This is a genomic window from Nodularia chucula CCY0103 (assembly GCF_963923915.1).
Taxonomy (GTDB): Bacteria; Cyanobacteriota; Cyanobacteriia; order Cyanobacteriales; family Nostocaceae; genus Nodularia; species Nodularia chucula.
On sequence record NZ_CAWUOL010000013.1, the window covers coordinates 1 to 57,671 of the forward strand.

A 57,671-nucleotide genomic window follows, 5' to 3' on the forward strand; every position below is an offset into this window, starting at 1 on the left:
TTCTTGGGACAATGCTTAATTTACACGACTTTCAGCCTTAACTGAACCGTATTGACTTATAAGTTTTTAGGTGGCAATAGAGTAAAAATTGGTAAGGGAATCTATCAGTTGTTTCAGTCCAGAAACATTGAGCGAACAATCAAAATTTTTAAAACATCCTCTAAGATGGGCTTCGCCTGCAATTATCGATCTTATAATCCCCCGAATAAAATTCGGGGGATTATGTCAATATGGTATGCTTGATCTCTGTACAGGACAAAAAATAGAGAAAAAGCTTGCAAGTATTACAGAGAAGGGGTTTCATAGAAAGTTACCACACAATCAAAGAAACCCCTATGAATCAGATTAACCTATTAAGAGATACACTCAAACCACACTTGGGATGGCATGGGGCGAGGTTAAGCTTTCTAGCATTATTTTTAATATCTCTATTCAGGGTAAAAACAGTAAACTTGGTAGAATTAGCAACTGGATTTCGGAACTCTGCTCAGACGGAATCGAATTACAAGCGATTACAACGGTTTTTTTCGGGATTTTGATGTAGATTATGTAGTCATCGCCAAAATGATTGTGAAAATCATGAAAATTCCCCAGCTTTGGGTGTTAAGTATTGACCGGACTGAATGGCGTTTTGGGTCTGGGGATGTTTAGTTTATGTGGCTGGTTTACGTCTTGAGGATGGTAAGTTATTAATTCTCAATTAGGTATGATTCTCCACAAACTATGATTGCTGACTATGGCCGTCGTTGGGGCATTGAAACTTTGTTCGGTATGTTTAAAACTCGTGGTTTTTGTTTGGAATCTACTCACTTTATTGATGCTCATCGATTGAGTAAACTTTTAGCTCTACTCGCATTGGCTATGTCTTGGACTGTTAAAACTGGGGAATGCTTACATCAACACCGACCGATTAAAGTTAAAAAACATGGTCGAAAACAAAAAAGTGTTTTTCGTTATGGTTTAGATCATTTACGTTCTATTCTTCTTGATCTCGACTTCAATTATTATCCCTTTCTTCACTCCTTACAATTTTTGTCCTGTACTTAGATGCTTGATACATGGTTACTTGCTATATCAAGCACAATTTACCCTAGCTATAGTTATTAAGAATTGTAAAAAAGAAAGGATTATTGTAAGTTTTTTGCTGTCTATAAAAGCCTTGTAAATACCTATGAAATCACGGAAAAAATAATATTTACCAGCAACAAGATCAGAATTTACACGGATATATTTATAGCCATATATAATTAAAATAAAAGTATGGATAACTAAATCTTAACTTAATTTAAATGGCAATTAGACGCGAGTAAACAGAGAGAAAATTATCCCCCAGGTAGAATTTTGTTTTGAGGATCTCTCTGAAAAAGCGCCATCAACTACTACATACAAAAGCATAAATTGGCAGCTATTTAGATAACTTTGCCACATTTGTTCTGGATGATAGAGATTTTAACCAGCTTGCTATATGGCTAGTTTGGGTGTTTGAAGGGTTAATCCCAGGAAAAAGCTATGACCCACCCGGAAGTGATGACAACAACTAATATACTCAACGAATTTAAAACTTGTACAGAACTACAATACAATGGCTATCTAAACATTACAAGTAACAAAGGGAACCAATGGACTTTTTACTATCGTCTGGGAAGGATAGTTTGGGGGACAGGTGGAACCCACCCTTTTCGGCGGTGGCGGCGCAATATGGCGCAATATTGTCCTCAAATTGATGTGGATAAGCTAAATTTACGCCAAGAAGATATAGAACTTAATTACTGGGATTATCGCATCCTGGAGATTTTATATAAAAGGAAAAAAATTGATCGAGAACATATTCATGCTTTTGTAGAAAGCATCATCGCAGAACTATTGTTTGATTTAGGTCAACAAACAAACTTTGTGTCTGCACGTTGTTCTCGCCATCAAGACATTGTTTTAGAAACACCAATGAGTTTCACCAGCGCCAACGTCTCTATGAAACACATGGAAGAAGCCTGGAGGATTTGGTCAGAAGCTGGCTTGGCTAGTTTTTCTCCCGACTTAGCACCAGTGTTACGCAAACCAGAACAACTCCGCCAGCACGTGAGTGAGGGTGTCTACAAAAACTTTGTAAATTTGATTAATGGTAAATACACTCTGCGAGATTTAGCCGCCAAAATGAAGCAGAATGTGGTACCTGTCACCCGTTCATTACTGCCTTATATTCTCAAAGGTATCATTGAATTGGTAGAGGTGCCTGACTTACCTTTGTCAGTTACAACAGTTAAAAGCACTCCTGTTTCCCCGCAACCACAAAAATCAAATGGGCCATTAGTGGCTTGTATAGATGACAGTCCCCAAGTTTGTAAATTGCTAGAAGAAATTATGAGCTCAAATGGGCTGAGATTTATCAAAATTGAAGATGCAATCCAAGCTTTACCAACTCTGATTCAAAATAAACCAGACCTGATTTTTTTAGATTTAGTCATGCCGATCGCTAATGGGTATGAAATCTGTACTCAACTACGCCGAGTTTCAGCCTTTGCCAACACACCCGTGATTATCTTAACCGGAAACGATGGTCTTTTGGATCGAGTCCGAGCTAAAGTCGTCGGTGCTACGGATTTTATGACTAAGCCTGTATCCTCAGATAAGGTAATGAGCGTGGTACGAAAGTACTTACCTGTCAAGGCTAAACAACCGCCAGCGAAAACCCGACAAAATCCTGCTGATTTAAAGATTTGTCATTAATATCTGCATGGTTGGTTGATCCAAATTAGTTCTCAAAATATACCAGGATAATTTGGTTGATGATTTCTGATTTTCACAGGTTGGGCTGATGTCAATTTTGGGATTAATTAATCATCTCCACCTTTATAGGTAATCAAAAAAAATAACCATCCATAGCAGAACATGGAGCATGATCTAAAAATCTCTCAGACAGACAGATTTTTCCCACTTCCTACTCCTTCCCCACAGAAATAAATCTATACATATAGGAATCATATTTGATTTCTGAAAAACACGTAGGGTGCTATATAGCCCAAGGAGCATGGCTCCGCTAAAGCGAAGCGTAACGCATCATCCTGAAAGCCTTTGGTGCGTTATGACGTTCCGTCTAACACACCCTACAACAGCTAGATTTTTTCAATAATCAAACTGTAGTCCCAGATCAGATGAAAATACTATCTAGAATATAAATTTTATCAAACGTAGTAATTTCACTGATCCAAATAGCTAGATTATCCATCAAGATTGAGTGGAATTACCACTTTGTATTTGTTTAAAATAAACAAATATTGTGGTTTTTCCCAGATGAGAACCAATTTATAGGTGATTACCATGAATACCGTTTTAGTAGTTGAAGATGGTTTGACTGATATGGAAATCATCAGTCGTTATTTACAGCAAGCCGGTTATAAGGTTATTAGTGCTACTAGTAGTGAAGAAGTTCAGGGTAAAATAGACAGTAATAAGCCAGATGTGATCTTTCTGGATGTGATTTTACCTGGTAAAAGCGGCTTTGAAATTTGCCGAGAATTGAAAAATAACCCCAGCACTAGCAAAATACCGATAGTTTTTTGCTCTACTAAAAATAGTGATGTGGATAAAATGTGGGGAAATATGTTAGGCGCAGAAGCGTATCTGGCTAAACCTATTAATCAAGAAGAATTAGTCATAACTCTGAAAAATTTGTTGAGATGAAACTGTTCTATTTTGACTGACACTGATTATCTATATCAAAGGATGCAGAACTTTGGAAACTAAGGAAAAATTTTTAAGTTTGAATCTGGGTGCAAAAGATACAGCAGTTATTTCTTTAGAAAAAATCACAGAAGTTTTTCAAGTTTCGTTAGTTGATATCTGTAGTGTTCCCCAAATGCCTAATTGTGTTTTGGGTATCTATAACTGGCGTGGTGAGATGCTTTGGTTGGTGGATTTAGAAGAAATGCTGGGTTATGCACCACTGTTACAAGGTACAAATTCTCTCTCTCATCTGATGGCTGTTGTACTGGAAAGGGAGGGTAAATATTTAGGTTTATTGGTGCGATCTTTGATGGATATTGAATGGCTAGATATTAATCAGATTAAACCTGTATCTGCGGAGTTATTCTATCCAGCTATGTCACCTTTCTTGAAGGGATACTTTATTAATGATGGTGACGAAATGATTTTAAGTTTGGATGCGACAGCGATTATTCAATCTCCTATGTGGGCTATTAATAATTAATTCTGTTTTTTGCCTACTGACTACTACTAAAAACTTTTGAGGTGCTTGTAATGACTATTTCTTATCAAAACAGTTACGAAGATGAATCAGCAACTTCTGTACAAGAGTTAGAAAATCAAAATGGGGGAAATAATATTGGGAATATTACTAATGATGCCATGTTGGAACTGAATGCAATTTCCCAAGAGTTTAAAAATTGGCGGCGACAGTTGCAAGAAATTACAACTCGAATGCGTCAAGCTTCAGATATGGATACGCTGCTACAGGTGACTGTAACACAACTGCGGTCAAAAATTCTTTGCGATCGCGCTTTGGTCTATCAGTTTACTAATCTAGAAGCGGGTACGGTTTTATCAGAATCTCGAACTAGGGGTTGGACACCAACTTTTAATGAAAATCTTCCCGGTATTCTCTTTGGTTCATATACTAGTGAAGACTATTTAGAACCTATCGCCATTAACGATATTAATCAGATCCAGGTGACACCTTATCAAAAGCAACTGTTAGAAAAATTCCAAGTTCAATCTAGTTTAAGTGTGCCGATTTTAGTTCAAGGTAAAGTTTGGGGCTTACTAGCTATTCATAATTGTGCCACAGTTCGCCAATGGCAAGAAACCGAAACAGCACTTTTATCTCAAGTTAGTACAGAACTAACTTATAGTTTACAAAGTTTTGAATATCAAAAAGAAATCGAACAGCAAGCACTAGCTAAAAAATCTGTAGCTAAGGTTATTGATAAGATTCTGCGGATATCAAACTTGGATCAGATTTTCAATACTACTACTCAAGAAATCCGCCAATTATTACGATGCGATCGCGTCGGTGTTTACCGCTTTGAACCTGACTGGAGTGGTAAATTTATCTCTGAGTCAGTGGGTGAAAATTGGATAAAAATGGTGACACCAGATTTTAAAATGGTCTGGGAAGATTCACACCTCCAAGAAACCAAAGGTGGACGTTACGCCAAAGGTGAAAGCTTTGCAGTCAATGACATCTATCAAATGGGTCATGCTCAATGCCACATTGATATTTTAGAACAATTTGACATGAAGGCATATATAATTGTGCCGATTTTTGCTGGGGAACAATTGTGGGGTTTATTGGGAGTTTATCAAAATTCTGGCCCTCGTGAATGGCAATCCTGGCAAGTCAGCTTTTTAAGTCAGGTGGGGTTACAATTGGGTGTAGCTATTACCCAAGGTGAATATCTCGAACAAGTGCAGACTAAATCTGAACAATTAGTCCAAATCGCCGCCCAAGAAAAGGCGCTGACTAAGACAATTAACCGGATTCGCCAAGCCTCAGATGTAGACAGTTTCTTCCGAACCACCACCCAAGAAGTCCGCCAATCATTACGATGCGATCGCGTCGCTGTTTATCGTTTCAGTGAGGATTGGGGTGGTGAATTTATCGCGGAATCAGTGGGTAACAATTGGGTGAAATTAGTCGGACCCGATATCAAAACCGTCTTAGATGACACCTATTTACAAGAAACCAAAGGCGGTCGTTATATCAAAGGTGAAAACTTTGTGGTAAATGACACTTATGCTATTGGTCTTGCACCTTGTCACATTGAAATATTAGAACAGTTTGAAGCCAAAGCCTATATCATTGTTCCCATCTTTTTTGGTGACAAATTATGGGGCTTGTTAGGAGCTTATCAAAATTCTGGGACTCGTGAATGGCAATCTTGGGAAGTTAACTTTTTAACCCAAATTGCTCTCCAATTTAGCCTCGCCAAATCACAAATAGATTATCTCGAAGAAGTACAGGTAAAATCTGAGAAATTAGCTCAGATCGCCGAACAAGAAAAAGCTGTTACTAAGATAGTTAACCGCATTCGTCAAACCTTAGAAGTAGAAGAAATTTTTAAAACAGCTACTCAAGAAATTAGACAATTACTGCGATGCGATCGCGTCGCCATTTATCGTTTCAAGCCTGATTGGGGTGGTGAATTTATTGCCGAATCAGTAGCTCAAAATTGGGTCAAACTAGTAGGCGTTGATATCAAAACCGTTTGGGATGACACCAACCTCCAAGAAACCCAGGGAGGGAGATACGCCAAAGGCGAAAGCTTGGTAATCAATGATATCTATCAAGCAGATCATTCTTCATGCCACATTGAAATACTAGAGCAATTTGAAGTAAAAGCTTATGTCATAGTCCCCATCTTCTCAGGAGAACAACTATGGGGCTTATTCGCCGCTTATCAAAATTCCGGCCCTCGTGATTGGGAAGCATCCCAAGCCACCTTATTAGCCCGCATCGGTGACCAACTAGGATTAGCATTACAACAAACCGAATATCTGCAACAACTACAAGCTCAATCAGCCAAACTAGCAGAAGCCGCAGGCAGAGAAAAAGCCGCCAAAGAACTCCTACAACAACGGTCTATTCAACTCCTAACAGCCCTGAGACCAGCCCTAGATGGAGATTTGACAGTCCGCGCCCCCATTACCGAAGACGAACTAGGGACAATTGCTGATGCCTATAACAATACACTGCAAGCCCTGCGGGAAATAGTTATCCAAGTACAAGGTACTTCCCAAAAAGTAGCTCAAACCTCCAATACCAGTAACGCTTCCCTAGCCAAACTGACAAATCTCGCCCAACAACAATCCCAAGAAATTACCACCGCACTAGGCGATATTCAACAGATGGTAGAGTCTACCCAAGCAGTAGTAACTAACGCTGACTTGGTACAGTTAGCCTTGCACAAAGCTAACCAAACCGTAGAATCTGGAGATGCAGCCATGAACCAGACAGTAAAAGCCATCCAAGGAATTAGGGAAACCGTCGCCCAAACTAGTAAAAAAATTAAACGTCTCAGCGAATCCTCGCAAAAAATCTCCAAAGTCGTCAACTTAATCAGCAACTTTGCCACCCAGACAAACGTACTGGCGTTGAATGCAGCCATTGAAGCCACCCGTGCGGGTGAATATGGTAAAGGCTTCGCAGTGGTAGCCGATGAAGTTCGTTCCCTATCTCGCCAATCAGCCGCCGCCACCATTGAAATTGAAAAATTAGTCCAGGAGATTCAAGCAGAAACTGGAGAAGTAGCAGTAGCAATGGAAACAGGGATTCAGCAGGTAGTAGAAGGTACAAACTTTGTCAGTGAAACCCGCCAAAACTTAAACGCCATTGTGTCTGCAACCGCCGAAATCAGCAATTTAATCGAGCGCATTACCGCCGCCACCCAACAACAAATGGGTCAATCTGTCACAGTAACCGCATCTATGCAAGATGTGGCAGAAATTGCTAACAAGACTTTTACAAAATCTCAAGAAATTACTGCTGTCTTGCAAGATTTATCAGGAATGGCACAAGATTTATTAGCAACTGCTAGTAAGTTTAAAGTCAAGTAGTTAAGAGGGGAGTGGGGAGTAGGGAGTGGGAGGTGTGGGAAGTGTGGGAAGTGTGGGAGGAAAGATTTTTGGCGTTGCTGATTTTAAATATGAATTAGGCTCACGCAAAGGCGCAAAGGCGCAAAGGTAGTAAGAAAAAGAAAGGTGATTTTGGCATTTCATACTTGAGTTCAGCAACGCCAGATTTTTAGTTTCCCATCCCTAGTACCCAATACCCAATACCCAATACCCAATACCCAATCCCCAATCCCCAATCCCCAATCCCCAATCCCCAATCCCCAATCCCCAAACAATTATGATTACAGACGCTGAAATTCGAGAACAAGGCTATATGTATTTTCTGGAAGAAGCACCAGATTTATTACATACTATTGAACAAGAACTTTTTACCTTAGCAGAAGATTTTAGTATTGCTAAAGTGCATAAGTTAATGCGGGCTAGTCATACCCTCAAAGGTGGCGCTGCTAACGTGGGGCTAGAAGTTATTAAGATGATTGCCCATTCTTTAGAAGATGTGTTTAAAGCTCTTTATAATCCAGATGTGGTACTGGATGAGGAACTAGAAACACTCTTAATGCAAGCTTATGAATGTCTTAGCCTCGCCCTCAATACACAAATTACCGAAACTGCTGTTAATAGTGAAGGACTTTTACAAAGATCGGCTTTAGTTTTTGCTCAATTACAAGAAAAACTCGGTGATGCTTATGGAGATGAAACTCATATTCCTACCTCTGAGGAATTGGGTTTTGATATTGTCAAATCAATCTTTGAATCAGGTGTAAATCAGCGTTTAGATAATCTGGCTGAAGCTATCCATAATCCCCCCGATGATGAAGAATTTATAGAGTTTTTAAATTCTCAAGCTGAGGTGTTTTTGGGGTTGGCAGAATCTTTGAATTTACCTGGTTTGCAAGAAATTTCCCAAACAATTATCACAGCCCTGCAAGCTAATCCCCAGGAAGTACATCACATTGCTGAATTAGCTTTTATAGATTTACAGCAGGCTCAAAAAGATGTCTTGGCTGGCGATCGCACCTGTGGCGGCGCACCCTCCCCAGATTGGCAAAAAGTCACAGATGTCATAGACGATCAGTCATTTCCATCTACTGAAAACTTTCTTAGCAACTGTGAACAATTTTATCATTTTTTAACAGCATCTAGCAATACTAAAAATGAACAAATTAAACCCACAACAGCTAAATTATATTTAAAAGTAATCTACCATATTTTTGGTTGGTTTAATCATCAAAAGCAAATCCCCAAAGAAAACCTAGAGTTATCATTACTTATTCCTAAATCAGATGCAGAAAACCAAATAGATTATATTACTAATTGGTTAAATGACTTTTTACATTTTGTCGAAGATGAAGAAGATAGCTATAGCCTTTGTCTTTATCGTCACGGTGTAATTTTAATTATTCTTCTAGCAGTTGCTAAATTTCAATATAAATCTGATAAAACCGCAGGCTATCACCTCTTAAGTCACACTTTACAAACTCAAATTCGGGAATTAGCCAAAGAATATAAAAACTATCCCCCAGTTAATAGTCAAGAAAAAAATTGGCTAGATATTTTTAAGTTAAGACAATTACTAGTTTTTCAAGAAATTTCCCCTGCTGACTTACACATAAATCATGGGTTAGTAGAAGAAATCTGGGGAGGAGGAGAAGAAGAATCTGACAAATCCTTAGCAGTCAGTGAAGAGGTGGTTGCAGATATTGTAGAAACAGAAATTGCTGCTGCGCCTATACAAAATCAAGCAGAAATACCAGATAAATCTGCATCCCCCGAAACTAGAAATTATCGCAAACCGACATTTATTCGTGTAGATGTCGATAGATTACAACGCCTGAATTATCTTGCAGGAGAATTACTGATTTACCAAAAACGCCGCACCCTCTATGATGAAAAAATTCAGGAAATGTTGCAGCAATTATTGCAGCAATTTAGCCGACATCAAGATACTTTACATCAATTGAGAGATTTACCTTTACAGATGCAGAATTTCAACTCTCCATCTACACAAAATTTTGCCTCTGTGAAATTCGACTCTCTAGAAATGGATATATATACAGACTTTCATCTGTCTTTGCATGAAGCGATGGAAGAAACTATGCAATTACAAGAAACTACCGAATCCCTAGAATTACTGCTGAAAGAAGCTACGCAAATTAGTGATCAAAAACATAATTTGGCTTTTAGTATTGTTGATAATTTAGTAGAAGCGCGGTTATCACCTCTGGGGACTGTATTTAATCGCCTACCGCAATTAGTGAAACAATTAGCCAGTGTCTATCATAAATCGGTAGAATTACAGCTAATTGGAACAGAGGTTCTGGTTGACAAAGCAATTGCGGAAAAACTTTATGAACCTTTGCTGCATTTAGTTCGTAATGCTTTTGATCACGGTATTGAATCTCCGCAAATACGCCAAGAAAGCGGTAAACCAGAACAAGGAATCATCGAAATTTGTGCCTATCATCAAGGTAGTCAAACGGTGATTTCAGTCCGAGATGATGGTAAGGGATTAAATTTTGAAAGTATCCGTCAGAAGGCTATAGAACTTGGTTTTATTGCTGATGATGATTCTAGAGGCTATTTTTCTCACGCGGAACAATCCAAACTGTTAGATGTGATGTTTTTTCCGGGATTATCTACGGCTGATCAGGTGAATGAAGTTTCTGGGCGGGGTATGGGGTTGGATATTGTCCGTTCTCAGTTACAAGCACTCAATGGTTCCATTTCTGTGCAGTCTTTGCCTCATCAAGGTACAACTTTTATCCTCAAAATACCTTTTTCTATGACTACTGATACATTAATGTTAGTCCAGGCGGGGGGGGTTGTTTATGCCCTACTATTGGAGAGTATTGCTAAAATTTTGATTCCTTCTACTCAGCAAGTTAAGGAGTTTGAAGGTAAACGAGTTTTACATTGGAATACAGATGAAAATGAAAATATTATCAGTTTGCATCGTTTATCTGAGTTGATGGACTATCACGGTTCTTTGTCTCAGCGTGTAAGTTTACTAGATAATCCTTCCATGACTAATGATGTGGGAGTGATGAAAAATCCGGTTTTGGTACTACGGCAAAATCAAGGGGTTTTTGGTTTAGAAGTTGATCAAATTATTGGTGAACAAGAATTAGTAATTAGACCTTTAGGTAATGCGATCGCACCGCCCAAATATGTTTATGGTTGTAGTAGTTTAGCCAACGGTAATCTGATTTTAGTAATTGACGGTACTCTACTGCTAGAGTCTAAGGCTAATCCAGCTAAGTTGGATCTTCTGGCACTACCAACATCTGATCATTCACAGTCCCCAACCTTGGTGATGTCAGGATCTCCAACCAATGTACCTTTATTATCCGCCTCTGCGCCCACAGATACCCCAACACAACCCAGTAAGTCTTTAGAACCACATCGCAAAACTGCCAAGGTGATTTTAGTGGTGGATGATGCGATTAGTCTTAGACGCACTCTTTCTCTAACTTTAGAAAAGTCTGGTTATCAAGTTCTACAGGCACAAAATGGTGTAGAAGCTATAGAACAATTACAATGTCATCCAGAGATTGAATTAATTATCTCAGATATAGAAATGCCCCGGATGAATGGTTTTGAATTGTTAAGTAGTCTCCGTCAAAACCCCACTTACGTTAACATCCCTATTGTGATGCTGACTTCTCGCAGTGCAGACAAACATCGTCAACTTGCTGAAGAATTGGGTGCAAATGCTTACTTTACTAAACCTTATTTAGAACATGAATTGCTCTCTACTCTCAATAATTTGAGTCACCAACAAGAGTCTGATTCTAAGGAAGCTAGTAACTGGGGAAAATCTGTTGCTATATAACAATACCTTTGCCAAAATAAGAGGTTAGAACGATTTTGGCAAAACTGGCAAAATCACCCATACATAGGCATTTCTCTAAAAAGGTAGTTTTTCATCTCAAACGCTTATACTGCGGTTAATACGTTAAAAACCCCTTGTGAGAAACCTTGAAGGAATTTTTATGACCTATTGTTGTTGCCAAGCCTCAAAGAAATGGGAATTAATGGTTAATTCATAATCAACTCACCCTCGTAATTTGGCGAAGGTATTGTAATAATAAAACAGCTTTCTTTTTCTGCATTGGTTTGGTGAATCGTTATAGTTTTTTCCCACACATCCCACACATCCCACACTCCCCACTCTTAATGATTTTCTCTAAATTCACCAAATTTAATTAACAGGGCGATCGCTATACTGACACCAAAGATTAATGTCATACTTAAAGCTGAACCAAAGCCCCAATTTTGCGTAGCTCCGAGAAACTGGTTATAAACTAGGCGCGCTACTGTCATACTAGAAGTTCCCCCCAATAATTCTGGTTCGATAAAATCCCCTAATGCGGTGATAAAAACCAACATTGTCCCAGCAATAATTCCTGGCAAAACTTGGGGTATAGTGACTTTGACAAAGGTTTGTAGGGAATTTGCGCCTAAGTCGGCGGCGGCTTCTAATAATCGTTTGTCTAGTTTTTCTAAGGAAGCATAGAGGATTAGTACCATGTAGGGTAATAAGCTATAGCTCATGGCAATTAATACCCCTGGCATTGTGTAAAGTAATTCTACAGTGGGTAAGCCTAAACTACTGAGAATAGTGTTGAGTAAGCCAGTGGGACGTAAAATTGTCATCCAGGCGTAGGAACGCAGTACGGAGGATGTCCATAAAGGGAGGACAAAGCCTAATAGCAGCAAGTTTCGCCAACGCTGGGGTGACATTTGAGCAATCCAATAGGCGACGGGAAAGCCGAAAATTAAGCAAATGATTGTTGTTCCCGTTGCTAGTTGTAGCGATCGCGTGATAACTTTCAGGTATAACCGATTTAGTATCCGCAAATAGTTATCTATTCCACTCGGATTGACTATATCCCCTGGTCGAATATCGGGAACTAGACTCAATTGCCAAATTAATAGTGTGGGTAGCACTAATAACAATAGTAACCATATTCCAGAAGGTGCGAGAAATATGAAAGGTTGTAGCCAATTAAAGGGTTGACTATTGGGTGTTTTAATCTGGGCAATATCACCGGATAAATTGATTTCAGTAGGGCGATTTTTGGTAGACACAATAATTATGGAGATAGAATATTAGCTAATAGTTAATTCAGTCCAGTAACGCTCATAAATTTCTTCAAAATCACCCACTGGTTGAATACGTTCACAATTTTTGAGGATCTCTTCTGGAGGAAACCAACTAGGATTATTTTGAATATCTTTGGGTAATTGTTCAAACCCAGCAATATTGGGAGTCGCTAGGCTGAGACGTTGACTAATACTGGCCGCTACTTCTGGTTGCAACATAAAGTTAATCCAGGCGTAAGCACCATCTAGGTTAGGTGCGGTTTGGGGAATGACCATAGTATCAGTCCAGAGTGAAGAACCACTGCGGGGAATTATATATTTAAAGCGGGGATTTTCCTGGGTAATGCGGATAGCATCTGCGGAGTAACACATGGCTAAGGTTAAATCTCCGGCTAATAGTTGGTTTTGCCAAGCGTCAGTGTCAAAAGAGGCGATGGCGGGTTTGAGTTCTACTAATTTTTGATAGGCTTGTTTGAGTTGGTTTTCGTTTTGGGAGTTGTATGAGTATCCCAACATTCGTAATACTGCACCCATGACTTCCCGGACATCATTTAACAAGGTGATGCGCCGATTTAATCGTTCTTGATTTTGCCAGAGATATTCCCAATCTTCAGGTGCATCGGGGAGTTGGGCGGAATCGTAAATAAAGCCGGTTGTTCCCCAGTTAAAGGGGATGCTATGACGGTTATTGGGGTCATAACTGGGATTTTGAAATTCTGGAAATAAATTATTTAAACCGATGAGGCGGTCATGATCAATTTCCCTCAGTAAACCATCTGCTTGCATCCTCTGCACCATATAGTCAGATGGATAAATGGTACTATAGGCACTACCACCGCCTGCTGCTAATTTGGCCAGCATGACTTCATTGGAATCATAGATATCTACTAAGACTTTGATGCCAGTTTGGGTAGTGAATGCTTCTAGTAATTTTTGATCTGAATACTGTGTCCAAGTGAAAAGATAGAGTTGATCGCTGCGTGTAGATATGGTAGTGGATTTGACATTACCTAGTCTCCAACCACAGCCAGCTAGGGATAAACCGGAAAGTGCGGCGATCGCTTGTAAAAATTGCCTTCTGTTATTCATGTTACTACTGATTAATCGCTACACAATCACTTTCTCCCCACCATGCATAAATCGGGGTGTTCCGGTCTGGTAAGTTCCCCAGGGTGTTGGGTTGCAAAACGTTAATGGTCACACCGTTAGTTAATTCCACTAGATAATTAACATGAGTGCCTAAATACATCACATTTCCCAACCGTCCTTCAAAGCAGTTAGTCAGGACATGGGGGCGATACAGTGAAAGTTGAATTTTTTCCGGACGGACACTCACCACTACTGGTTGAGATAATTGACATGGGGTATCTGTATTGCGGTGAGTAATGATTTTTAACCCAGCTTTTGTCTCAATTTCTACTGAGGAAGATTCTACATGGGTAATTTCCCCAGGAAATAAATTAGTATCACCAATAAAATCAGCGACAAAGGATGTTTGGGGCTGTTCGTAAATTTGCCGCGGAGTACCCACTTGTTCTATTTTGCCTTGATTCATCACGGCGATGCGATCGCTCAAAGACATAGCCTCTTCCTGATCATGTGTCACCATAATGAAAGTCAACCCTAAATTTTTATGTAAACTCGCCAACTCCACCTGCATTTCTTTCCGCAGTTTTAAATCTAAAGCCCCCAAAGGTTCATCCAGTAGTAACACAGTAGGACGATTCACTAAAGCCCTAGCTAAAGCCACCCGTTGCTGCTGACCACCAGATAGTTGACCGGGAAAACGCGATCGTAAACTTGCCATTTTTACCAGCGCCAAAGCCTCTTCAACTCTAGATGTAATTTCTGATTTGCGGAGTTTTTTTTGTAAGCGCAGTCCAAAAGCAATATTATCCCAAACATTCAGATGATTAAACAACGCATAACTTTGAAAAACCGTATTTACAGGTCGGCGATAGGGCGGAACATGAGACATGGGCTGACCCTGAATCAACACCTTACCCGCATCAGTCATTTCAAACCCAGCTATTAACCGCAGGATAGTAGTCTTACCACAACCAGAAGGGCCTAAAATGCTAAAAAATTCTCCCGGTTTGACATCTAAATCAACTCCATGTACAGCAGGTTCTTTGTTAAAAAACTTAAACACATGACGCAGTTCCACATCTAGAGGATGAGACTTTGTGATTTGATGCTGATTTTCGGCAAATGTTTGAGCCATAATCTTCAGTAGAATGCGCTGATATTGAGTAATTTTTCTGCTTAATTTAATCTATTAAAACTGATAATTCTGTACTTGGGATTGGAGAATCCATAGATTATGTAGTATAAAAGATTATTGAAACTTCAGCATAATCCTATACATATTTCAACTAATTTAGAAAACTTACTTGTCCTATGACCTTCTGGAAACCATCCCCACTGGGCGGAAATCAAAATAAACGTACAGTTGGGCGAAATTTTCAGCCCATATTTTTAATTTTATTTACCCTATCGATGACCACAGTCATCAGCCTCAGATTAGCATACTTACAAATTATCGCCGGAGCAGAATATCGTTCCCAAGCCGAGTCTAACCGGGTGCGGATAATTCCCAAACAACCAGAAAGGGGTAATATTTTTGACCGGAACGGCAAACTTTTAGCTAGTAACCGTTCCCCCCGTTCAGTGTACCTCTGGCCTATGACCCATACTCAACCAGGGTGGGACTCTGTGGGTTCCCGTCTAGAGAAAATTCTTGACATCCCCAAAGAGGAAATAGCTACAACATTAGAAGAAGCAGGCCCCAACTCTTCCTCCTTAGTGCTGATTGCGCGGGAGTTGACGGAAGCCCAAGTTACTGCCATCAAAGAATATGAAAACGAACTGCAAAATGTAGAAGTCCGGACTTCATCTGTGCGCTATTACCCTGAAGGTCAAGTATTAGCCCATATCCTGGGCTATACGCGAGAATTAACTCCCGAACAACTAAAAGAAAGGCGTGATTCCGGCTATCGATTAGGAGATGTCATTGGTCAGATGGGGTCTGAAAGGGCTTACGAAAATCTTTTGCGGGGTGAATGGGGTGGACAGGAAATAGAAGTCAATGCTGCCGGTCGTCCTATCCGCATCTTGGCAGATCAACCAGCAATACCCGGTGATGATATTACCTTAACCATAGATTTAAATCTGCAAAAAGCCGCCGACAAAGCCTTGGGCAAGTATAAGGGTGCTATTGTGGCACTAGACCCCAATAATGGTGAAGTTTTAGCGATGGTGTCTCGCCCGACCTTTGACCCCAATATCTTCTCTAAACAAAAACTCAGCCAAAAAGATTGGGAATCTGTGCAAGGTGCTAACCATCCTTTAGTTAATCGCGCTCTCAGTGCTTTTCCTCCCGCCAGTACCTTTAAAATTGTCACTACAGCAGCTGGGTTGGAATCAGGTAAATTTTCTCCTAATACCGTTCTGCAAACCTACGGTTCTTTAACTATTAGTGGTCAGAGATTTGGAGAATGGAATCACGCCGGCTTTGGGCCTTTGGGTTTTGTCGGAGCAATGCAGTGGAGTAGTGATACGTTCTTTTATCAAATTGCTCGGTCAGTGGGTGGACCGACTTTGATTGAATGGACGCGCAAATTTGGATTTGGTGAAAGAACAGGTTTTGAATTTACCACCGAAGAATCCAGAGGTTTAGTCCCAGACGATGAATGGAAACGCCGGACGCAAAAGATGCCTTGGACTATCGGCGATACTATTAATATGTCAATTGGTCAAGGTGCTTTATTAACTACTCCTTTGCAAGTTGCTGTGATGTTTGCAGTACCGGGTAATGGTGGCTACAGAGTCCAACCTCATTTGCTCAAAGATAATCAAGAAGCTAAAAGCTGGCGAGAACCTGTGAACATGAAACCTGCAACTCTGAAAGTTCTCCGCGATGGACTCCGGAGGGTCATTACTCAGGGAACTGCTCAATCTTTAAATAAGCCCACTCTGCCCCCTGTAGCTGGTAAAACTGGAACAGCTGAAGCATGGCAAGGTAAAGTGAAAAGAAATCATGCTTGGTTTGGTGGTTATGCACCGGCGGATAAACCAGAAATTTTGATTGTGGCTTTTACCGAACATTCTGGCGGTGGTGGTGGTAGTCTGGCTGCACCAATGGTTTTAGAAATCTTAGAAGACTATTTCCAACGCAAATATCCTGGGAAGTTTCAGCCATAACTCAGCGTCTTTAGACCTGAGAGTGTTAATGTCTTTATCTCACACCTGATGAATCTGAATAACCACTAGGAGGTTTTTGATCTGATGGTGGTTGATAGGCTGTAAATACGGCAGAGTTAAAAATCAGGGTAATGCTTAAAACACAAATAGCCAAAAATTTTGCTGGAAAAAGTTGGTGCAAGAGCCTATAAATACGAGTCATAATTATTATTCCTACGGCATTGCACTGGCGAAATGAACCGAAAACTTGGTAAGTTTGACTTTTTATCTAAATAAACAACAGTGTTATTATATTTACTGAACTTAATTATACATTAAAGCATATTTAATTCCTTAAAAGTAACTTCATTATTTATAGGACTTACGCACACTCCACCAATTCTTGGCGTACTTGGCGACTTGGCGGTTCATTAAGTTAAGCCTTTTGGTAATTTCTGCGTAAGTCCTAATTTACTTATTATCTATTTTTCACCAATTCTTAGGATTAACAAAAGGTTAAAATGGTGGGCATTTTCTCATATTATAGGGACTAGTACCGCAAGGCGGAAGTCAAAAGTCAAAAAGCTTATAATATAGTCTTTTCATGGATTTTGAATGGTCTGTTTATTTACGCCGACTTGTACTGGGAAGTCGGTATTGAGTATTGGGTATTGGGAAGTAAGAATCTTTCCCCACACCTCCCACACCCTGCCATAGCTGCGCTTACCTCCACCAAAATTTGGATCGAGTCCAAGATAATTCACACAGATAACCTTGAGGAGAAAGACCGACTCGCCGAAATTTTCCTTTGAGTTGGTGAGCTAAACTTTTTAACTGTTGGCTTCCCTGACCTTCTTTGGCTGAGTGGGTATTGAGTCCATCATCGATAATTTTCAAGGTGTAGCAGCCTTCGGATGCAGAACAAGTTACTTCTAGCCGGGTAACTCCTGTGGCGTGCTTACCGACATTACATAACGCTTCTTCTAAAAATCTGCATAATCCTCGCTTGATTTCAATATTTAAGTATTTTTCATCGATGGGATCAAAGTTGCGGATTTTGATTTTGATGGTTTGAAAACAAGGTAAATCTCGCTCTAAGGTATAACTGTAAACTTGGTAAAGGATTTCATGAATAGGATCTTCTAAGTTGAGAATTAGACTGTTGCCTAAATAGAGGCTGGTATCTTGGGTGAGGGGTTCTCGTTGTAAAAATTCATAAATTCCCCGCAGTTCTTGGTTTAATTTTTCAATTTCTTTTTCTAGTTTTGGTAGTAATTCTTCTATGGGTAAATCTTGACTGCGAACTAGCTTAAGAACTTTTGCTAGGCTTTGGAGGGGTCCGTTATGAATTGTTTCAAATGTGCGTTGAATGATGGACTGGCGGACTTGGATTCCACTTTTCAATAGGAAATCATGTTGATATAAGGCTGTGAGTTCGATACTATTTAAACCTAAGACAATTAGGGCGGGAATGATGGGAACCCACCAACCCCAGGTCAGCAGCAAATAACTCCATAGCGCTAGGAATAAGCTAGCTAAACTCAAAAATAGTAGATTGGTTAAGGGTGATTTAGTCAGTCCGGCTATGATAATTCCTAAACAACCCCAAGCGATAATCCACAGGTATTCCCATATATCAGCCCATGTGTTTAATAGGGGGCGAGAGTCGAGGACTGCACTAATAATTTGACTGACGCTATGAGCTTGGATTTCGACTCCATAGACTCTTCCTGTGGCTGGTTTGCTGGATCTAACTCCGCCTGTGGTGATAAAGTCTTTACGACTGGGTGCAGTGATGCCAATAATTACGATGCGATCGCTAATCCACTCAGGATTAAAATTGTTGTTGATGATATCTGTCAAAGAGACAATTCTAAATCTGTTTTCACCACTCCGAAAATTTAGTAGTGTCTGCACTCCACCAGCATCAGTGCGGATATATCCCCCAGAGTTGGGTAAAAAGCGGGGTAATTCTGTCTTACCAAATCTCATGGTAGCGCGATCGCGGGTACCATTTTCTAACTGTAAAACTTCCGCAGCTAAATAAACCTCTGCCAGACGCAAAGACAACGATAACTTGTAGGCTTCCGGGGTTGGTATCCCCAACAAAATACGTCTTAATTTACCATCACTATCGAGAATTTGATCAGCAAAACCCAATTGTGTCGGTGGTAATGCTGGTGGTGGGGGAATTTCTTCTGGTAATACCTTTTCAATAGCAATTAAATTGGGAAATTGTTTAAATGCTGCAACCAGTTCACTATAACCAGAATAGACTGGTAAATCTCGATAAATATCTAGACCAACAACCCTGGGGTGATAACTCTGCAATTTCAATAACAATGCTGCCAAGTCCCCATCTGAGATGGGATAATTTTTCAAATAACGGATATCATCTTCATTAATCCCCACAATTAAAACCCGCTCGTCTCTGGGTTCTTCAGGGCGTATCCGCAGAAAGTTATCAAAAGCCAGCCACTCCAATGATTGCAATGCACCTGTGAACCGCAGGATAATTACTAAGGCAATCATCACCATTCCTGGTAAAGTCCCTACACGCCAAATACCAATTGCTTCTTTGATTTTTATCCACGCACCAGGACACATAAGTTTTTGCCATCCACTGGAAATTTCCGGCTTGCATACAGTTTTTTTGGTGAACGTTATCACCTAATCAATCAAACCTTTGGCTCTAGCCTGCATTTCTGTTTGAATCCGGATGTTTCTGCCTTCTTCGGGATAAACTTCTAAAGCGTCTTGTAATTTACTCCAATAATGACGCACCATCCTTTCAGATACAGACATCCGTTCCGCAATGATTTTGTCTTGCAATCCTTCTTCAAATGCCAGAGTTAGCAGTTGGAGCCACACCGGTTTTACTTCTAATCCCGCATAAATACTTTTGATGTCTTTAGTATGAGTTAATCCCTGCAATGCCCAATCTACTCTTGTTAACATTTCTCTAGTAGTCAGGCTTTTATCAGCGACGGTAAAACCTCCTTTATGATTCTCAATGTCAGGCTGAATCCTCACCAATGTCCTCACATGGGCGCTTTGAACTACTAAATTGAGGTTTTGATACTCTTTCATCACAGTTCTCAGGAGCTGTAAACCTGTATCCGCTTTTGCGGTTGTTCCTGGGTGTTCTGGTATGAAAAGATCCATCACTACTACATCAGGTTGGAAGGTTCTAATTTGATGTCGAGCATTTTCAGCATTGATTGCTGTCAGAATTTCCGCATCAGGATAATGGTTTTTTAGTACCGCAACTGTTCCGCCTAAAACTGATTCGTGGTCATCGATCACGAGAATTGTGATTAATGCCTTTTCTACTACAGTTGTTGCCATAATTTATACTCTAATAGTTGCAACTGATACTAGTTTGATTTCCAATTCACCATGCCGAAAGCCTGGGAATTATTAGTTGATAGACAAATCCACCAAAATCATGGCAGTGTCTAAACTATAACAACTATGACAAGTACACAAATAAAAGTCTCTGAGGTTTACTTAGTACAAATCCTCTCAAGACTTAATTATTGCAGTGTGATCACGGCTACTAATATAAACGTGGTGATATTACTCGTCAAGGCGCACTAATTAATTGATACAATTGATCCTTGACAGATGAGTCAGATGATCTATAGAAATACTATTTGATTTTTGTTGGCGTAGCTTGCGCTTTGCACTTACGATTCAAAAGGCTGTTTCCTATTCCCCACTCCCCACCTAAACAAGCTATCAGAATAGCTTTTTCCCGATACTTACCAACAAAAATACCACATAGCATTCAGGTCTTGACTACGGGAAAAACAATTTCCCCCAGTTAAGAACCGAAAACTTGCAGACAAATAATCTAATTCTGGTAACCGCGAATAAAACTGAAGTAATGAGATATCAGGATAACTAATTGTTACTGTTAATTCAGCCAGGTTTTCCTGCTGTTTTAAACTAATATATATGGAGGTCGGTCCGACTATTTCCGGTATAGTTATAATTAGCAGTTCTTCTAAAGTACGTAATACTATCATGCTGCGTTCGGCTGGCTCATTTCGCCAAGATGCAGGTAAATTTATCCCAAAATATTTACACGGATGAGATATAATCCAGGGTTTTAATAAGTATTCAATAGCTAAAGGAAGGCTGTCTTGTAGTGAAGTGGGAAATAAGCGATCGCTTAAATTCACTAAGGAATGATGAAAGTTATCAACTTTTTTTAAACATTCTTCAGTTCCTGTGGTCGATGTATTTAGCTGTTCTACTGTGAGCAAATCTAATTTACGACGAATCACAAAGGATTCTTGCAATAAGTCATCACGAATTTTCTCGGCTTCCAAAAACAGCTTGATAGATTGCCTAGAAGACCACCACTGTAGTGCTTCCTGAATTTTATAATAAGTCTTCAGAAAGTAAAAAATAGTGATGCAATAGGCAGTTAAAAGGATAAGTGGCGTACATAATGTGAGGATCATCTGAGGTTCGCAGATTGTTTGTTTGACTAGCATCAGATAACAATGCTAGAAAACGGATACTATAAATATCCCATTCACATTTTTTTCAAGTTATCAGGATGTTAAATAAACTACAACAGAGCAATATTTTCAGTCTGTATGGTAGATAACCAAATATCACACCACAGTGTAAACAGCACAATTATTTAACTTCTACCCGTAGTATAACTTTGATTACCAGGGAAGTTTTAGAGCCAAGTAAATGTGTCCTCCAGTGGGGTAAAAGCAATCATCAAAACAGAGGAGCTTAGGACATAAATGGATCATCAAACTTAGAGACTAAAAGCTTTTTCAGCCACTCCCCACTCCCTACTCACTACTCCCTTTTATATATCAGTGATTAATCTTGCTCTTCTCAGGATAAATTGCATAGCTGTTTCTTCTCGTGAGATGATATCGGCTTTGGTATTCATCCCTGATTTGAGACGACATTGGCGATCGCCATGACCAAATGTTAGAGCTTGTGGTTGTACAGTAGCTTCAAAATAATTAGCTGGTAGAGTTGTCGCCCCTACTCCACCCATACCATTCCCCGGTGACATTACGTCTGGAGACACGTGATTAACTACGGCTCTAAGAGTGCCATAATCAGGATAGGGACAAGCATCCACCCGTAACAATACCTCTTGTCCTATTTCCACCTTTTTAATATCTGCTGCGGGAATCATCGCCTTAATCACCAGAGGTGCGTTTTGCGGCACAATTTCCGCCACAGGTTCACTAGCCCGCACAACTTGGCCAGGGTTGCGTAAATTCAGCTTCAGAATCACACCGTCACTGGTAGCACGAATAATATTACCTTGCTGCAAGTTTACTAATTGTTGTAGTTCTTGTCGCAATTGGTAGAGTTGATTTTGCATATCAACCCGCCGTTGAATTAAACCTTGTTTTTCTTTATTTAAGGTTGCGATCGTCGCTTCACCCCTAGCAGTTTCTTGAGAAATGCGGATTTGAGCAATTTCCACTATTGCCTGAGAAGGATTAAGGGCTGCTTGAGCCAAATTAAGTTTACTCTTAGTAATATTTACTGCTTCTTCGGCTGCTACCAAATTTGATGTAGCTTGATCCACTAAAAGAGCTTTCTCCTTATACTGATCTTTACTAACCACCCCATTTTCTGACAATTCCCGGTAGCTCTCACTTCCTGTTTCCGCGTGTTCTAACACAGAACGTGCTGTTTGTAAATCTGCTTGTGTTCTCCGCAACTCTGCCTCTGCTACTTTTAATTCATTCACAGTGGCAATTCCCCGGTCTTGATAATCTCTTTCGTTGCGCGCTAAATCTGTTTGAGCCGCATTAACTGTCTGCTCAATAACTCTTCTTTCTGCCAATACCTGATTATCTAAAGACTCTATTTGAGCATTAATTTGAATTAACTGTAAACTGGTTTGTTGAATACTTCCTTGTAATTGGCTTTGTCTAATTTGTAGTTCCTGGGAGTCCAGGATAGCAATGATATCGCCTTGTTTTACAACCTGATTTTCTTGCACTAAGATTTGTTCAATCGTCCCATCTTTGGGTGGCTGGACAACTCGTACCTCTCCTTCTGGTCGCACAGTGGCGAAAGTTTTCACCGTCACATCATATTTCACCAAAGAAGCTACGGCGATCGCAGAAACCACAGTCCCCATCAGCGCCACACCTGCTAAAGAAGTCCAGATACTAACTGAAGGCAGAAAATCCTCAGTTTTTACTGGAGGTAGAAGTTTTTCGTTGTGAGTGTATAGCATATTCTTCTTAAGAAACTAGTACTAAATTAATCAGTAAAAAATTCTAAATGTTGCCCTGTCGTTTTATGAAAATCTTTTACAGTACCTTGCTGCTTTAATTTACCATCTTCTAACATCACAACCCAATCAGCCCTATTCATAACTTTAGGACGATGAGTAATTAAAATAGTCGTTTTTCCCCGACGGTGTTGAAATAATTGATCTAAGACTTGAGCCTCACTCACCGGGTCTAATCCACCTGTAGACTCATCTAAAATCAAAATTGGCGGATCTGTGACTATAGCCCTTGCTATAGCTAACCTTTGGCGCTGTCCACCAGAAATATTTGCCCCAAACTCACCTAAAATACTTTGATATTTATCAGGGAGTTTGACAATAAATTCATCAGCCTCCGCTATCTTACAAGCTCTCACAATATCCTCAAAAGAAGCTTGGGGAGCGCCTAATCGGAAGTTTTCCACTATAGAACGACTCCAAAAATGTGCATCTTGAGGCACAAGTATTACCTGTTTTCTCAGACATTCCAACGAAAGGTCTTGGATATTAAACAACCCTATCTGGATATTACCAGACTTGATGGGGTATAGTCCCGCTAACAATTTTGCTATAGTGCTTTTACCACAACCGGATCTACCAATAATGGCAGTTACTTTCCCTCCAGGAATAGTTAAAGAAAAATCTTGTAACAGTTCTAGCCTCCCAGAATAGTGAAAACTCACATCGCTACAGACAATATCAGTATCACCAGGAATCATCGCAAAAGGCTTTTTACCATCGTTTTCAACTTCCGCCGTAGCGTCTATCACTTCTGTGAGACGTTCAGTTGCAGTTTTCACCAGAGTAAATTGCTGCACAAAACCAATAATCATCGCAATTAATCCCACAAAATTCCCATTCATAGCGTTGAATGCGAATAATTGCCCAATGCTGAGATTTTCTGCCGGATCAATTACTAAATAGCCACCAAACCAAAGTAAAATTACACCACCAACACTAGAAATAAACCCAGAAAAATTACCATTAATAATCCCAATTTGCATTGTCCGAAATGCCAAATTGCTCAAAGACCCAAATTCCCCCTGCAACTCATCTTTGAATTGTTGACCAGAACTTGTGGTTTTCAGAGTAAGCGCGCCTTTAAAAGTTTCTACTAACAGCCCCTGAGCTTCCGCATATTTAACTAAAAATTCCCGGTTCTTTTGCTGTAAAGTCGGGAGAAAAACTATTGTAGATAAAGTCATTACCACAGCAACAATTGCTGCTAATATAGTTAATTTCCAGCTATAGAAAATCATCAATCCCAGAGAAATCACCGCAATAAAGAAGCGGCTCGGTAAGGCCACAACTACTTGAGATATTAATTGATTAATTTGGTCAATATCTCGTAGCCTACTGACAATTTCTCCACTCCTTCTCGCTTCATAATAAGAAAGAGGTAATTGCAAAATTTGTCGCCCAAAATCCAGCACTAACCCTAATTTTAGGCGTTGGGCAAAATGGGCAATTAAATTAGACTGTACAAAAGAAAGACTAGTAGAAACTAGATTCATAACCACTACAGCCATTACCACTGTAGTCAGTAAATCTAAATCCCCCCTTACTAGCACATCATCAGTGAGGATTTGCAATAAAAACGGAGAAGCCAAAGACAGTACACCCAACATCAAATTCAGGGGTAAAGCTTGGGCGAGTATAGCCCGATAAATCCACACCCGTTTGAAAAACCGGAAAAATCCGCCAACTTCGTCATCTTTTTGGGCAAAAAATCTGATCGGGTCTGGCTCTAGTAATAGCATTAACCAATCTGTCCAACCCTTGACTAAATCTTGGGTAGACAGATAACGCATTCCCACAGCCGGGTCTGCAACCAGAAACTTTTTCCCTTTTTTACCATATAAAACCACCCAGTGATTGCCTTTCCAGTGAATAATTGCCGGTAAAGGTGCTTCATCTAAGCGGTTAAGTAACTCTGGTGAAGTCGTCACAGGTTTAGCAGTGAAACCTAGTGTTTCTGCACCTCGCCGTAGTCCTAACAAAGTTGTCCCGCGTTGTCCCGTTCCTACAACTTCGCGGATGTGGCTAAGGGTAAAATTGCGCCCGTGATGTTTAGAAACTGCGGCCAGACAAGCAGCACCACAATCTTCTTCACTATGCTGTCTAACACATTGGTATTTCATACGCAGCTAACCATGAAATTTTCCCAGAAATAGCTACCTGATTCTAATCCTATTTCCGGTAATTCTTTCAATAGAGTAATCCAGAGTTTTGTAATTGTGAGTGGTTCGGCAATATTTTCAACTACCTCTACCTATAAAAAATAGCCAGCTATATTATGGGTAGTCAATTAAGACCAGATAATTATCGCTAATTATGCTACCCAAAAACAAATAGCTGACCATTTCTCAACTTTTCAAATTCACGTTGACTTTAGTGAATGATTTTTTAGCTGCAAAACAGATATTTAATCTAATTTGCTTCCCTATGGAACTATGGGACCAGGCCCAGGACCAGGGGGAGTAGGAATGATTGGAATGACTGGATCAGTTGGACCAATGGGAGGTAGCACAATGGGTCCGTTTGCGGAACCAAAGATACTTATGTTTAACCCAGCTGAAAAAAGCGCTTCAAATCCAGCAACGCCGCTCGCTGTGCTACCACCAGGACCTGAAGTAGTATCACCAGCAGCTATACCACTTGCTGCATTGAATATAGAACCATTTAAGGTCGCACCAAAATTCTGGAATTGAGATAAAAAGCCACCACTTACGGCTTCTTGCTGCTCGTCAGAGACTTCGGTAAACAATTGGTCAGACATGATATTAATTTCTTCGTACAAACGATATTTACCAGAGTTGTCGATGTTTTCTTAACTTATGCTGCTGGTGTTTGTTCTTGACCAAAGTTGAAGAATCTGCTGAAGTCGAATGAGAACTGAGTGCCAGATGGGTTAACTAAAGTAACGTTACCAGTTTCACCAGTGGTGTCAACTACTGCAGAACCACCTTCACTAGCTGTGCCGCTACCTTCTGGAGTAGATTGGGAAAGAGTAGCAGTAGCTAGTTGTAATCCTTTGAAGTTAGTGAAAGATCTGTTTAAACCAATTCCACTTAGAATAGTTGTAACACCGCCGGTTACTGTTTCTTGTTGTGCAACGGATACTTCGGTAAACAATTCGTTTGTCATGATTTTTCTCACTTGTTCTCAGGAATTTTATTGTTTGGTTTGAGACTCTTCTTACTCAAAGTAAGGAGATTTACAACTTTTCCCTTAGGGATGTTGTTATCTTCTTTTATCAAGTTCCCAGGCTCACTCAGTTGATGCAATTCAGCTAAGTGATATTTCCTCACATCTCGTTATTTCGAGGTTTGGGCGTATACTTTCCGAGGCTATCTCGGTAGGTTTTTAAGTCTTGTACTGACCTAAACACCACAATTATTCACTAGAAGCAAATAATATTTCCATCAAGGTCTTATTGCTACAGTGTGATAATTTTTTATGCGGTGTTTGCTGCCTTTAGTTTCTTTGGGCTTTCCCATTGGAAAGGCTTTTTGTAACTTTTACAGATTACTAATTTCTGCTTACTTTATAACTAATACTGCACAGTTAGACTATTTAATTTCTAACAAAATACAGACTAGCAAGGGGAGCGAGAAATTTGGTTTTACCCATCTGTAATGATACCATACACAACAGCATTTTTTAATGCTTTACTCGGCTTCTTTTGAGAAGATAGGGTTTCAGACTTTAACAAAGTTGACAGTATTTAGCAATCAACTCATTACTGATTAACTCTATGTTGTCAACTAACCATTACTACCATTACCACCATTACCACCATTACCATTGCTATTGTTGCTTAAGAAGGAAAATGGTTGGATGATGTTGAAGGTTCTACCTGATGTCACAACAGTGAAATCTATTGTTTGGCTGTCTGTTGTACTTTCACCAGTGGGAAGAGTTCTAGTTTGAACTCTTGTACCGGTTTCAGCTGCGGCAAAACTAGTTTCACCGAAATTTATGGATGCTCCAGAAGCAAAAGGGAATGAGTTTAAGAAGCCACCAGATATGGTTTCTTGTTGTTCAATAGGAACTTCGGTAAACAATTCGTGAGACATGGTTTTTGTAGCTTATGTTTTCAGGATTTTTATTCCCTGAGAAGATATTGTATCAGAGTTGGCCGATTTATTACCAACCAACTCAGGATTTCTTACTGTGACTAAATGACCTTCTATAGATCAGGATTAGACGAACAAACCACTGAAGAGGCCGCGGATGGAATTAAAACCTCTGGGAGATGGTGAGATTGATTCACTTGTCAAAACAACGCCGCTAACAGCATCTGTTTCAAATTCATCAGCATCTGTGAAACTTGCTGTTTCCACTGTAGGGCTGCCACCAAGAGGATCAGGAGTAACTAAAGTAGCATTACCTGTGATGTCTGTAAATCCTATAACACGTGAGCCACCCAAATTAAACGTGAAACGTCCACCAGATACGGTTTCTTGTTGAGCAACGGATACTTCAGTAAACAATTTGTTGGACATGGTTTTTGTAAGTTACTTAATTTTTGGGAGTTTAGTTTCGGCTTTTCAGCAATCTTGAAGCTATTTGGTAGTAATTAATTACCAATAAATTGATTGTTTGTGATCAATTTCGGGCTTTTTACTATAGTCCTAGTAAACCAGCCAATAAAGCTTGAATACCTGCGGGGAGAGAGGTAAAGTCTGGGTCTGGTGTTGAGGAAACGATGTTACCAGTGGTAGCGTCTGCTTCAATTCCAGAGCTGTCTGTTTGATTCTGTGTTTCTGCTGTACCATCGGGCAGAACAGAGGTGAAGCTGGCTGATGTGTCTCTAGCTCTGAAAAGGAATGAACCACCGATGTTAACGGTCAAGCGTCTGCCACCAGATACGGTTTCTTGTTGTGCAGAGGATACTTCGGTAAACAATTCGTTAGACATTGCTTTTGTTATTTATTGCTAAAATGAATATTCCCCAGTATTTGGTAGCCTTTTTGACTAATCCAATTCCGGTTCGATATTATAATAACCGCCTCGATTCCAGAAGTCAACTAATATTTTTAACCAGCTTGATTACTTGAAACTACATACACGCATTACACTTTTCGGTAATCTAGGGCGAAAATGCCTCAATATGGTTAGGTGAATAATGGCAGGAAATATTAGTGCTACTTCTGTTCATCTAGGGGAATCACGCACAATGGGTGATTTAGGGTTTCTGGGTGGATATGGCTAATTTAGCTCCTTTTACCTGACGGACTTGATCCATGATTGCGACTACTTGACCATGACCAACTTTTTCATCGGCATTGATGATCACTAAGGCTTCTGATTCCGAACCCATAATACTACCTATTTGATCCACTAAGGAATTAATGTTACTGGGTTGACGATTTACGCTAATGATGCCTTTTTCATCTACTGTGATCGTAATTCTCGTGGTTATTTGCTGTGCTGTGGCTGTGCTGGCTGTGGGCAAATTTACAGGTAGACCTTCTGACCTGGTTAAAAACAGAGTAGACATGATAAAGAAGGTTAAAATCGCAAATATCACGTCAATCATCGGTAAGATGTTGATTTGTGCTGGTAAATCTGATTCATCTGGTAGGCGCATAGTCTTTCTCTCCTCTTTCGTAGCGTCGGCGGTAAAGTAGTTCTAATTGTCCTCCATATTCTTGAATCAAGGCTATTTGACGCATATATAACCCCCGAAAGGAGTTGGCAAATAACAGTGTAAATATGGCGACTACTAAGCCTGTGGCGGTGGAAACTAAGGCTTCGCTAATACCTGCTGTGACATCTGCGGTTTTTGTACCTCCTACGTCGCCTATGTTTAAGGATGCAAAGGATGCAATTAGTCCTAAGACTGTACCCAATAGTCCTAATAATGGTGCTAAACCAATAATTGTTTCAAAAATATTTTGAAACCGTTTGAGTAAGGGTATCTCTGCTTGGGCTTCGCTTTCTAGGGCTAACCGAAATTCTTCGGGGTTGGGTTCTTCTAATTCTAGGGGTGCAAGAAAAATCCTGGCTAAGGGTAAATCTGCGTTTTTCTTCAGTTTATCCATTGCACCAACTACGTTATTTAGCCGATAAAGTTTTAACACGTCTCTAATTACGCTGGTTTGACGGTTATTGATTCTCACCCAAAACCGGATACGTTCAATAGTCAGCGCTACTGCTAAGACAGAAAAACCGAATAGCGGCCACATGACGATACCGCCTGCGTTAAACAAATTATTAATTCCCATCTAATGCCTCTTTGCAAATTAATGATATTCAGATGAGTAGAATATTCAGATAAATTGATACTCTTTGTCAAGAGAGTATCAATTTATTAAAAATAATATTCAATTATACCAATGAATTTACTCACATCTTGCACCTAGCCCTGGCGATTAAAATATTGCTAACGCAACGCCAAGGGCGAACGCGGCTATACAAACAAAGTCCGCCTGCGCGGACTAACATAAAATTAAGGTTTTCAACCCGCGTAGGTGGTCAATGAGCTTCTCGAAGTGCTGGTTTCGCCTGTGTAGCCGTGACTGACCGTCGCCTGGTGCAAGATATGTGTTTACGACTTTGTAATCAGATGTCAGCCAAATTAACCATAATGAAAATTTTTAGCCGGTGATGAAGTCAGGGGTAAAGTCCTGACTAGGTGCAAACATTTTTGTTGAGTTTGATTTACTGGATACCATGTGAAATGATTTGTTTTCTGTTAGCCTAATCTAGAATTATTTGCTATTGGTTAGATAACAAGAAAGAAATTTTAGAATTTAGGGGGTCAAAAATTAGATAGTTGGTTCTTGGTATTTGATACCTCTTTTTTTATGCCGGTATTCAGCAACGATAGGATAAACTACGCCGCGTAACCGATTGATTGCGCCGATAGGACGATGGACTGCTAGACCATTCCAAGGAGAAAGGCGGAGATTTTCGCCAAAGTCATCTTCTTGGGGAGAGTGAACGTTCTGATGCTTAACTGTCAGACGACCAACTGTAAAGAAGGGTGATTCTTCTTCATTCCAGGGAATGGTAGTATCATCGATGGACATCTCTGGGCTAGTTTGAAATTGAATTTGAAAGTCCCAGGTGTATTCAGCATCAGGGTTTGCTAGAGCTTGGATGATATCTTCCCGGTAGTAGTTGTCTTCTGAACGTGATGCTTTGGCACGCTTAAGTTCAGTTTGTGGCCTTTCTTGGAATGGTATGGGTTGATGAGGTGGTTGACTGGAAACCGGAGTAAATGCATATTTAATCACAGCCGGATATTCTACTGGCTCTACACTGGTTTTGGTGGGATCAAAATCGGGTTTAAGTCCGAGGGAATAGGCTGAAGCGCTCCAATAGCGTTCTGTGAGCAAATGTTTGGGAACCCGTTTGAAACCATTTCTTAAATATGAAAATTCATTGGGATGCAAGAGTAGCCAGATAAGCGGGTATAGCTTCAGAAGGGGAGACAGTCCAGAGCGATAAACCGCCAGAAAAAAGCTGTAAAAGTCTTTAATGGTTTTCACAAAAAAGTATTCAACATTGTGGACAATAATATCCTGGGTTTTTAACTCGTGACTTTCTGTTAGTCTTTCTCCTTCTACTCCGATGATTTTGACAGCCATCGATCGCGTATCTGGTTCATAATCATTTTTAATTGAAAAGGCACCGTTAGCAAATCTTAACCACACGGGATATTGTTTTGCTTGAGCAAATAAACCTTGTTTTAGAGAAATTGTAGCAAGTTGATCTGCTGTTAATGAGGTGCGATCGCTCAACTCTTGTTTAATCACTGCTTCATCAAAGTCAAATATTTCTAGGGTTCCTTGAACAGCAGCGTGGGTTTTAGTATGAGTATCTCTCTTAGCGGGTTCTTTTGTGCGATCGCCGTAAAGATTTTCCATGCGCTTTGTCGCTAGTTCACTCATGAGACTAGAATATTTAAATTCGTCTTTTTCTGGATATTCGGTAAATAGTTTCATGTTTTTTGTTAATTCCAAGTAACGCTAATTCAATTCAATAGAACCTCACCTCTAGCCCCTCCCCGCAAGTGAGGAGGGAAGATTTACAGTGAAATTTGGTTTTTGGGGCTGAAAATTCTTTCTTGTTCCCCCCTTGGTAAAAATGTCATACAAATTACCGCTAACAACTTATCAAAGAAGTTTTAAAGGTCAAAGGTAACTTTGTATTTTCTGTCTGAGTCCGGAACGTTGCGATTGACTAAATCGGAGACTGTGTTGGTACTTTGAATAATTTCCCAACCCACAGGAGAAAAAGTCTCTTTATTGAAGATATTGGGTGATAGTAAAGGATTAGTTAGGGCTTGAGAAAAGGCATCAATCCCAATTAAGCGTGCGACTAGGGGAGGAATAGTGGAATTTTCTCGCACATCTTCGGCGTAAAGTCCGACAAAAAATTCAATTTTATCAACATGACCATATAATTCTTTAAGTTTTTGTTGCGTAAATTCATCGCCAGTAATTTGCTCAAACTTTGTAACTCTAGGGAAGCCACACATTTCTCGATAGTCGTTGTAGCTGGCTAATTGCAGTTGTCGTCCCAGTTTAATTGAGGGTAACTCTGTTAATTCAACTAATATATCAGGAGTGTTGAATAGACCAATTCTTGTTCCTGGTTGAGAACAAGTTTCTTCCATTAATGCACCTAAACCCTGGTCAATAAACATTTTATTATTCCAGAGAGATGTGGCAATATGAGTTGGTTGACCTTTATAGGTAAAAGTTTCGGGAATCGCACTATGCCAGCGATAAACAAAATCAAATTCAATGGCCATATAATTGGTACGATACCAACTTTCTTTGGTGAAAGATTCCGGGTCGGCAAATAATTTAAAGTGATAGGGAGTAATATGGTTAATGTATTCTGCCATGATGATTTTCAGAATCATCGCCATGAGAATATTTCTCGATGTTTGGAAGAGGCGTTCATCATCCCAATCTGGATAATTGCTAGCTAATTGATCGCAAAGGCGATTATGTTCGCGCAGACAGAGAGTATTGAGCATGACATAGCCAATTTGCACATTTGCTCGTTCTACTCCCATCGCAAACAGGTATTGTTTTTTCTCTGGGGGCTGTCTTTTTTCATCATTAATGGGTTCATAGAGACCTACAAATTGCGGGTCTACTTGACCTTGCTCTGCATCAGTATAATAAAACAAGGGATATTCTTCTTCTACACCATCTTCGCGCTGGAGTTTTTGACTTTTGAATTTACCTCCTTGGAAGGTTCTTAAAAGATGTGTTTGTTTTCTGGTTAAACCATAAACATTACACAAATCTATTTCATGATTGGATGTATTTTTTAATTTATTGTGGTGATCTAGACGAAGGAAACTATCTGTAAACCACTGCACCCAATAGGGAAACAACATGGTTGATTTGCTAGAGTAGATGGTTTTACCGTCTTTTTTGCGGAATAAAATAGCTAGGTCTTCAACTTTGGGGAGATTAGCTTCAGCGTTTAATTTGGGATCGGGTGGCAGATGTCTTCCGGTATAGGTGCGATCGTTGAGGGATTCCCAGGAAGTATAAGTATCAGTTTTTTTGGGGATTTGAGTGTCAGGAATATACTCATCTAAGGTCATCATACTATAGGGATTAGGACGCGTAGGAATTTTATAGATGAGACTGTTAATCAGAGTTTTATTAACTTTACGGGCAATGGATTTGTTGCTTTGAAGAAGTTGCCAAATACCTTTGAAGTTTGTTAATACTAATGTTTGCAGTTTGTTATTTAAACCGTCTTTGGATGTGTCTCTTTTTCCAGTCATAATTATTTTTACCTGTTTTTAAATTATTTATGTGATGCATGGAAAATTTATGCGCTGTGAGTATCCCCATTTAAGCAGGTTAAATCAATTGAGGGATAATATTTTGTAAGTTTTTGGGACGGTAGTCTGGGCGACTTTTTAAACGGTTTATGGTGCTTTGATGCAGGTCTGCGATATCACTAATTTCACGCAACTTGATTCCTGCAAGTTTGAAGAAGCCAGGATTATTTTTAAAGTCAGATTGATAATTGGGGTTAATACCTGTGGGGATTTGAGTTGTATCAAATTCCAGCCCTAATTGCATTTCACTGATGGAGTCAATCATCCACTGTAAGGCGATATCTGATAACCCTATATGTTCTGGGGTTCCGCCACCAACGCAGTCATGTCCACCGGGGAACCACTTTTGAATTACCCTTTGGTTTTCTTCTTCGGCTTCAGGATGCTTGTTCATGGGGGTGACATCAAAAATTTTGCGGATTTCATCGACCGCTATGGCGTGCAAGGCATTTTGCACGTATTTGTTGACAGTAGTGTCGTGGAATCTGTAGCGGTTATTTAGCTGCTGCTTGAACTGGTTTAATAAGGGTATTCCCAGTTGAGGAATCCCCAGAGCGCCTACGGTGTCAAAACAACCGAGTAAAGTGATGCGGACCTCACCGCTAACGCGATCGCTAAATTTTTTACGGTATGCGATCGCTTCTGCATCTCCGGGTTTCACATCCCGGTTACGGTAAAGCTCATAGGCTTCATGTGCCTGAGTGATATTACTGCGGTTGAGCAAACCGGAGCAATAGATCATTCCCGCTAGACTTCTAACTGTGTAAGCACCGCGACTAAAACCGAACAGATAAATTTGATCACCAGGAGTATAATTGAGACTCAGAAATCTATAGCCATCTTCTATATTTTTATCGATTCCGGCTCCGGTAACTCCCCCTAAAATTTTTTGATGGTCGGTGCCAATGCCAGCATCGTAAAATACGATCTGTGGAATCCGATCATGGGCGAGGGGTTTTACAGATTGAGCTAACTTAACTACGTTGGTTGGACAAGGAACGGCTAAATTTTGCCAAGTTCCATCACAGCAAACCACAAGACGTTTCATGCTCTTTCCAATTCTTTGAGTAATTTAGATCAACCACAATGAGATTCCGTTACCAACAATCAAGGAGCAAACAGGAAGCTATTTGCCTAACTGTTGACGTAATCCGATTCAAATAGTTGGTAGATGACAGGAATTTTGGCTCAAATGTAAGTGTTGATTAGCGTTTGTCAGCTTTAGATAGCAAAACTCTAACTAGCTACTAACCCCAGAATTTTATACACGGGTTATTTACGCATCACTACTCGTTTGTTTGCGGTATATCCGCATTAAAGATCCGCATTAAAGATATTATATTGCATAACTGGAAAGCATACACGAGATTTTTCAATACTTTTCTCATGAATGCTTCTGAATACAAGCCGATTCGGATGATTAAATACACCACTAGAGGCTATGGTGATTTAGCTTATGGTTGTGTGGTGTTTAAATTTCTAGCTTTGTAAAATAATTCCAAACTATGGCGATCGCCGACAAAACGCCAGTGCCAAGGTTCATAACTCACACCTTGAGGATTATTCTCAGGAAAGGACATTTCAAAGCCAAAACGCGCCGCATTTCCTTCTAACCACTGAAAAGCACTGGTATTTTCAAAGTTGGTTTGCAGATTAGTGGCTGGTACTCTACCATCACCAATATCTATGGCATAGCCTGTATGATGTTCACTATGTCCAGGGGGCGCACTCACAGATGCTCTTTGGGCTGGGGTTTGATTCCGTTTAGCACCCACATCAAAAAATAGCTGTTCCTGCTCTGCTACGGAACGAAAACCAGAAATTGGCACTAAAATTATCCCATCAGTTCGGGCTGCTTCCGTCATAGACTGATACCTTTCGGCGGCTACTTGTCGCAGTCTAATTCGCCCATCGGCGCTAATTGCTAATAGTTCTGACTCTGGGGCTTCTGGGTATGTTAAATGACCCAACAGCGCATCAACATTATTATTGGGGCTATTGACAGAATTATCCGGTTGTGTGCCTGTGGGACTTGTACCATTAAATGTAGCTTGAGGCTCAACTTTGTTTCTGGGCGAGATCACAAAGAACCAAAAACTAGCCATTAAACCCAGCAGAATTAACCCTCCAACTCCTGTGATCAGTAAAATTAGAGTTGGCGAAGGTCGCTGAGGTGGTACTTCAAGGCTATCGCGTAAAGCCACTGGAATATCTTGATTAGAGTCACCTGATAAGTTATGCGGTTGTCCAGAAAACCGGGGTTTATTCAAGGATCAACTCCTGCTTTTGTGCAATATTCATCAAAGATTGTAGACTGGACGGTGATTATCTGCGGTAGTATTCACATCTATTCTTCCTTGACACAATCTTGGTTAACCTTCTAGAACTATACGTCAAACTGGTGGGATTAGTCCTAGTGGGCTTTATTCTGGGACGCAAACTACCTAACTCAGTTCCTACCCGTGTGGGTCAAGGGCTATTTTGGGTAGGAGTACCCATAAGTATAGTAGCTTTTTTACGTCAAGCTGATTTATCGGGACAGATTTGGATTGCCCCGGCGATCGCCTACTTAGCCATTTTACTAGGGGCATTTTTGGCTTGGTGGGCAATGAAAGGCCAAGCCTATTTCACTAAAACCACTCAACAGAAAACAACTCAAGGTAGTTTGCTCCTGGCGGCAATGGTGGGTAACACTGGTAATCTTGGTTATCCCATCACCCTCGCTTTAGTTGGACAAGAATACTTTGCCTGGGCTTTATTTTACGACATGTTGGGAACACTATTTGGGGCTTATGGCTTCGGAATAGTTTTAGCATCTCATTTCGGGGGGAATATCAGAAATTATGGGCAAATTACCAAATCCCTGTTGATCAATCCTGCTTTGTGGAGTTTCGGGTTTGGCTTGCTATTTCGAGATGTCCCCCTACCTCAGTTCTGGGAATCTAGCTTACAAACATTAGCTTGGATTGTGGTGGCTTTAACTCTAGGATTAATTGGAATGCGACTTTCCGGGCTGGATTCTTGGCACAGGCTACCACAGGCAGGAATCAGCTTAACAATTAAAATGTTCATTGTTCCCTTAGTTATCGGTAGTTTATTACCCCTAATAGGGGTAACTGGAGAACCGGCACTAGTCATCGTCCTGCAAATGTCTATGCCGCCAGCATTTGCCACACTGGTAATTGCCGAAACATTTAATCTTGACCGTGACTTGGCTGTTACCTCCTTAGCTGTGGGGTCTATAGTATTATTAATCACTCTACCCCTGTGGCTGTGGCTATTTTAATTCATCGGCGGTTAATTTTATGCCTAGTTTATCCACCCGATTACTAGAACTCGCTCAAATTTTTCTCAAATTAGGGTTAATTGGCTTTGGTGGTCCTCAAGCTCACATTGCCATGATTAATGATGAAACTGTAGTGCGAAGAGGCTGGTTTACTCAAGAAGAATTTTTGGCAGGAGTCGCGGTTTGCGAGATGTTACCGGGGCCTGCTTCTACCCAGATGGGAATTTATACCGGATATTTGCGCGCGGGACAGTTGGGGGCTTTAGTGGCAGGTATTTGTTTTATTTTGCCTGCTTTTGTGATTATGCTCATTCTGTCTTGGGCATATTTTCGGTTTCAGGGGATACCGCAGATTGAACATTTGTTTTTGGGGATTACCCCGGTTGTGATCGCAATTATTTTTGGTTTTTGCTGGAAGTTGGCAAAACGGGCAATTACTGATGTTCAAGGTGTGGCGATCGCCATTTCTGTCCTACTTGTTACCTGGCTATTTCAAATCAATATCCTTTTGCAATTCCTCTTAGCCGGTCTGGTGGGGTTAATCCTCTACACTCCCTCAAATCGCACCAGTGGTTGGCTGGTTCCTGTGTTACCAATGATTCAGGTGCTACCGAAAACATTAGCTACTGTAACCACTGAAACCTTGGCAATGTCTACATTTTGGGGACTAGAACGGATTAATGAGTATTATGTGACTTTAACCTTGTTCTTCCTGAAAGTGGGTAGTTTCATCTTCGGCGGTGGGTTAGTAATTATTCCCTTACTGGAGTTGGAAGTAGTCAATCAATTTCAATGGTTAACCCGCAGCGAATTTATTGATGGTGTTGCTCTCGGTGAATTTACTCCGGGACCTGTGGTAATTACGGCTGCATTTGTGGGTTATAAAGTAGCTGGGGCTGTGGGAGCTTTAATTTCTACTGTAGCTATTTTTACGCCATCATTTTTATTTATTATGGGGGCTGCACCGCTTTTAGTTCGCATTCGTCAAAACCCCTGGATTCGCAGCTTTTTGAAAGGGGTAACTCCGGCGGTTCTGGGTGCGATCGCAGCTGCGGCTATTCCCCTAGCACAAACTGCTATTATTCAAGATACCTTGGGGCGTTCTCTCTTAGCCGTGATCATTGGGCTGATGGCTTTAGTTGCTCTAATCCGCTTCCAACGTCCCACATGGCAATTAGTCCCCATTGGTGCAATTATCGGCTTGATTTCTGGAAGTTTGTGAACATTTCCCAATCCCCAATCCTCAATCCCCAGTCCCCAGCTTTAGTTCTGCGGGATTCATATTTTCATAGTGTTCAAAGGGTTGATGAATCCAGGGGTTATCCGGTAAATAATCAACATAATAATCAGGTTTGATGGTAGAACAGGCTTTATACCACAGTACCGCCGTGCGAATTTCCTCAACGGCACAATTACCATTTTCCTGTAGCCAGGGTATACTTTGCTCTAGTGTAATTCCAGAATCTACCAAGTCATCAACTAGGAGAATGTGAGAACCTAACTTTTCGGTTGTCATTGTTAAGTGGCGAGAAAAGATTAAATTCCCTCTTGCTTGCTTACCAGGACCACTGTAAGAAGAGGTAGCTAAAATCGCTAAAGGCTGTTTATATATGCGGGAAATTATATCTCCGACTCGCATTCCTCCTCTAGCAAGACAAACAATCTGGTTGAACTCCCAGCCTGATTTATAGATCACAGCTGCTAGGTCTTCAATTTTTTGGTGATAATCTGACCAAGAAACGTAAAGATTTGACATAAAAAGGCTACTTTTAAGTAATAGTTAATTCAACTACAAACTTGTAATTTTAGTATGAGCATAAACGACGATGCTGTTGACGAGTTTCCCCAAATTAATCCAGAAAATCCTCAACTGGATTTGAAAACTAAACTGGCTTATGGTGCGGGAGATTTTGGACCCGCAATTACTGGCAATATTTCCATATTTTTCCTGCTGGTTTTCTTTACCAATGTGGCTGGGATTCCGGCTGGATTAGCTGGTAGCATTTTAATGATTGGTAAAATTTGGGATGCGATCAACGATCCGATTATTGGGATGTTGTCAGATAGAACCAAATCTCGTCGCTGGGGTCGTCGTTTACCTTGGATGTTTTACGGAGCAATTCCTTTTGGGATTATCTTTTTCTTGCAGTGGATCATACCGCCTTTTACTGCCAACCAGAGTAATAATATTTGGCCGTTGTTTTGGTATTACGTCGTAATTGGGTTACTCTCGCAAGTGATTTACACCGTTGTGAGTTTGCCTTATACAGCAATGACTCCAGAACTAACTCAAGATTATGATGAGCGGACTAATTTAAATAGTTTTCGCTTTGCTTTTTCCATTAGCGGTAGTATTTTATCGTTAGTTTTAGCAAAAATTATTTTTTCTATCATAGGCGATCGCCAGCAACAATATCTCGTATTAGCCGCCGTTTCTGCCGTAATTGCCGTTTTAGCATTATATATCTGTATTTTTGGCGTGCGCGATCGCATCTTGGCATTTGAAGCGAAACGTAACCAAATTGCACAACCTGCATCACTACCCTTCTTTCAACAATTAAAAATCGTCTTTAGCAATCGACCTTTTCTATTCGTCATTGGTATATATCTTTTCTCTTGGCTAGGTGTACAAGTTACAGCCACAACTCTGCCTTATTTTGTCGTCAACTGTATGGGTTTGACAGATGCAGATGTTCCCACCGTGATCATTGCAGTCCAAGGCACAGCCTTAATCATGTTATTTTTTTGGAGTGCTTTAAGCAAGAAAATTGGCAAAAAAGTAGTTTATTTTCTAGGGATGATCTCATGGATAATCGCCGCCGGTGGACTGTTTTTCCTCCAGCCTAGCCAACTAGTTTTAATGTATGTCATGGCCGTCATGGCTGGTGTGGGCGTGTCCACAGCTTATCTCATTCCTTGGTCACTGATTCCCGATGTCATTGATTTAGACGAATACAACACCGGACAACGCCGAGAAGGGATTTTTTATGGCTTTATGGTTTTGCTGCAAAAATTAGGTTTAGCTTTAGGTATATTTTTAGTAGGAAACGCTTTACAATCTGCCGGTTTCCAAGCCACTACAGCCGGACAACCTCTACCCATACAACCCGAATCCGCTTTATTTGCTATCCGCTTGAGTGTCGGTCCATTACCCACAATTTTCTTAATTTTAGGTCTATTCCTCACCTATTTTTACCCAATTACCCGTGAGATGCACGCCGAAATTATGATGAAACTAAAAGCACGTCGGGAAAATAGCGGTGTTTGAATGACTAGGGAAAGTCTCAATCAGTGAAAATCATTAAAATTCGACTACCATTCGACTACCATAGCTGAATATTAACATATTTGGATTTGTGAAAACTCTATGACTACAGTTACATCCCAAGAAATAGCCTTCTTTCGTTCTCAATTAGCAGACGACTCAAAAGCTATGGAAGCGCTGGATTTGATTGAGGATTGTGATGGCGATTTAGAAGATGCAGCCATGACTCTGGCTATTCGCGTCGGACAAGAACCAGGAATGACTAATTCTGAGTGGTTGGATGCTATGGCCAGAAAATGGCGCGCCGTCATTTGTGAACCAGAATATCGCGCAGATTTGCAGAATAACTCAGTATTGAGCATCATGGCACGTCTCCAAACTATACCCTCCTTTCCCCAAATTTTAGCCACGCCAGTTCTCATCTATATTCTCAAGCAAGGCATAAATGATTTTTGTCAGCCACTGGATGCACTCAAATGATATCTACCCCCAGAAAATGAGATAATAGGAAGATGCCCAAAATCATTCCCCATTCATCCTGTATATTTCTAAATCTCTGAAATTAGATACAAGATTAATTCCATCAGCACTGATACCCTGTTAATTAAGAACTTTTATCAGACAATTATTATTTAATCAATGAATTACGTTGTTGCCGTATTACCAGACCGCATTCAAGCCGAAGCCGCTTACCTAGCTCTAGAAGCTGAGGGGATTACAAGCACTATTCTCGGTCGGGGTTATAAAACTGCTGACGAGTTTGGTTTGGTTGACCCAAAAGAACAAGCTAAAAAGCAAGCAAAGCTAATGTCATACTGGCTTGTACCCTTTGGCTTTTTTGCAGGTTTTACTTTTAGCCTGATTACAGGTTTAAATACCTTTGCATGGGCGGGGGAAATTGGAAACCACATTGTCGGCGGTCTTCTGGGCGCTGGTAGTGGTGCTATGGGTAGTGTGTTTGTCGGTGGTGGTGTGGGCTTAATCCTCGGCGGTGGCGATGCTTTACCTTACCGCAATCGTCTAGAAATGGGTAAATATATAGTTGTTGTCCAAGTTTCTGAAGCCATAAGTCGGCAAGCAACCCGGATATTACGGAAATTTGAGCCAGAAAATATCCAAGGTTATGCTGATACATCTAATACTCAGTGATGTTTGATATTTTTCCGCCGGGGGGAGTCGGAAAAAGCCTTTTTGAGTTGTACTAAGTTGATCAGTGGCCAGTCCAGAGTACGCCAACAAAGATTAAATAGGAGTCCTATATTTAGATAATGTTGCCTAGAGAAGAACTGTTAAAAGGTGTCGAAAATCGAGATACTGTAGCTCGTGTGATTGATCAAGCAGAACAAGCAATTAAAACTTGGGAAGTAGTTTTTAGTGATTTTTTGTCTCCGCCGGAATTGGCAGAAGTTCGCCGGGTATTCAGTCGGTTAACAGATGTGGAATTAGTCTCCTGGGGCGGTTATCCCCAAGCAGAACGTCAAAGAATAGCGATCGCACGTTCGGAACTACCTCTAGATCAATCTCAAGTAGACCTCGTAGCTTTAGAAATTGCCGGAAATTTTCTCTTTGATACCGCCACTCACCGCGACTTTTTGGGCGCAATGCTGGGGACTGGAATTGTTCGAGAAAAGACAGGCGATCTGATTGTTTTGGGAGAAAGGGGAGCGCAAGCTATTGTCACCCCAGAGTTAGCAGAATTTTTGGAAATCAGTCTACAACAGGTGCGTTCTGTGCCTGTGAAAACTCAACGCATTGATATCAATGAGTTAAAAGTTAGGGAACCCAAAAAAAAGGAATTAACCACAGTGGAAGCATCTTTGCGGCTAGATGCGATCGCCTCGGCTGGTTTTGGGATGTCCCGTAGCAAAATGGTTAACTTTATCGAAAGTGGTGATGTTCGCGTTAACTGGAAAGATATTAATCAAGCTAGTTCCCAGGTCAAATCCGGCGACTTAATCGCTATTCGCGGTAAAGGACGTTTAGAAGTAGGAGAAATTGCTGTTACTAAAAAAGAACGTTATCGAGTTCAATTAACAAGATATATGTAAATATTACGGAAATTTAAGCCTATTTACTTGCAAATCTCAATTTTACAGTTGTTTTCGGGTAAATCGTACTGATAGCCGATGACAAAAATGACAAAAAGCTGCTCAACTAGAAGTTAGTGTTACCTATAGTGGAGTAATGACAGATCGTGTTTTGATACTGGGCGGACGAGGGCGAATCGGTAATAGTGTTGCGGCAGATATAGCCAACCACACTCAGGCACAAATTACTATTACTGGACGTTCTCCAGAGACAGGAAACAGCGTCAATCTACCATTGGCAAATAGAGTTGATTTTTTGGTGTTGGACTTGGCAGAAATTGATAAATTGACACAGGCGATCGCCAACTCTAATTTAGTTATCCATTGTGCCGGGCCATTTCACCACCGAGATGCTAATGTTCTCAAAATTTGCATTGAACAAGGTATTAACTATATAGATGTCAGCGACCATCGTTCCTATACCATCAAAGCCTTAAAATATCATGAACAAGCTGTTCAAGCAGGTGTAACAGCAATTATTAATACTGGCATATTTCCCGGCATTTCTAATAGCATGGTGCGTCAATGTGTAGAACAATTTGATCAACCAGAAAAAATACATTTAAGTTATTTAGTATCTGGTTCTGGTGGTGCAGGAGTTACAGTCATGCGCACAACTTTTTTAGGATTACAATATCCCTTTACAGCTTGGATAGATAGCAAATGGCAAAAAATCTTACCCTATACTCAAAGACAAATCATTGATTTTCCTTCTCCTTATGGCAGCAGTGGCGTTTACTGGTTTGATATGCCAGAAACCTATACCATTCCTCAAACCTTCCCATCAGTTAAAACTGTAGTTACCAAATTTGGTTCTATTCCCGACTTTTATAACCACCTGACTTGGATAACTGCACATATATTTCCTAAGTGGTTAATGCAGCGTCATTATATGATTGAATTTTTATCTCATGTCAGTTATTTTATGACAGATTTCACGAATAATTTTAGTGGCATTGGCGTAGCCGTACGTTCAGCAGTCACAGGTAAAAAAAATGGGCAAACATTTATTTACTGTTCTACATTAGTTCATGAAAATACAGCTTTGGCTTCTGGATGTGGTGCAGGTAGTATTGCTCAACTATTATTAGAAGGCAAACTCAAAAAACTAGGAGTTTCACCAGTAGAAGCAGCACTACCCACAAACTTATTTATCCCAGCTATGGAAAGCCGAGGTATGAAAATCAGTCAATCCATTACCCAAATTGATGATCAGGAATAATGGCTACCATAGCAAGCACTAGGATCTTGAAATCTCTCGTACTCAATTTTATCTTTTCCATGCCTAAAAAACAGAAATTTCCTCACTTAGTTGGTTCTAAGTGGACAACACACAAAAAAATAGATGGTTGGCGGCATTTTCAAGTAGTTAACCGCAAAAATCAGAGTAAGTGGGTTTATGCGGAAATGGTTGCTGCTTGTGATCCTAATGTCCGTTTTTGGTTAAATGCTAAATTGTTACAAGATAACTCTCAGTGGCAAGCTGGCTGGCAATCGCTACAGGAAATTGCTGGAATATCTGAAAATTAATAATTTATTACAAACAAATTACCAACATCGGAAAAGTATAAATTATTGAGTATTAATACTCAATAAAATTTATCAATTTGATCAATGTCCCGGCTAAATAAATTTAGGTGATCATTTTCAGCATTGCATAGAGCATCTATCTCTTCAAACTTCAAACTGCCTCAATTAGCTGTGTCTAACTCTGCCAAAGGGGAGTTGAAATGTCATAAAAATAGATACAAAAGTACATAGAGATCATTTTGTGTTTTGTAACTTTTTTATAAAAAAACATAATAAAACATTAAATAATAGTATTTTTATGAGAAATAAAGTATTTAAAGTATAAAAAAATGGCAATAAATCTTTCATAATCTTTAAGAATGCTAATAACTTTGTTTTTCATATTTAAACCCCCTTTCTTTTCTGTGTAATTTCGACAATAATTACAATCACATAGCTCACACATCGTCATCTGCGGCTAGGTGAAGGCAAAAGCTTGATCCACGAGTTTGACAAGAAATAATTTAGAGGCAAACAAAAGTGAAACTAGCAGTTTACGGAAAAGGTGGTATTGGTAAATCCACAACTAGCTGTAATATATCTGTCGCCCTAGCCAAACGCGGCAAAAAAGTTCTGCAAATTGGTTGTGATCCAAAACATGACAGCACTTTTACTCTCACAGGGTTTTTGATTCCGACAATTATCGACACCCTCCAAGAAAAGGACTACCACTATGAAGATGTTTGGCCAGAAGACGTAATTTATAAAGGCTATGGCGGTGTAGATTGCGTAGAGGCAGGTGGTCCACCAGCTGGTGCAGGCTGTGGAGGTTATGTAGTTGGCGAAACCGTAAAATTACTGAAAGAATTAAATGCTTTTGATGAGTATGATGTAATTTTATTTGATGTCTTGGGTGACGTTGTTTGTGGTGGTTTTGCAGCTCCCCTCAACTATGCTGATTACTGCATGATTGTGACTGACAATGGCTTTGATGCTTTGTTTGCTGCGAATCGGATTGCGGCTTCAGTTAGGGAAAAAGCCCGAACTCACCCCCTACGTTTGGCTGGTTTAATTGGCAACCGGACTTCTAAGCGTGATTTAATCGAGAAATACGTGGAATCCGTACCTATGCCAATTTTAGAAGTCTTACCTTTAATTGAAGATATCCGTATTTCCCGCGTTAAGGGTAAAACTTTATTTGAAATGGCAGAGCATGATCCTTCTCTGAGCTACGTTTGCGATTACTATCTGAGTATCGCTGACCAAATTCTGGCTCGTCCAGAAGGGGTTGTGCCTAACGACTCTCCAGATCGGGAATTGTTCTCTTTGTTGTCTGATTTTTATCTAAATCCGGGTAAACACGAGGTTCCTAATTCAGAAGAGGCACTAGACTTGATGATTGTATAACATCATCACTATTTAGGATGAGGAAAAATATGGCTTTCTTTAACAGCTTTACAGATTCGATCAGACAGAAGTGGTTGCAATTCTTTCAGTCCAACCGGGAATGGATTATCCTGCACATGAAAATAGAGTCTGTGTACACTCCTGATGGCGGAAAGCGACCACCTTCATACCTCATCCTTGGCGTTATTAATGCTCTAGAACCAAAATTAGCACAGTTAATGATGCCGTTTTCTCGGCTGAATGCTGATGCTGACACCCTGATTGAAGTGCTGGATTTGCATTTTGATCCAGATATTGCTCTTGGTAATAGTTTTATTCCTCCAGTGGTATCAGACGAGATTCATCAGTACGATTCCGGCGCGAGTCAGGATGAAAATATAGATGATGAAACTCTCGCAGTTTCCTATGGAAATGACTATGAGATCAATTCTGATGAGCAAAGTCTAGGATTCAGGGAATCTCAGTTAAGTGAAAATCACCTGGGTGATGAGTTCCATGACTCACTCGGTACGGAAGCAGATGCTTTTGGCGAAATTTCTTTTGATGCGCCGAATGCTGGGGCTGAAAATTTGCATGAGCCAATGCTGGATGATCTGAAGTATTCAGATGAAAACGCCTTTAAAGATGTGTTATCCGATGTCTGGGGTGATGAGACAGCATTGCAAAAAAATGAAGAAAATAACGATTTATTAGGGGAAGAACTGCCATCAGGAGTTTTTGATGAGTCAGAAATTGCCCGTCTCTTCCCCAACACTTAATTATTGCTGTTCCTGTTGAATATAGGCGCTGCTACAGGTATTGAGGGGGATGTCTGAATCTCCCCCTGTACCTACCCTACTTTCACCTGCTGTTAAATACCAAGGGGAAAAAAATTAACATGACTATCGCTCAACAACCAGAAGCTCTAAACTTTGAGTGCGAAACTGGAAATTACCACACCTTCTGCCCAATTAGCTGCGTGGCATGGTTGTATCAAAAAATTGAAGATAGCTTCTTTTTGGTAATTGGTACTAAGACTTGTGGCTATTTTCTCCAAAATGCGATGGGGGTAATGATTTTTGCTGAACCTCGCTATGCAATGGCAGAGTTGGAAGAGGGGGATATTTCGGCACAACTGAATGATTATGAGGAGTTAAAGCGGTTGTGCTTGCAAATTAAGCGCGATCGCAATCCTAGTGTGATTGTTTGGATTGGTACTTGCACTACAGAAATTATTAAAACTGATTTGGAAGGTTTAGCACCGAAGTTAGAATCAGATATTGGTATTCCTATCGTTGTCGCCCGTGCAAATGGTCTGGATTACGCCTTTACCCAGGGTGAAGACACTGTTTTGGCTGCAATGGCTCATCGTTGTCCTACTCATGCTCCTGCGGCGGAAACTGAAACGGAAAAGGGCGATCGCAACGCCATTCAAAAGCTGCTAAACTTCGGCAAGAAAAAAGAAGAAGTTATCCAAGATGAATCTGAGTATGTAGATCATCCACCTTTAGTTCTCTTTGGTTCTCTTCCTGATCCTGTGGTGACGCAGTTAACCTTGGAACTGAAGAAACAAGGAATTAGAGTTTCCGGCTGGCTACCTGCAAAACGCTTCACGGAATTGCCAGTAATTGAACAAGGGTATTATGTCGCTGGTGTCAACCCCTTCCTCAGTCGGACTGCGACTACCTTAATGCGTCGCCGCAAGTGTAAACTCATTGGCGCACCTTTCCCCATTGGCCCTGATGGAACTCGCGCCTGGGTAGAGAAAATTTGCTCTGTGTTTGGTATTACTCCCAAAGGTTTGGATGAACGGGAAGCCCAAATTTGGGAAAGCGTGGAAGATTACGTAAAATTGATTCGTGGTAAGTCTGTATTCTTCATGGGTGACAACTTGCTGGAAATCTCCCAAGCGCGGTTCTTGGTACGCTGTGGAATGACAGTGCAAGAAATCGGCATTCCCTACATGGATAAGCGCTATCAAGCTGCTGAGTTGGCGTTGTTAGAAAAGACTTGTCACGAAATGGGTGTACCTTTGCCCAGAATTGTGGAAAAGCCGGATAATTACAATCAACTGCAACGGATTTATGCATCTAAGCCTGATTTGGTAATTACTGGTATGGCTCATGCTAATCCTTTGGAAGCTAGAGGGATTAATACTAAGTGGTCTGTAGAGTTCACTTTTGCTCAAATTCACGGTTTTACTAATACCCGTGACATTCTGGAGTTGGTAACTCGTCCGTTACGTCGGAATACTAATTTGCAGGATATGGGTTGGGATAAGTTGGTGAAGGAAGAAGCGAAGATTTAGGTTTTAATCAACACTATAAATATGCTGAGGCGGACAAATGTTCGCCTTTTTTTTATCTTAGTAGGCGTAGTTCGTCGTTGCGATCGCGTTAATTCCAGGTAACTATGTTTTAGAATTATAATACAACCGATTACACCAAACAGAAATGATATCTATCAACCTAGATCGAGAAACAGAAATCTATCTAGCAGAAATTATTAATCAAGAGAATATTACCTCCGAAGAACTGCTAAAACAACTAATTTATCAACATTGGCAAACTATAAAACCTCGTGAAACCCTCGCTCAAAGACGAGGAAAACATCCAGAAAATCTACTACAAGATGCTGATCCTGATTTATCATTACGAGAAAATCGTAAAAACATCGTCGCAGAGCATATACAAAATCGTCATCAGAATCGAAAACAACCTTTTGAAAGAGTTTACTTGGAATTGTAAAGTTGATTCGTGATGATGATTAGGCGAACAAATGTTCGCCTTTTTTTAACGTTCGCGTAGCCCATACTACAGAGGAGAAGAGGATGCGGAGGAAGAGAGGGAAATTAATTCAAATAGCAGATTGTAAGTTTAGGGGTTGAGAGGGAATTATGTACATTAATTCTGCACTGTCTAGTTTAATTTCTGTAGATGGAGTTAATTTCAGCCAGTCATGGAAGCTGATTCCTAGTTGGGATACGGCTTGTATTTCTGTCTGGTAAGATTCAAATCGGCGACTGGTTTCAATCATCGATTCCATTATCTCAAATACTTGGGGAAGACGTTTGTAAGCTTCCTTTTCAAATCTCCCTACCCCCAATCCTGATCAAAGTTCCATCTGCCAACCCTTTCGCAATCCAATTTGTAAGCGCAAAAGTTACTGTAAGTGCTAAACTCATAATTTTTTATTCGTTGGTAAACCCTCAGCAGCGCGATATCCCGTGAAAAGCCGCAAATACTCGCGCTTTACTCAGTATTCCCAATTAAAGTTCTAATATCTCTAACTAGCGCCTTTCTCTGTGTTCTCTGCGCCTCTGTGGTATGCGCTACGCGAACGTTAAAAAGAGCGATAGCTACGCTTGCCAAAGGCATCGCTCAAACACCAAACCAATCAGATATAGTTAAATTAAAGAAAAAATGAAAATTCAGAATAATTATGCTTAGTGGAATTAAACAAAAGGCTATTGTCGGTAAAGATGGCAAAATTGAACTGTCTACCACCGAACTACCAGAAGGAACAGTGGTGGAAGTCATTGTGCTAGTTGAACCACCCACTGAGGAAGATGAAACTACCTATCTGATGAAATCAGAAGCTAACAAAACACATTTACTTAAAGCTTTGGAGAATGTAGAAAAAGGAAATTTGATATATGTTGATTTAGACGAATATGAAAAAGGTTGCATTTGAACCCGAAGCCTTTGAACAACTTGGTCAATGGGCGACAGAAGATAAAAGAATTTTCAAAAAAATATTGGCACTAATTAAAGATATACAAAGAGATGCTTTTACAGGAATAGGTAAGCCAGAAGCCCTAAAATATGAACTACAAGGTTACTGGTCAAGGCGTATTTCAGATGAACATCGATTAGTTTACAAAGTGGAAAAAGATTTATTAATTATTTTGTCCTCTAAATATCATTATGAATAATCAATGTTATTATTCTCACAATAATGCCTTCATAAATTAAGGTTAAAAAAGTCATACCCAAACTTATAAAAAGCTTGGGTATAAAAACACGGCAATTAAACGGCAGTTTACTAACCAATGAGAAATTAAACTCATTAACTAAACAGCACCACTATTTTTATTAAATAGAATCGCTATAGTTTTACAAATTAATTTCATATCGTATAATAAACTCCAATTTTTTTGATATTCTAAATCTAAACGAATTACATCCTCAAAACTGCGTACTGTAGAGCGGCCATTAACTTGCCATTCTCCACTCATACCTGGTTTAACGTCTAAACGTTGCCACTCCGGGACTTCATAGCGCTCGACTTCATCGGGTGTGGGTGGTCTAGTACCCACTAAACTCATGTCGCCTTTGAGGACGTTCCAAAATTGGGGTAATTCATCCAAACTGGTGCGCCGGAGAAATCGCCCTACCCGCGTGACTCTAGGATCTTTTTCGTTCTTGAAGAATGCACCTTGGACTTGATTTTTAACTAGGCATTTTTTCGCTTCAGCATCTACACACATGGAACGAAATTTCCAGATTTTAAACCGTTTTCCCATCCAACCGCAGCGAATTTGACCAAAGAAAATAGGGCCGGGATCATCAATTTGGATAGCCACTACGATGGGAATGAATAAAAATGCTGTAATTACTAAACCTACTAGTGCGCCAATAATATCTATGAACCGTTTCATCCAAGATGCTACAGAGGGATGAGTGGTGGGTAGTTGCTCTACTTTGCGAGAATTAGTTTTGTAAGTATCTGTGTATTTTTTAGCTTCTCTTGGGGAACAAGTGCTATTAGATTCAATGGTAAAAACTTGATCTAATCCTGTGAGGTTTAATACTGCCATCACTTGAGGGGTGACACTCCGCAAGGTCAAGGCAATCCCTTTTTTTTGGGCATTTTTCAAATTACTTACTAAAGCTCCCAAACCACTACTATCCATAAAAGTAGTTTGCTGAAAATCAATAATAATTTGCTTTGGAGGTAAGTGGTGTTGAGTTAAATCTTGGCAGGTCTGCTTAAAGCCTACTGCCTCAAGCACGCTTAACCGCGCTGGCACCTGCACTATTACAGTTTCCTGGAAGGAAGTAACGGGAAAGTCTTCCTGTGTGGGTTGGCTAGTCATGAAGCTTTGCACTTTCGTTGCCATGTAAATTTAAACTGCCAAAAATTATTTTATCCTGAGAATTTACTTAACCTCTGGCTGGCGTGACAGTTCATTGGTAGGCATAAACACTAATAGTAGTTACTTAGTTAGGATATGAGCAAATATTGCCCGCGAAGCTTCACAATAGAATGAGAAGTAAAAAACTATCTAATCTTTTGTGCCGATGCAGCGCGATCGCGTTGCTACTATCCCATGACTGTCAAAACTACGGTTCCACCTACAGCACGTCTCATTGAGGTCTTTTCTGCTATTCAAGGGGAAGGACTGAATGTCGGGACACGTCAACTTTTTATTCGCTTTGCTTTATGTGACTTGCGCTGCCACTTTTGTGATAGCGCTCACACTTGGAATGCACCCACTACTTGTCGGATAGAGCGATCGCCTGGATTGCGCGATTTTGAGATTTACTCTAATCCTGTCCCACTACCCATATTACTCCAATGGGTTAAAAGGCAAAACCTACCTTGTCTACACGATAGCATTAGCTTAACTGGCGGCGAACCCCTTCTTCATGCAGCTTTCTTAAAGGAATTTCTCCCCCAAGTGCGATCGCTTACCAATTTACCAATATATCTAGAATCTGGAGGACATCGGCCAGAACAGTTAGCGATGATTTTACCCTACCTTGACTCTGTGGGCATGGATTTAAAACTGCCCAGTGTGAGTGGTGAAAGTCTTTGGGAAGAACATACGAAATTTTTACAATTATCTTTTGATGCACGTTTAACAACTTTTGTCAAGATAATTATTGCTAAGGATACAGATTCAGCAGAGTTAGAGCGTTCAGCCGCAATAGTGGCAGATATTAGCCCAGATATTCCCATATTTTTACAACCTGTTACACCTCTACCAGTTTCTCAACAACTGACTGAAACACCTGTACTAGCACCTACGCCACAACAGGTCTTGATGTGGCAAGCTTTAATGAAGCAGTTTGTACCACAAGTCCGGGTAATACCCCAAACTCACAAAATGTTGAATCAGCTGTAATCATCCAGAGCTTAACTGTTGATTAACCTAATTTTAATGCAGGGAACTGAAACTCAGTAAATTCACCGTTTTTCCGGTATTTACATGATTTACCCAAAAAGTTGGATTTCTGGATTAAGTCTGTCATTAATCACCAGCGTAGTTAGTATTACGGCATCTTTAACTCCCGCATAGGCTATTTCTTTTGTGAATAGCTTCACCATTCCTGGTGAGAGTACAGATTTCAGAAAGACTGATATTTCCGACCCGAATATCAATCGCCTCGCGTTTATCTCGGATTTATATTACGATCGCCAAAGTAATTTATATTATGGTGTAGGCGATCGCGGTCCTGGAGGCGGTATCATCTCCTACGATACGCGAGTCCAAAAATTCTCCCTAGATGTTGACCCCAACACAGGTCTTTTAGAGCTAGTAGTGAAGAATTACAAGGCTTTGTTACAGCTACACAAGTTCCCGAACCAACAGCTAGTGCAGGACTAATTTTGCTAGGCTTAAGCGCTTTTTGGCTCAAGCAGAAATCTCAAGTGATTAAAGATTAATTGAATATTATTTGGGGTTGGGAACTACCCAACCCACCGCATGACTGGGTGATTCTAGAATCCAGGTTCATCTGTAGTCCGAGACTTAGCTTTAGCTTTGTTGGCGCTGCGTTTGAGGGCAGAAAGTCTGGCTTCGTAACGAGACCGTTGGCGCTTGCTAGGTGTATTATCAATCATTGTTTTCAACGCACTACCAAGGCTCTTGTAGGCGTTAGGAAGACTATAACCAAAGCGTGTTGCTAAAGCTATGGCTTTCTCGTCCGCAACTAGTAATTCTCTAATTTGCTTTTCGCCATTATTCTTTTGATACAAGCGCCAGCCAGACACACCACATAATGCCAAAGCTAATACCAGCAATAATCCATCCTGCACCCATAGCTCACCCACAGCACCACCTAAACCAATAGCTAATGCTGCCATTTCCCAACCATCTTTGGGAATACTATCATTTTGAATGCGAGCCACTTCATGCCAGAATAAGAGATTACGCTGATCCATCGCCAGAGCATCCCATTTCACCAAGTCAATTTGAATTTCTACTTGGTCTTTACCAATCTCTTCGCAACGGATCATCGGTGGATTAACCTCGGTGGTACCTTCAACCGTGACCCAGCTCTGCAATTCTGGCGGTAGTAGACCTTTTAACCGCCGGAGTTCACTCATTTCTGCTTTGGCAAAGGAGGTTGCGTAGGATGTCATAAAATCCAGCCCTAGAAAACTTCAGTATATAGTGAAGGTATTACTTTGGAGTATAGCTATTTCAGTGATGATTCGCCTGACTCGTGGTTGACACTCCCGGTTGCAAACTGCACATCATTATACTCCGATTCAGGAGGCTATCTTATCTATAGAGCGATCGCCCTACCATTGTTTTGTGCCATTACTATGATTTTTGAACCTCACACGACTCAAAGTCCCGTGATTACTGCTTCAACCATCTCCGCCTGAATTGCTCCAGGACTTACAAGTTCTCCACAGACGTTTCAAGCCTCCGGCGCACCGACGGCGATTTTTAAACAAGTACCTAAAAATTCTAAGTATGTTTAACCTCTGTACCTTAAAGATTTTACCCACTAGAGGAGCGATAAAAATACCTATTTCCTAGTGGAACCCCATATCTTTAGTTGTCGTGGTTCAGATTTAGCTTGGTTTTCGCTATATGGTAATTTTAACAGAATAGATCGCGCCTAACTCGTGACTTCCAGTGATGAGTGTGGAGCTTGAAGACATCAAATCTTCATAGTTGGTAGTACCTATACTCAAATTCCGGAAAATACTCGATAAACACAAACTAGCCTAGACTGGAATCAGAGTTTATTATACTTCTATACAAGTTGTCAATTTATGCCAGCTTTACTCAGTGCTTACGTATATACTTAATCTAGGAAAGCTCACCTATAGTACCTTAAGTTTATCCATCCACATTGCTATTCAACCAGCCATTAAGTGATTTTTTGAGATGCTCAGAATACCAAGGAAAATCAGCCTAAAAGTTGACTGGATATTTTGAGATTATGCCTAATTTTTGATGAATCAATCCCGAAAATGTATTCTACACATAATTAGCAATTATAATACTTAATAATAATAAGAATAAGCAGCAACTATACATTTTATACGCGCTTAATAGTGATAAAAAACACACCATCCCTGATACTTAAGTAGCTGATATAAAATTTACTAAATCTTCAATGAAAAACCCTGTTATTCCACAAGTTATGAAGAGAAAATTAAATGTAGCACCATAAACGTGAGAAAGAGTGATTTTCTTGAAAATATTCTCATGAACCACAAGAACCAGGAAACTTATAAATAAACTTTTATGCGGATTTTAATCTATTCCTATAACTACTATCCAGAACCCATTGGCATAGCCCCTCTGATGACAGAACTAGCGGAAGGATTGGCCAAACGTGGGCATACAGTGCGGGTAATCACAGCTATGCCTAACTATCCAGAACGTCAAATTTATGAGGGCTACCGGGGTAAGTGGTATTTGAATGAATATAAAAATAATGTTCACATCCAACGCAGTTATATTTGGATTCGCCCCCAACCCAATTTGTTGGATCGAGTATTGCTAGATGCTAGTTTTGTGGTAACAAGCTTTTTACCCGCTCTATTTGGCTGGCGACCGGATGTGATTCTCTCAACTTCACCATCTCTACCTGTTTGTGTGCCGGCTGCTCTGCTCGGATGGTTACGCGCCTGTCCTGTGGTGTTAAATCTTCAAGATATATTACCAGAAGCTGCAATTCATGTGGGATTGCTGAAAAATAAATTTCTGATCAAGGTATTTGCTGCATTAGAAAAGTTTGCCTATCACACAGCCTCAAAAATTAGCGTTATTGCGGATGGATTTGTGGAAAATTTAATATCTAAGGGGGTAAAACCTGAAAAGATTGAGCAAATACCTAATTGGGTTGATGTCAATTTTATTCGCCCTTCATCCCCAAACAATAATGCTTTTCGGGCAGCACATGATCTCGATGGTAAATTTGTCGCCCTCTATTCTGGTAATATTGGTCTCACACAAGGCTTAGAAACGGTCATTCAAGCCGCTTCTGTGTTGCGCCACATTCAAGATATCGTCTTTGTGATCGTTGGTGAGTCCAATGGATTGCAACGACTACAGCAGTATTGTTTGGACTGTGGTGCAGATAATGTTTTACTGTTACCGCTTCAACCCCGGAAAAAATTACCACAAATGTTAGCAGCTGCGGATGTGGGCTTAGTAGTGCAGAAGCAGAATGTGGTTTCTTTCAATATGCCATCAAAAATTCAATTGTTACTAGCCAGTGGTCGGGCTTTAGTCGCCTCTGTACCGGAAAGTGGCACAGCGGCAAAAGCTATCAGGGAAAGTGGTGGGGGCGTTATTGTACCTCCAGAAAACTCCCACGCTTTAGCTCAGGCTATTGTGGACTTATACCAGCATCCCAAAAAAGTGAAGGATTTAGGTATCAAAAGTCGTCAATATGCTATGGAACAATATGCCTTTGAACAAGCTTTAAATCAGTATGAAGATTTATTTGAATCATTGATTGCTAGTAGTTCAAAACTCGCCCCTGGAATAGTTAGAAAGCAGGAAGTTTAATAATCTGTTGATTATGAGCAAGGATCAGGACATTCTTGGTTCCTTGACACTCTCCGGGAGCCAAGCCACGGAGATTCTTGGTTCAATGAGTCCACTCTTCCGAAGGGGCGTATTGCAATAAGCCCGTACAATAATGGTCGTCGAACAGTTGGGAAAGGATAGAGGTAGGGAAAAATCTTACCATTGTATACAAATATTGAGGATGGGGCGGATTGTCTAGAAGTAGGTGAACAGATGAAAGGTTCGCTAGAAAAGGATTACTTGATTTTTATCAGCACAAAATCCGTCGGCCATGAGTTTTGACTGAATCCCAAAAACAGTCGTTTTTTTGTTAGTATTCAAACAAACCAACACATACACTTGCGATGCAATTTGTTTGTAAGTCAGTGATTGGAGAAAATTGTAACACAAGGGATAAAACACCTGAGGTTTAATGTCTGATTATTTCCAAGGAAATTTCCCATTACAGTCCGTTTCGGAGATCAAGAATACACTCGGAGGACTAAGGGACCAAACCAAAGAGGTGAGTGATAATCTGGCTGTGACTGTAGCCGCAGCAGCTTCTGACCGGAAAGCGGATGATATTTTAGTGCTGAAGGTAGGAGATGTATCTTATCTGGCAGATTACTTTGTGATCATGACCGGTTACTCTAGGGTTCAAGTGAGGGCGATCGCCCAATCAATTGAAGCGCAAGTTGAAAGTGATTGGCAACGACGACCTCTGCAAACAGAAGGAAAAGCCGATAGTAGCTGGGTGCTGCTCGATTACGGTGAAGTGATTGTTCACATCATGATGCCAACAGAGAGAGAATTTTATAATTTAGAAGCATTCTGGTCTCATGCAGAACGGATCTCCCTGGCAAATTCTGATGAGGGTGGGGGTAAGCCAAAATGATCAGACCTTCGGTTGTCAATTGCCCAGTTCCCATAGAGCAACAACCTCTGAATGAATACGAAGAATTAAAAACATCCTGGCTGTTTTGCGATTGCATCTTGAATTGGCAAGACTACATCACAAAAATCCTTTGGATTTGGAGTTTATCGTGGCTGGTGGCGGGTCCAGTAGCAGCAGCTAGTTTCCCCCCACAGAAGCAACTGGTTCACTTTATTCTCTGTGGCGCAGCCGGGGCGAGTTTAGGGGTGGTTTTGGTACTAGTAAGGTTATTTTTGGGATGGCTCTATGTACGCGATCGCCTCTACAACACTACCGTATTCTATGAAGAGTCTGGTTGGTACGATGGCCAAACTTGGACAAAACCGGAGGAAGTGATCACACGCGATCGCCTGATTGTAACTTATGAAATCAAACCCATTCTCCAGCGCTTAAAATTTACCTCTGCTGGCTTGGCGGGAATGTTTCTTATTGGTACTATAGTTTGGCAATTGTCATAAATCTTCATTGGTGTTAAGTAATTAACAACTAATCACTAATGAAAACCGCTACCTCCAAAATCAATTATATTTTTTTCGGTTGTTTCGCGGTGATGCACGGTGGTTTTATTGCTGCCGTGCTGTACTAATTAATAAAAAAGGTAATAAATTTTAACCCATGACAATGGGAAAACGCACTCAATCTAAACCTCTGGAAGTCCGGCTACTGCGAGAAGGGATTATTGAATCCCGGCATATAGTCGAGGCTGTAATCTGCGACGAACGGGGACGGGTTCTATCCGTTGCTGGCAATTCTGAAACTGCGGCCTTTGTCCGTTCAGCACTCAAACCGTTTCAGGCACTGGCTGTCACCACCACCGGCACACTGGAACGCTATAAATTGAGCGATCGCGACTTAGCCATAATTACCAGCTCCCACAAAGGCACTATTGAACAGGTAAGACAAGCATTTAATATCCTTTGGCGTGCCGACCTAGACCCGACAGCACTGCAATGTCCGATTCCGGAAGGGAAAAAAAGCGCCCTGGAATATAATTGCTCCGGTAAACACGCCGGAATGTTAGCTGTTTGTCAACAACGACATTGGCCGATAAACAACTATTTACAACGTAAGCACCCATTACAGCAGTTGATTTTGGGCAAAGTTGCCGAATTGTTGCGAATGCCAGCCGAGGAATTTCTCAGCGCTCACGACGACTGCGGCGCACCCACCTATCTGATGCAAATCAGTCAGATGGCATCTTTGTATGCTCTCTTAGCCTCTAGTAGCAACGTTGATATGGAGCGCATTGTCCGTGCTATGACTCATCATGCGGCTATGGTAGCAGGAGAAGGCGAATTTGACACAGAACTCATGCGTTTAGCTCCAGGAGAACTAGTAAGTAAATCTGGTGCCGAAGGCGTGCAATGTATTGGCCGACTCGGTGAAGGTATGGGATTGACCATTAAAGTCATGGATGGAGCCAAACGCGCTAAATATGCCGTAGCCATTCACTTGCTCCAGCAGATGGGTTGGATTAGTCCCAGCGCCGCAGACAGCCTCTCAGAAAAGTTTATGACCTTGGGAAAATACAAGCGTTTAGAGGTAATTGGAGAATTATCACTTTTATAGTTGCCAAACTTGAGACTTTGTGGTTATACTATAGAAGTCAAGAGGCGACGCGGGATAGAGCAGTCTGGTAGCTCGTCGGGCTCATAACCCGAAGGTCAGTGGTTCAAATCCACTTCCCGCCACCAAATAAAAGATAAAATAAAACCCTAAACTATTAAAAGTTCGGGGTTTTGTTTTATTTTGATCTATTCTGAAAGAGAAACTTGACGAAAAGCGCGGAGAATCATGGTTGTGAAGTTGCAGCGACCGATTTTGGTGGGAGGATTGGGACTATCCTTTTCCCTGTGGATATTACAAAGCTGGCATGATTCCATAGTGCAGCTGAGTGAGTTTGGTTTATTTAGTGCTTTGGCTGTGGGTGGTGGTTTGTGGTTATTCCAGAAAAATCGCCCGAAAAATAGTTTAGAGGCACTAAATGGTATTGTTGTAGATCGAGCCATGGCCGAAAGTGCGATCGCCACAACAGAAACCGTAATTAACCAACTGGCAATAGAAGCAGAAAACCACATAGCCTTAGAGACATTACGAGCAAAAGTTGCCCAATTGCTCCTGGAATTAGACAGACAAGAAATTACAGTGGCTGTGACTGGTGGTAAATCTGTGGGTAAAAGCACTTTAATTCAAGTGCTGGAGTCTAGCAGTTGGCAAGAAACACAGCCAAAAGTCAACTTTTGGGAAACCCCAGCTTTGTTTAGAGAAGCGGGTGAAAACTCAGATGCGGCTGTTTTAGCAGCAGTGCAAAAATCAGATTTTGTGCTGTTCCTGACTAACGGTGATTTGACAGACTCGGAATTTCAAAGCTTACAGCAGTTAAAAGCCGCAAATCAGCCGGCTGTTTTAGTTTTCAACAAACAAGACCAGTATTTAGCTGATGAACGTGCTACTGTT

Annotated in this window: 52 protein-coding genes, 1 tRNA gene and 1 pseudogene (1 of these 54 running past the window's edge); 30 read left to right on the forward strand and 24 right to left on the reverse strand. The window is 40.6% G+C overall.

From position 1 onward, the window contains the following. Positions 1-335: 335 nt before the first annotated feature. From ACM0OP_RS06095 to ACM0OP_RS06120, 6 genes and pseudogenes are all read left to right on the forward strand, one after another. Positions 336-1,047, forward strand: a pseudogene (locus ACM0OP_RS06095) (transposase). 462 nt (positions 1,048-1,509) lie between these two features. Continuing rightward, positions 1,510-2,724, forward strand: a complete 1,215-nt coding sequence (locus tag ACM0OP_RS06100; protein ID WP_414527505.1) for a response regulator — start codon at positions 1,510-1,512, stop codon at positions 2,722-2,724. A gap of 591 nt (positions 2,725-3,315) precedes the next feature. After that, positions 3,316-3,678, forward strand: a complete 363-nt coding sequence (locus ACM0OP_RS06105; protein WP_414527506.1) for a response regulator transcription factor — start codon at positions 3,316-3,318, stop codon at positions 3,676-3,678. A gap of 52 nt (positions 3,679-3,730) precedes the next feature. Further along, positions 3,731-4,204, forward strand: a complete 474-nt coding sequence (locus ACM0OP_RS06110; RefSeq protein ID WP_414527507.1) for a chemotaxis protein CheW — start codon at positions 3,731-3,733, stop codon at positions 4,202-4,204. Positions 4,205-4,254: 50 nt separating this feature from the next. After that, entirely contained in the window at positions 4,255-7,569 is a 3,315-nt protein-coding gene (locus ACM0OP_RS06115) for a GAF domain-containing protein (protein ID WP_414527508.1), read from the forward strand. A gap of 295 nt (positions 7,570-7,864) precedes the next feature. Continuing rightward, entirely contained in the window at positions 7,865-11,419 is a 3,555-nt protein-coding gene (locus ACM0OP_RS06120) for a hybrid sensor histidine kinase/response regulator (RefSeq protein WP_414527509.1), read from the forward strand. 341 nt (positions 11,420-11,760) lie between these two features. Here the strand turns inward: ACM0OP_RS06120 and ACM0OP_RS06125 are convergent, their stop codons facing one another. Genes ACM0OP_RS06125 through ACM0OP_RS06135 form a run of 3 tightly spaced genes read right to left on the reverse strand, consistent with a single transcriptional unit; the run spans position 11,761 to position 14,917 of the window. Further along, the gene (locus ACM0OP_RS06125; RefSeq protein ID WP_414527569.1) at positions 11,761-12,651 is read right to left on the reverse strand and encodes an ABC transporter permease; all 891 of its coding nucleotides are present in this window, start codon (positions 12,649-12,651) and stop codon (positions 11,761-11,763) included. Positions 12,652-12,699: 48 nt separating this feature from the next. Then, positions 12,700-13,782 (reverse strand): ABC transporter substrate-binding protein, encoded by a 1,083-nt coding sequence (locus ACM0OP_RS06130; RefSeq protein WP_414527510.1) that lies wholly within the window; start codon positions 13,780-13,782, stop codon positions 12,700-12,702. 4 nt (positions 13,783-13,786) lie between these two features. Beyond that, positions 13,787-14,917 carry an ABC transporter ATP-binding protein gene (locus tag ACM0OP_RS06135; protein WP_414527511.1) on the reverse strand — a complete coding sequence of 377 codons (1,131 nt, stop codon included), beginning with the start codon at positions 14,915-14,917 and terminating at the stop codon, positions 13,787-13,789. Positions 14,918-15,093: 176 nt separating this feature from the next. On the opposite strand from ACM0OP_RS06135, the gene mrdA reads away from it, so the two are divergent. Beyond that, positions 15,094-16,896 carry a penicillin-binding protein 2 gene (mrdA, locus tag ACM0OP_RS06140; RefSeq protein WP_414527512.1) on the forward strand — a complete coding sequence of 601 codons (1,803 nt, stop codon included), beginning with the start codon at positions 15,094-15,096 and terminating at the stop codon, positions 16,894-16,896. A 34-nt stretch (positions 16,897-16,930) separates the two neighbouring features. On the opposite strand, the gene ACM0OP_RS06145 is transcribed toward mrdA, so the two are convergent. The 17 genes from ACM0OP_RS06145 to ACM0OP_RS06225 all read right to left on the reverse strand — a co-directional run bounded on the left by ACM0OP_RS06145 (position 16,931) and on the right by ACM0OP_RS06225 (position 35,251). Next, a complete protein-coding gene (locus ACM0OP_RS06145) occupies positions 16,931-17,098 on the reverse strand; it encodes a hypothetical protein (protein ID WP_414527513.1) in 168 nt (55 codons plus the stop codon). Positions 17,099-17,598: 500 nt separating this feature from the next. Next, positions 17,599-19,482, reverse strand: a complete 1,884-nt coding sequence (locus ACM0OP_RS06150; protein WP_414527514.1) for a sensor histidine kinase — start codon at positions 19,480-19,482, stop codon at positions 17,599-17,601. 63 nt (positions 19,483-19,545) lie between these two features. Next, positions 19,546-20,223 carry a response regulator gene (locus tag ACM0OP_RS06155; protein ID WP_414527515.1) on the reverse strand — a complete coding sequence of 226 codons (678 nt, stop codon included), beginning with the start codon at positions 20,221-20,223 and terminating at the stop codon, positions 19,546-19,548. Positions 20,224-20,639: 416 nt separating this feature from the next. Then, positions 20,640-21,380, reverse strand: a complete 741-nt coding sequence (locus ACM0OP_RS06160; protein WP_414527516.1) for a hypothetical protein — start codon at positions 21,378-21,380, stop codon at positions 20,640-20,642. 332 nt (positions 21,381-21,712) lie between these two features. Beyond that, positions 21,713-23,116, reverse strand: coding sequence for an HlyD family efflux transporter periplasmic adaptor subunit (locus ACM0OP_RS06165; RefSeq protein ID WP_414527517.1), 1,404 nt, complete (start codon positions 23,114-23,116; stop codon positions 21,713-21,715). Positions 23,117-23,142: 26 nt separating this feature from the next. Further along, on the reverse strand, positions 23,143-25,293 hold the full coding sequence (locus ACM0OP_RS06170) for a peptidase domain-containing ABC transporter (protein ID WP_414527518.1): 2,151 nt from the start codon (positions 25,291-25,293) through the stop codon (positions 23,143-23,145). A gap of 302 nt (positions 25,294-25,595) precedes the next feature. Next, positions 25,596-25,931 carry a CTB family bacteriocin gene (locus tag ACM0OP_RS06175; RefSeq protein ID WP_414527519.1) on the reverse strand — a complete coding sequence of 112 codons (336 nt, stop codon included), beginning with the start codon at positions 25,929-25,931 and terminating at the stop codon, positions 25,596-25,598. A 56-nt stretch (positions 25,932-25,987) separates the two neighbouring features. After that, positions 25,988-26,299: a CTB family bacteriocin gene (locus ACM0OP_RS06180; RefSeq protein WP_414527520.1), complete on the reverse strand. Its 312-nt coding sequence runs from the start codon at positions 26,297-26,299 to the stop codon at positions 25,988-25,990. Between the two features lie 620 nt (positions 26,300-26,919). Further along, positions 26,920-27,231 carry a hypothetical protein gene (locus ACM0OP_RS06185; protein ID WP_414527521.1) on the reverse strand — a complete coding sequence of 104 codons (312 nt, stop codon included), beginning with the start codon at positions 27,229-27,231 and terminating at the stop codon, positions 26,920-26,922. Positions 27,232-27,357: 126 nt separating this feature from the next. After that, the gene (locus tag ACM0OP_RS06190; protein WP_414527522.1) at positions 27,358-27,660 is read right to left on the reverse strand and encodes a hypothetical protein; all 303 of its coding nucleotides are present in this window, start codon (positions 27,658-27,660) and stop codon (positions 27,358-27,360) included. A 121-nt stretch (positions 27,661-27,781) separates the two neighbouring features. After that, positions 27,782-28,075: a CTB family bacteriocin gene (locus tag ACM0OP_RS06195; protein ID WP_414527523.1), complete on the reverse strand. Its 294-nt coding sequence runs from the start codon at positions 28,073-28,075 to the stop codon at positions 27,782-27,784. A gap of 268 nt (positions 28,076-28,343) precedes the next feature. After that, positions 28,344-28,748, reverse strand: coding sequence for an ExbD/TolR family protein (locus ACM0OP_RS06200; protein ID WP_414527524.1), 405 nt, complete (start codon positions 28,746-28,748; stop codon positions 28,344-28,346). After that, entirely contained in the window at positions 28,732-29,385 is a 654-nt protein-coding gene (locus ACM0OP_RS06205) for a MotA/TolQ/ExbB proton channel family protein (protein WP_414527525.1), read from the reverse strand. Before ACM0OP_RS06205 ends, ACM0OP_RS06200 begins: the two co-directional genes overlap by 17 nt. A gap of 543 nt (positions 29,386-29,928) precedes the next feature. Then, a complete protein-coding gene (locus tag ACM0OP_RS06210) occupies positions 29,929-31,110 on the reverse strand; it encodes a catalase family protein (RefSeq protein ID WP_414527526.1) in 1,182 nt (393 codons plus the stop codon). A 182-nt stretch (positions 31,111-31,292) separates the two neighbouring features. Beyond that, the gene (locus ACM0OP_RS06215) at positions 31,293-32,921 is read right to left on the reverse strand and encodes a peroxidase family protein (protein WP_414527527.1); all 1,629 of its coding nucleotides are present in this window, start codon (positions 32,919-32,921) and stop codon (positions 31,293-31,295) included. 79 nt (positions 32,922-33,000) lie between these two features. After that, positions 33,001-34,029 carry a DUF2235 domain-containing protein gene (locus tag ACM0OP_RS06220; protein WP_414527528.1) on the reverse strand — a complete coding sequence of 343 codons (1,029 nt, stop codon included), beginning with the start codon at positions 34,027-34,029 and terminating at the stop codon, positions 33,001-33,003. A 406-nt stretch (positions 34,030-34,435) separates the two neighbouring features. After that, positions 34,436-35,251 carry a M15 family metallopeptidase gene (locus ACM0OP_RS06225; RefSeq protein WP_414527529.1) on the reverse strand — a complete coding sequence of 272 codons (816 nt, stop codon included), beginning with the start codon at positions 35,249-35,251 and terminating at the stop codon, positions 34,436-34,438. Positions 35,252-35,349: 98 nt separating this feature from the next. Between ACM0OP_RS06225 and ACM0OP_RS06230 the strand changes: the two genes are divergently transcribed. After that, entirely contained in the window at positions 35,350-36,267 is a 918-nt protein-coding gene (locus ACM0OP_RS06230) for an AEC family transporter (protein WP_414527530.1), read from the forward strand. A 19-nt stretch (positions 36,268-36,286) separates the two neighbouring features. Beyond that, positions 36,287-37,489: a chromate efflux transporter gene (gene chrA / locus ACM0OP_RS06235; protein WP_414527531.1), complete on the forward strand. Its 1,203-nt coding sequence runs from the start codon at positions 36,287-36,289 to the stop codon at positions 37,487-37,489. 21 nt (positions 37,490-37,510) lie between these two features. Here chrA and ACM0OP_RS06240 read toward each other — a convergent pair whose 3' ends face one another. Continuing rightward, positions 37,511-38,023: a phosphoribosyltransferase gene (locus tag ACM0OP_RS06240; RefSeq protein ID WP_414527532.1), complete on the reverse strand. Its 513-nt coding sequence runs from the start codon at positions 38,021-38,023 to the stop codon at positions 37,511-37,513. Between the two features lie 54 nt (positions 38,024-38,077). Here ACM0OP_RS06240 and ACM0OP_RS06245 point away from each other — a divergent pair, with 54 nt between their 5' ends. The 10 genes from ACM0OP_RS06245 (at position 38,078) to ACM0OP_RS06290 (ending at position 47,261) form a co-directional block, all read left to right on the forward strand. Next, positions 38,078-39,535: an MFS transporter gene (locus tag ACM0OP_RS06245; RefSeq protein ID WP_414527533.1), complete on the forward strand. Its 1,458-nt coding sequence runs from the start codon at positions 38,078-38,080 to the stop codon at positions 39,533-39,535. A gap of 99 nt (positions 39,536-39,634) precedes the next feature. Continuing rightward, entirely contained in the window at positions 39,635-40,012 is a 378-nt protein-coding gene (locus ACM0OP_RS06250) for a hypothetical protein (RefSeq protein WP_414527534.1), read from the forward strand. A gap of 159 nt (positions 40,013-40,171) precedes the next feature. Next, positions 40,172-40,681 (forward strand): hypothetical protein, encoded by a 510-nt coding sequence (locus ACM0OP_RS06255; RefSeq protein ID WP_414527535.1) that lies wholly within the window; start codon positions 40,172-40,174, stop codon positions 40,679-40,681. Positions 40,682-40,800: 119 nt separating this feature from the next. Then, the gene (locus ACM0OP_RS06260) at positions 40,801-41,580 is read left to right on the forward strand and encodes a photosystem II S4 domain protein (protein WP_414527536.1); all 780 of its coding nucleotides are present in this window, start codon (positions 40,801-40,803) and stop codon (positions 41,578-41,580) included. A gap of 136 nt (positions 41,581-41,716) precedes the next feature. Continuing rightward, positions 41,717-42,841 (forward strand): saccharopine dehydrogenase family protein, encoded by a 1,125-nt coding sequence (locus ACM0OP_RS06265; RefSeq protein ID WP_414527537.1) that lies wholly within the window; start codon positions 41,717-41,719, stop codon positions 42,839-42,841. 59 nt (positions 42,842-42,900) lie between these two features. Further along, positions 42,901-43,149: a TIGR02450 family Trp-rich protein gene (locus ACM0OP_RS06270; protein ID WP_414527538.1), complete on the forward strand. Its 249-nt coding sequence runs from the start codon at positions 42,901-42,903 to the stop codon at positions 43,147-43,149. A 519-nt stretch (positions 43,150-43,668) separates the two neighbouring features. Further along, a complete protein-coding gene (gene bchL, locus ACM0OP_RS06275) occupies positions 43,669-44,535 on the forward strand; it encodes a ferredoxin:protochlorophyllide reductase (ATP-dependent) iron-sulfur ATP-binding protein (protein ID WP_414527539.1) in 867 nt (288 codons plus the stop codon). A 29-nt stretch (positions 44,536-44,564) separates the two neighbouring features. Then, entirely contained in the window at positions 44,565-45,293 is a 729-nt protein-coding gene (locus ACM0OP_RS06280; RefSeq protein WP_414527540.1) for a DUF5331 domain-containing protein, read from the forward strand. Between the two features lie 119 nt (positions 45,294-45,412). Then, a complete protein-coding gene (locus tag ACM0OP_RS06285) occupies positions 45,413-46,822 on the forward strand; it encodes a ferredoxin:protochlorophyllide reductase (ATP-dependent) subunit N (protein ID WP_414527541.1) in 1,410 nt (469 codons plus the stop codon). A gap of 145 nt (positions 46,823-46,967) precedes the next feature. Then, positions 46,968-47,261, forward strand: coding sequence for a hypothetical protein (locus ACM0OP_RS06290; protein ID WP_414527542.1), 294 nt, complete (start codon positions 46,968-46,970; stop codon positions 47,259-47,261). Positions 47,262-47,370: 109 nt separating this feature from the next. On the opposite strand, the gene ACM0OP_RS06295 is transcribed toward ACM0OP_RS06290, so the two are convergent. Then, the gene (locus tag ACM0OP_RS06295; protein WP_414527543.1) at positions 47,371-47,559 is read right to left on the reverse strand and encodes a hypothetical protein; all 189 of its coding nucleotides are present in this window, start codon (positions 47,557-47,559) and stop codon (positions 47,371-47,373) included. Positions 47,560-47,955: 396 nt separating this feature from the next. Between ACM0OP_RS06295 and ACM0OP_RS06300 the strand changes: the two genes are divergently transcribed. Beyond that, positions 47,956-48,207: a type II toxin-antitoxin system Phd/YefM family antitoxin gene (locus tag ACM0OP_RS06300; RefSeq protein WP_414527544.1), complete on the forward strand. Its 252-nt coding sequence runs from the start codon at positions 47,956-47,958 to the stop codon at positions 48,205-48,207. Then, the gene (locus ACM0OP_RS06305; protein WP_414527545.1) at positions 48,188-48,448 is read left to right on the forward strand and encodes a Txe/YoeB family addiction module toxin; all 261 of its coding nucleotides are present in this window, start codon (positions 48,188-48,190) and stop codon (positions 48,446-48,448) included. The genes ACM0OP_RS06300 and ACM0OP_RS06305 overlap by 20 nt, the downstream gene beginning before the upstream one ends. 138 nt (positions 48,449-48,586) lie before the next feature. On the opposite strand, the gene ACM0OP_RS06310 is transcribed toward ACM0OP_RS06305, so the two are convergent. Further along, on the reverse strand, positions 48,587-49,636 hold the full coding sequence (locus tag ACM0OP_RS06310; RefSeq protein ID WP_414527546.1) for an anti-sigma factor antagonist: 1,050 nt from the start codon (positions 49,634-49,636) through the stop codon (positions 48,587-48,589). Between the two features lie 210 nt (positions 49,637-49,846). On the opposite strand from ACM0OP_RS06310, the gene ACM0OP_RS06315 reads away from it, so the two are divergent. The 3 genes from ACM0OP_RS06315 to ACM0OP_RS06325 all read left to right on the forward strand — a co-directional run bounded on the left by ACM0OP_RS06315 (position 49,847) and on the right by ACM0OP_RS06325 (position 51,186). After that, the gene (locus ACM0OP_RS06315) at positions 49,847-50,644 is read left to right on the forward strand and encodes a 7-carboxy-7-deazaguanine synthase QueE (protein WP_414527547.1); all 798 of its coding nucleotides are present in this window, start codon (positions 49,847-49,849) and stop codon (positions 50,642-50,644) included. 186 nt (positions 50,645-50,830) lie between these two features. Continuing rightward, a complete protein-coding gene (locus ACM0OP_RS06320; protein WP_414527548.1) occupies positions 50,831-51,127 on the forward strand; it encodes a hypothetical protein in 297 nt (98 codons plus the stop codon). Then, positions 51,127-51,186: a hypothetical protein gene (locus tag ACM0OP_RS06325; protein ID WP_414527570.1), complete on the forward strand. Its 60-nt coding sequence runs from the start codon at positions 51,127-51,129 to the stop codon at positions 51,184-51,186. Before ACM0OP_RS06320 ends, ACM0OP_RS06325 begins: the two co-directional genes overlap by 1 nt. 54 nt (positions 51,187-51,240) lie before the next feature. Here the strand turns inward: ACM0OP_RS06325 and ACM0OP_RS06330 are convergent, their stop codons facing one another. Further along, complete coding sequence (locus tag ACM0OP_RS06330) at positions 51,241-51,885, reverse strand: DUF3318 domain-containing protein (RefSeq protein WP_414527549.1); 645 nt, start codon at positions 51,883-51,885, stop codon at positions 51,241-51,243. A 1,123-nt stretch (positions 51,886-53,008) separates the two neighbouring features. Here ACM0OP_RS06330 and ACM0OP_RS06335 point away from each other — a divergent pair. The 6 genes from ACM0OP_RS06335 to ACM0OP_RS06360 form a co-directional block, all read left to right on the forward strand. After that, a complete protein-coding gene (locus tag ACM0OP_RS06335; protein ID WP_414527550.1) occupies positions 53,009-54,280 on the forward strand; it encodes a WcaI family glycosyltransferase in 1,272 nt (423 codons plus the stop codon). 433 nt (positions 54,281-54,713) lie between these two features. Further along, entirely contained in the window at positions 54,714-55,175 is a 462-nt protein-coding gene (gene rsfS, locus ACM0OP_RS06340) for a ribosome silencing factor (protein WP_414527551.1), read from the forward strand. Then, positions 55,172-55,672 carry a CGLD27 family protein gene (locus tag ACM0OP_RS06345; RefSeq protein WP_414527552.1) on the forward strand — a complete coding sequence of 167 codons (501 nt, stop codon included), beginning with the start codon at positions 55,172-55,174 and terminating at the stop codon, positions 55,670-55,672. The genes rsfS and ACM0OP_RS06345 overlap by 4 nt, the downstream gene beginning before the upstream one ends. 157 nt (positions 55,673-55,829) lie before the next feature. Continuing rightward, the gene (locus ACM0OP_RS06350; RefSeq protein WP_414527553.1) at positions 55,830-56,783 is read left to right on the forward strand and encodes an asparaginase; all 954 of its coding nucleotides are present in this window, start codon (positions 55,830-55,832) and stop codon (positions 56,781-56,783) included. A gap of 48 nt (positions 56,784-56,831) precedes the next feature. Then, positions 56,832-56,908: transfer RNA gene (locus ACM0OP_RS06355), tRNA-Met, on the forward strand. 100 nt (positions 56,909-57,008) lie between these two features. Next, positions 57,009-57,671, forward strand: partial view of a YcjF family protein gene (locus tag ACM0OP_RS06360; protein ID WP_414527554.1) — the beginning only. The gene runs 780 nt beyond the window's last position; only the first 663 of its 1,443 coding nucleotides appear in the window; its start codon is at positions 57,009-57,011; its stop codon lies beyond the right edge, outside the window.

Coding starts and splice junctions, on each gene's coding strand:
- ACM0OP_RS06105 (WP_414527506.1), top strand. CDS start 3,316: ATGAATACCGTTTTAGTAGTTGAAGATGGTTTGACTGATATGGAAATC.
- ACM0OP_RS06250 (WP_414527534.1), top strand. CDS start 39,635: ATGACTACAGTTACATCCCAAGAAATAGCCTTCTTTCGTTCTCAATTA.
- ACM0OP_RS06200 (WP_414527524.1), bottom strand. CDS start 28,748: ATGCGCCTACCAGATGAATCAGATTTACCAGCACAAATCAACATCTTA.
- ACM0OP_RS06150 (WP_414527514.1), bottom strand. CDS start 19,482: ATGTGTCCTGGTGCGTGGATAAAAATCAAAGAAGCAATTGGTATTTGG.
- ACM0OP_RS06245 (WP_414527533.1), top strand. CDS start 38,078: ATGAGCATAAACGACGATGCTGTTGACGAGTTTCCCCAAATTAATCCA.
- ACM0OP_RS06280 (WP_414527540.1), top strand. CDS start 44,565: ATGGCTTTCTTTAACAGCTTTACAGATTCGATCAGACAGAAGTGGTTG.
- ACM0OP_RS06130 (WP_414527510.1), bottom strand. CDS start 13,782: ATGAATAACAGAAGGCAATTTTTACAAGCGATCGCCGCACTTTCCGGT.
- ACM0OP_RS06120 (WP_414527509.1), top strand. CDS start 7,865: ATGATTACAGACGCTGAAATTCGAGAACAAGGCTATATGTATTTTCTG.
- ACM0OP_RS06295 (WP_414527543.1), bottom strand. CDS start 47,559: ATGGAATCGATGATTGAAACCAGTCGCCGATTTGAATCTTACCAGACA.
- rsfS (WP_414527551.1), top strand. CDS start 54,714: ATGTCTGATTATTTCCAAGGAAATTTCCCATTACAGTCCGTTTCGGAG.
- ACM0OP_RS06290 (WP_414527542.1), top strand. CDS start 46,968: ATGATATCTATCAACCTAGATCGAGAAACAGAAATCTATCTAGCAGAA.
- ACM0OP_RS06285 (WP_414527541.1), top strand. CDS start 45,413: ATGACTATCGCTCAACAACCAGAAGCTCTAAACTTTGAGTGCGAAACT.
- ACM0OP_RS06100 (WP_414527505.1), top strand. CDS start 1,510: ATGACCCACCCGGAAGTGATGACAACAACTAATATACTCAACGAATTT.
- ACM0OP_RS06335 (WP_414527550.1), top strand. CDS start 53,009: ATGCGGATTTTAATCTATTCCTATAACTACTATCCAGAACCCATTGGC.
- ACM0OP_RS06155 (WP_414527515.1), bottom strand. CDS start 20,223: ATGGCAACAACTGTAGTAGAAAAGGCATTAATCACAATTCTCGTGATC.
- ACM0OP_RS06160 (WP_414527516.1), bottom strand. CDS start 21,380: ATGCTAGTCAAACAAACAATCTGCGAACCTCAGATGATCCTCACATTA.
- ACM0OP_RS06240 (WP_414527532.1), bottom strand. CDS start 38,023: ATGTCAAATCTTTACGTTTCTTGGTCAGATTATCACCAAAAAATTGAA.
- ACM0OP_RS06210 (WP_414527526.1), bottom strand. CDS start 31,110: ATGAAACTATTTACCGAATATCCAGAAAAAGACGAATTTAAATATTCT.
- ACM0OP_RS06345 (WP_414527552.1), top strand. CDS start 55,172: ATGATCAGACCTTCGGTTGTCAATTGCCCAGTTCCCATAGAGCAACAA.
- ACM0OP_RS06350 (WP_414527553.1), top strand. CDS start 55,830: ATGACAATGGGAAAACGCACTCAATCTAAACCTCTGGAAGTCCGGCTA.
- ACM0OP_RS06185 (WP_414527521.1), bottom strand. CDS start 27,231: ATGTCTCACGAATTGTTTACCGAAGTTCCTATTGAACAACAAGAAACC.
- ACM0OP_RS06260 (WP_414527536.1), top strand. CDS start 40,801: ATGTTGCCTAGAGAAGAACTGTTAAAAGGTGTCGAAAATCGAGATACT.
- ACM0OP_RS06205 (WP_414527525.1), bottom strand. CDS start 29,385: ATGGGAATTAATAATTTGTTTAACGCAGGCGGTATCGTCATGTGGCCG.
- chrA (WP_414527531.1), top strand. CDS start 36,287: ATGCCTAGTTTATCCACCCGATTACTAGAACTCGCTCAAATTTTTCTC.
- mrdA (WP_414527512.1), top strand. CDS start 15,094: ATGACCTTCTGGAAACCATCCCCACTGGGCGGAAATCAAAATAAACGT.
- ACM0OP_RS06215 (WP_414527527.1), bottom strand. CDS start 32,921: ATGACTGGAAAAAGAGACACATCCAAAGACGGTTTAAATAACAAACTG.
- ACM0OP_RS06135 (WP_414527511.1), bottom strand. CDS start 14,917: ATGGCTCAAACATTTGCCGAAAATCAGCATCAAATCACAAAGTCTCAT.
- ACM0OP_RS06270 (WP_414527538.1), top strand. CDS start 42,901: ATGCCTAAAAAACAGAAATTTCCTCACTTAGTTGGTTCTAAGTGGACA.
- ACM0OP_RS06175 (WP_414527519.1), bottom strand. CDS start 25,931: ATGTCTGACCAATTGTTTACCGAAGTCTCTGACGAGCAGCAAGAAGCC.
- ACM0OP_RS06300 (WP_414527544.1), top strand. CDS start 47,956: ATGCTTAGTGGAATTAAACAAAAGGCTATTGTCGGTAAAGATGGCAAA.
- ACM0OP_RS06165 (WP_414527517.1), bottom strand. CDS start 23,116: ATGCTATACACTCACAACGAAAAACTTCTACCTCCAGTAAAAACTGAG.
- ACM0OP_RS06315 (WP_414527547.1), top strand. CDS start 49,847: ATGACTGTCAAAACTACGGTTCCACCTACAGCACGTCTCATTGAGGTC.
- ACM0OP_RS06255 (WP_414527535.1), top strand. CDS start 40,172: ATGAATTACGTTGTTGCCGTATTACCAGACCGCATTCAAGCCGAAGCC.
- ACM0OP_RS06190 (WP_414527522.1), bottom strand. CDS start 27,660: ATGTCCAACAAATTGTTTACTGAAGTATCCGTTGCTCAACAAGAAACC.
- ACM0OP_RS06330 (WP_414527549.1), bottom strand. CDS start 51,885: ATGACATCCTACGCAACCTCCTTTGCCAAAGCAGAAATGAGTGAACTC.
- ACM0OP_RS06180 (WP_414527520.1), bottom strand. CDS start 26,299: ATGACAAACGAATTGTTTACCGAAGTATCCGTTGCACAACAAGAAACA.
- ACM0OP_RS06265 (WP_414527537.1), top strand. CDS start 41,717: ATGACAGATCGTGTTTTGATACTGGGCGGACGAGGGCGAATCGGTAAT.
- ACM0OP_RS06220 (WP_414527528.1), bottom strand. CDS start 34,029: ATGAAACGTCTTGTGGTTTGCTGTGATGGAACTTGGCAAAATTTAGCC.
- ACM0OP_RS06170 (WP_414527518.1), bottom strand. CDS start 25,293: ATGAAATACCAATGTGTTAGACAGCATAGTGAAGAAGATTGTGGTGCT.
- ACM0OP_RS06310 (WP_414527546.1), bottom strand. CDS start 49,636: ATGGCAACGAAAGTGCAAAGCTTCATGACTAGCCAACCCACACAGGAA.
- ACM0OP_RS06145 (WP_414527513.1), bottom strand. CDS start 17,098: ATGACTCGTATTTATAGGCTCTTGCACCAACTTTTTCCAGCAAAATTT.
- ACM0OP_RS06305 (WP_414527545.1), top strand. CDS start 48,188: ATGAAAAAGGTTGCATTTGAACCCGAAGCCTTTGAACAACTTGGTCAA.
- ACM0OP_RS06195 (WP_414527523.1), bottom strand. CDS start 28,075: ATGTCTAACGAATTGTTTACCGAAGTATCCTCTGCACAACAAGAAACC.
- ACM0OP_RS06115 (WP_414527508.1), top strand. CDS start 4,255: ATGACTATTTCTTATCAAAACAGTTACGAAGATGAATCAGCAACTTCT.